Annotated in this window: 61 protein-coding genes and 4 pseudogenes (2 of these 65 cut by a window edge); 15 read left to right on the forward strand and 50 right to left on the reverse strand. The window is 68.8% G+C overall.

Annotated elements, in window-relative coordinates; all coding sequences use genetic code 11:
• From ACZ68L_RS26490 to ACZ68L_RS26525, 8 genes and pseudogenes are all read right to left on the reverse strand, one after another.
• Positions 1-842: the 5' portion of a glycosyltransferase gene (locus ACZ68L_RS26490; RefSeq protein ID WP_469581092.1), read on the reverse strand. The gene continues 214 nt to the left of window position 1, outside the view; the window shows 842 of its 1,056 coding nt (coding positions 1-842); the start codon lies at positions 840-842; the stop codon falls past the left edge of the window.
• Complete coding sequence (locus tag ACZ68L_RS26495; RefSeq protein WP_469581095.1) at positions 839-1,882, reverse strand: glycosyltransferase family 2 protein; 1,044 nt, start codon at positions 1,880-1,882, stop codon at positions 839-841. The genes ACZ68L_RS26490 and ACZ68L_RS26495 overlap by 4 nt, the downstream gene beginning before the upstream one ends.
• Entirely contained in the window at positions 1,879-2,589 is a 711-nt protein-coding gene (locus ACZ68L_RS26500; protein ID WP_469581096.1) for a phytanoyl-CoA dioxygenase family protein, read from the reverse strand. The genes ACZ68L_RS26495 and ACZ68L_RS26500 overlap by 4 nt, the downstream gene beginning before the upstream one ends.
• Entirely contained in the window at positions 2,586-3,584 is a 999-nt protein-coding gene (locus ACZ68L_RS26505; protein WP_469581099.1) for an NAD-dependent epimerase/dehydratase family protein, read from the reverse strand. Before ACZ68L_RS26505 ends, ACZ68L_RS26500 begins: the two co-directional genes overlap by 4 nt.
• 80 nt (positions 3,585-3,664) lie before the next feature.
• On the reverse strand, positions 3,665-3,991 hold the full coding sequence (locus ACZ68L_RS26510) for a hypothetical protein (protein WP_469581102.1): 327 nt from the start codon (positions 3,989-3,991) through the stop codon (positions 3,665-3,667).
• A 534-nt stretch (positions 3,992-4,525) separates the two neighbouring features.
• The gene (locus ACZ68L_RS26515) at positions 4,526-4,810 is read right to left on the reverse strand and encodes a hypothetical protein (RefSeq protein ID WP_469581105.1); all 285 of its coding nucleotides are present in this window, start codon (positions 4,808-4,810) and stop codon (positions 4,526-4,528) included.
• Positions 4,811-5,877: 1,067 nt separating this feature from the next.
• Positions 5,878-7,146, reverse strand: coding sequence for a helix-turn-helix domain-containing protein (locus ACZ68L_RS26520; RefSeq protein ID WP_469581108.1), 1,269 nt, complete (start codon positions 7,144-7,146; stop codon positions 5,878-5,880).
• 362 nt (positions 7,147-7,508) lie between these two features.
• Positions 7,509-7,739, reverse strand: a pseudogene (locus ACZ68L_RS26525) (YdcF family protein); the annotation flags it as partial.
• Between the two features lie 371 nt (positions 7,740-8,110).
• Here ACZ68L_RS26525 and ACZ68L_RS26530 point away from each other — a divergent pair.
• From ACZ68L_RS26530 to ACZ68L_RS26545, 4 genes are read left to right on the forward strand one after another with little or no spacing between them, the layout of a single operon-like run.
• The gene (locus ACZ68L_RS26530) at positions 8,111-8,311 is read left to right on the forward strand and encodes a hypothetical protein (protein WP_469581111.1); all 201 of its coding nucleotides are present in this window, start codon (positions 8,111-8,113) and stop codon (positions 8,309-8,311) included.
• Positions 8,312-8,320: 9 nt separating this feature from the next.
• Entirely contained in the window at positions 8,321-9,511 is a 1,191-nt protein-coding gene (locus ACZ68L_RS26535) for a JmjC domain-containing protein (RefSeq protein ID WP_469581114.1), read from the forward strand.
• Positions 9,445-10,278, forward strand: coding sequence for an aldo/keto reductase (locus ACZ68L_RS26540; RefSeq protein WP_469581118.1), 834 nt, complete (start codon positions 9,445-9,447; stop codon positions 10,276-10,278). Before ACZ68L_RS26535 ends, ACZ68L_RS26540 begins: the two co-directional genes overlap by 67 nt.
• Positions 10,278-11,111, forward strand: coding sequence for a protein kinase family protein (locus ACZ68L_RS26545; protein WP_469581120.1), 834 nt, complete (start codon positions 10,278-10,280; stop codon positions 11,109-11,111). Before ACZ68L_RS26540 ends, ACZ68L_RS26545 begins: the two co-directional genes overlap by 1 nt.
• 578 nt (positions 11,112-11,689) lie before the next feature.
• On the opposite strand, the gene ACZ68L_RS26550 is transcribed toward ACZ68L_RS26545, so the two are convergent.
• The 5 genes from ACZ68L_RS26550 to ACZ68L_RS26570 all read right to left on the reverse strand — a co-directional run bounded on the left by ACZ68L_RS26550 (position 11,690) and on the right by ACZ68L_RS26570 (position 15,936).
• Entirely contained in the window at positions 11,690-12,241 is a 552-nt protein-coding gene (locus ACZ68L_RS26550; RefSeq protein WP_469581123.1) for an ATP-binding protein, read from the reverse strand.
• 717 nt (positions 12,242-12,958) lie between these two features.
• A complete protein-coding gene (locus ACZ68L_RS26555; protein ID WP_469581125.1) occupies positions 12,959-13,558 on the reverse strand; it encodes a hypothetical protein in 600 nt (199 codons plus the stop codon).
• On the reverse strand, positions 13,555-14,742 hold the full coding sequence (locus ACZ68L_RS26560; protein ID WP_469581129.1) for an MAB_1171c family putative transporter: 1,188 nt from the start codon (positions 14,740-14,742) through the stop codon (positions 13,555-13,557). The genes ACZ68L_RS26555 and ACZ68L_RS26560 overlap by 4 nt, the downstream gene beginning before the upstream one ends.
• Before the next feature lie 3 nt (positions 14,743-14,745).
• Positions 14,746-15,150, reverse strand: a complete 405-nt coding sequence (locus ACZ68L_RS26565; RefSeq protein ID WP_469581132.1) for a secondary metabolite protein — start codon at positions 15,148-15,150, stop codon at positions 14,746-14,748.
• Positions 15,151-15,477: 327 nt separating this feature from the next.
• Entirely contained in the window at positions 15,478-15,936 is a 459-nt protein-coding gene (locus ACZ68L_RS26570; RefSeq protein WP_469581135.1) for a helix-turn-helix domain-containing protein, read from the reverse strand.
• Positions 15,937-16,318: 382 nt separating this feature from the next.
• Here ACZ68L_RS26570 and ACZ68L_RS26575 point away from each other — a divergent pair, with 382 nt between their 5' ends.
• From ACZ68L_RS26575 to ACZ68L_RS26615, 9 genes are all read left to right on the forward strand, one after another.
• A complete protein-coding gene (locus ACZ68L_RS26575) occupies positions 16,319-16,645 on the forward strand; it encodes a transcriptional regulator (RefSeq protein ID WP_469581137.1) in 327 nt (108 codons plus the stop codon).
• Position 16,646: 1 nt separating this feature from the next.
• Complete coding sequence (locus ACZ68L_RS26580) at positions 16,647-17,666, forward strand: hypothetical protein (RefSeq protein WP_469581140.1); 1,020 nt, start codon at positions 16,647-16,649, stop codon at positions 17,664-17,666.
• Entirely contained in the window at positions 17,666-18,370 is a 705-nt protein-coding gene (locus ACZ68L_RS26585; RefSeq protein WP_469581143.1) for an ATP-binding protein, read from the forward strand. Before ACZ68L_RS26580 ends, ACZ68L_RS26585 begins: the two co-directional genes overlap by 1 nt.
• Before the next feature lie 117 nt (positions 18,371-18,487).
• A complete protein-coding gene (locus ACZ68L_RS26590; RefSeq protein WP_469581146.1) occupies positions 18,488-19,054 on the forward strand; it encodes a WhiB family transcriptional regulator in 567 nt (188 codons plus the stop codon).
• Positions 19,051-20,115 carry a DUF2637 domain-containing protein gene (locus ACZ68L_RS26595; RefSeq protein ID WP_469581147.1) on the forward strand — a complete coding sequence of 355 codons (1,065 nt, stop codon included), beginning with the start codon at positions 19,051-19,053 and terminating at the stop codon, positions 20,113-20,115. Before ACZ68L_RS26590 ends, ACZ68L_RS26595 begins: the two co-directional genes overlap by 4 nt.
• Positions 20,116-20,215: 100 nt before the next feature.
• Positions 20,216-20,440, forward strand: coding sequence for a hypothetical protein (locus ACZ68L_RS26600; protein ID WP_469581150.1), 225 nt, complete (start codon positions 20,216-20,218; stop codon positions 20,438-20,440).
• Complete coding sequence (locus tag ACZ68L_RS26605) at positions 20,437-21,102, forward strand: plasmid mobilization protein (RefSeq protein WP_469581153.1); 666 nt, start codon at positions 20,437-20,439, stop codon at positions 21,100-21,102. Before ACZ68L_RS26600 ends, ACZ68L_RS26605 begins: the two co-directional genes overlap by 4 nt.
• Positions 21,102-22,871, forward strand: coding sequence for a relaxase/mobilization nuclease domain-containing protein (locus tag ACZ68L_RS26610; protein ID WP_469581156.1), 1,770 nt, complete (start codon positions 21,102-21,104; stop codon positions 22,869-22,871). Before ACZ68L_RS26605 ends, ACZ68L_RS26610 begins: the two co-directional genes overlap by 1 nt.
• Before the next feature lie 107 nt (positions 22,872-22,978).
• A complete protein-coding gene (locus ACZ68L_RS26615; protein WP_124284364.1) occupies positions 22,979-23,383 on the forward strand; it encodes a hypothetical protein in 405 nt (134 codons plus the stop codon).
• A gap of 73 nt (positions 23,384-23,456) precedes the next feature.
• Here the strand turns inward: ACZ68L_RS26615 and ACZ68L_RS26620 are convergent, their stop codons facing one another.
• From ACZ68L_RS26620 to ACZ68L_RS26650, 7 genes are all read right to left on the reverse strand, one after another.
• A complete protein-coding gene (locus ACZ68L_RS26620; protein ID WP_266805269.1) occupies positions 23,457-23,687 on the reverse strand; it encodes a hypothetical protein in 231 nt (76 codons plus the stop codon).
• Between the two features lie 28 nt (positions 23,688-23,715).
• Positions 23,716-24,039 carry a hypothetical protein gene (locus tag ACZ68L_RS26625; RefSeq protein ID WP_266805271.1) on the reverse strand — a complete coding sequence of 108 codons (324 nt, stop codon included), beginning with the start codon at positions 24,037-24,039 and terminating at the stop codon, positions 23,716-23,718.
• Positions 24,036-24,287 carry a MarR family transcriptional regulator gene (locus tag ACZ68L_RS26630; RefSeq protein WP_266805273.1) on the reverse strand — a complete coding sequence of 84 codons (252 nt, stop codon included), beginning with the start codon at positions 24,285-24,287 and terminating at the stop codon, positions 24,036-24,038. The genes ACZ68L_RS26625 and ACZ68L_RS26630 overlap by 4 nt, the downstream gene beginning before the upstream one ends.
• A 104-nt stretch (positions 24,288-24,391) precedes the next feature.
• Positions 24,392-24,721: an esterase gene (locus tag ACZ68L_RS26635; RefSeq protein WP_402191693.1), complete on the reverse strand. Its 330-nt coding sequence runs from the start codon at positions 24,719-24,721 to the stop codon at positions 24,392-24,394.
• 91 nt (positions 24,722-24,812) lie between these two features.
• Positions 24,813-25,025, reverse strand: coding sequence for a hypothetical protein (locus ACZ68L_RS26640; RefSeq protein ID WP_401278513.1), 213 nt, complete (start codon positions 25,023-25,025; stop codon positions 24,813-24,815).
• Between the two features lie 52 nt (positions 25,026-25,077).
• On the reverse strand, positions 25,078-25,338 hold the full coding sequence (locus tag ACZ68L_RS26645; RefSeq protein WP_469581162.1) for a hypothetical protein: 261 nt from the start codon (positions 25,336-25,338) through the stop codon (positions 25,078-25,080).
• A gap of 31 nt (positions 25,339-25,369) precedes the next feature.
• Positions 25,370-25,717: an SPDY domain-containing protein gene (locus ACZ68L_RS26650; RefSeq protein WP_469581165.1), complete on the reverse strand. Its 348-nt coding sequence runs from the start codon at positions 25,715-25,717 to the stop codon at positions 25,370-25,372.
• A gap of 220 nt (positions 25,718-25,937) precedes the next feature.
• Here ACZ68L_RS26650 and ACZ68L_RS26655 point away from each other — a divergent pair, with 220 nt between their 5' ends.
• Complete coding sequence (locus tag ACZ68L_RS26655) at positions 25,938-26,204, forward strand: hypothetical protein (protein WP_469581167.1); 267 nt, start codon at positions 25,938-25,940, stop codon at positions 26,202-26,204.
• A gap of 3 nt (positions 26,205-26,207) precedes the next feature.
• On the opposite strand, the gene ACZ68L_RS26660 is transcribed toward ACZ68L_RS26655, so the two are convergent.
• The 12 genes and pseudogenes from ACZ68L_RS26660 to ACZ68L_RS26715 all read right to left on the reverse strand — a co-directional run.
• Entirely contained in the window at positions 26,208-26,696 is a 489-nt protein-coding gene (locus tag ACZ68L_RS26660) for a hypothetical protein (RefSeq protein WP_469581170.1), read from the reverse strand.
• A 65-nt stretch (positions 26,697-26,761) separates the two neighbouring features.
• Complete coding sequence (locus ACZ68L_RS26665) at positions 26,762-27,706, reverse strand: SPDY domain-containing protein (RefSeq protein WP_469581173.1); 945 nt, start codon at positions 27,704-27,706, stop codon at positions 26,762-26,764.
• A gap of 117 nt (positions 27,707-27,823) precedes the next feature.
• Positions 27,824-28,669 (reverse strand): winged helix-turn-helix transcriptional regulator, encoded by an 846-nt coding sequence (locus tag ACZ68L_RS26670; RefSeq protein WP_469581178.1) that lies wholly within the window; start codon positions 28,667-28,669, stop codon positions 27,824-27,826.
• A gap of 56 nt (positions 28,670-28,725) precedes the next feature.
• Positions 28,726-29,268: a hypothetical protein gene (locus tag ACZ68L_RS26675; protein ID WP_469581181.1), complete on the reverse strand. Its 543-nt coding sequence runs from the start codon at positions 29,266-29,268 to the stop codon at positions 28,726-28,728.
• A 23-nt stretch (positions 29,269-29,291) separates the two neighbouring features.
• A complete protein-coding gene (locus ACZ68L_RS26680; protein WP_469581184.1) occupies positions 29,292-30,116 on the reverse strand; it encodes a large ATP-binding protein in 825 nt (274 codons plus the stop codon).
• Positions 30,113-30,781: a hypothetical protein gene (locus ACZ68L_RS26685; protein ID WP_365202185.1), complete on the reverse strand. Its 669-nt coding sequence runs from the start codon at positions 30,779-30,781 to the stop codon at positions 30,113-30,115. Before ACZ68L_RS26685 ends, ACZ68L_RS26680 begins: the two co-directional genes overlap by 4 nt.
• On the reverse strand, positions 30,778-31,254 hold the full coding sequence (locus ACZ68L_RS26690) for a hypothetical protein (RefSeq protein ID WP_365202187.1): 477 nt from the start codon (positions 31,252-31,254) through the stop codon (positions 30,778-30,780). The genes ACZ68L_RS26685 and ACZ68L_RS26690 overlap by 4 nt, the downstream gene beginning before the upstream one ends.
• Complete coding sequence (locus ACZ68L_RS26695) at positions 31,251-32,018, reverse strand: glycosyl hydrolase (protein ID WP_469581188.1); 768 nt, start codon at positions 32,016-32,018, stop codon at positions 31,251-31,253. The genes ACZ68L_RS26690 and ACZ68L_RS26695 overlap by 4 nt, the downstream gene beginning before the upstream one ends.
• A complete protein-coding gene (locus ACZ68L_RS26700) occupies positions 32,015-32,614 on the reverse strand; it encodes a DUF4913 domain-containing protein (protein WP_266805294.1) in 600 nt (199 codons plus the stop codon). The genes ACZ68L_RS26695 and ACZ68L_RS26700 overlap by 4 nt, the downstream gene beginning before the upstream one ends.
• 93 nt (positions 32,615-32,707) lie before the next feature.
• Positions 32,708-33,052 carry a hypothetical protein gene (locus ACZ68L_RS26705; protein WP_365202193.1) on the reverse strand — a complete coding sequence of 115 codons (345 nt, stop codon included), beginning with the start codon at positions 33,050-33,052 and terminating at the stop codon, positions 32,708-32,710.
• Between the two features lie 291 nt (positions 33,053-33,343).
• Positions 33,344-33,607, reverse strand: a pseudogene (locus tag ACZ68L_RS26710) (DNA cytosine methyltransferase); the annotation flags it as partial.
• Positions 33,608-33,722: 115 nt separating this feature from the next.
• Positions 33,723-34,148 (reverse strand): annotated as a pseudogene (locus ACZ68L_RS26715) (hypothetical protein); the annotation flags it as partial.
• Positions 34,149-34,164: 16 nt separating this feature from the next.
• On the opposite strand from ACZ68L_RS26715, the gene ACZ68L_RS26720 reads away from it, so the two are divergent.
• Positions 34,165-34,440, forward strand: a complete 276-nt coding sequence (locus ACZ68L_RS26720; RefSeq protein WP_469581192.1) for a hypothetical protein — start codon at positions 34,165-34,167, stop codon at positions 34,438-34,440.
• A gap of 93 nt (positions 34,441-34,533) precedes the next feature.
• Here ACZ68L_RS26720 and ACZ68L_RS26725 read toward each other — a convergent pair whose 3' ends face one another.
• The 18 genes and pseudogenes from ACZ68L_RS26725 to ACZ68L_RS26810 all read right to left on the reverse strand — a co-directional run.
• Positions 34,534-35,703 (reverse strand): DnaB-like helicase N-terminal domain-containing protein, encoded by a 1,170-nt coding sequence (locus ACZ68L_RS26725; protein WP_469581195.1) that lies wholly within the window; start codon positions 35,701-35,703, stop codon positions 34,534-34,536.
• Between the two features lie 223 nt (positions 35,704-35,926).
• A pseudogene (locus ACZ68L_RS26730) lies at positions 35,927-37,715 on the reverse strand (type IV secretory system conjugative DNA transfer family protein).
• A 108-nt stretch (positions 37,716-37,823) separates the two neighbouring features.
• On the reverse strand, positions 37,824-38,489 hold the full coding sequence (locus tag ACZ68L_RS26735) for a hypothetical protein (protein WP_469581199.1): 666 nt from the start codon (positions 38,487-38,489) through the stop codon (positions 37,824-37,826).
• A gap of 128 nt (positions 38,490-38,617) precedes the next feature.
• Positions 38,618-39,850, reverse strand: coding sequence for an ATP-grasp domain-containing protein (locus ACZ68L_RS26740; protein WP_277438813.1), 1,233 nt, complete (start codon positions 39,848-39,850; stop codon positions 38,618-38,620).
• A 70-nt stretch (positions 39,851-39,920) separates the two neighbouring features.
• A complete protein-coding gene (locus ACZ68L_RS26745) occupies positions 39,921-41,180 on the reverse strand; it encodes an MFS transporter (protein WP_469581203.1) in 1,260 nt (419 codons plus the stop codon).
• Between the two features lie 5 nt (positions 41,181-41,185).
• Positions 41,186-42,463: a hypothetical protein gene (locus ACZ68L_RS26750; RefSeq protein WP_469581205.1), complete on the reverse strand. Its 1,278-nt coding sequence runs from the start codon at positions 42,461-42,463 to the stop codon at positions 41,186-41,188.
• A gap of 115 nt (positions 42,464-42,578) precedes the next feature.
• Complete coding sequence (locus tag ACZ68L_RS26755) at positions 42,579-43,088, reverse strand: hypothetical protein (RefSeq protein WP_469581210.1); 510 nt, start codon at positions 43,086-43,088, stop codon at positions 42,579-42,581.
• A 59-nt stretch (positions 43,089-43,147) separates the two neighbouring features.
• Positions 43,148-43,639 carry a hypothetical protein gene (locus ACZ68L_RS26760; protein ID WP_266805307.1) on the reverse strand — a complete coding sequence of 164 codons (492 nt, stop codon included), beginning with the start codon at positions 43,637-43,639 and terminating at the stop codon, positions 43,148-43,150.
• Positions 43,640-43,847: 208 nt separating this feature from the next.
• On the reverse strand, positions 43,848-45,647 hold the full coding sequence (locus ACZ68L_RS26765) for a hypothetical protein (protein WP_469581214.1): 1,800 nt from the start codon (positions 45,645-45,647) through the stop codon (positions 43,848-43,850).
• Complete coding sequence (locus tag ACZ68L_RS26770) at positions 45,644-46,786, reverse strand: AAA family ATPase (RefSeq protein WP_469581265.1); 1,143 nt, start codon at positions 46,784-46,786, stop codon at positions 45,644-45,646. The genes ACZ68L_RS26765 and ACZ68L_RS26770 overlap by 4 nt, the downstream gene beginning before the upstream one ends.
• Positions 46,787-46,979: 193 nt before the next feature.
• Positions 46,980-47,201 carry a hypothetical protein gene (locus ACZ68L_RS26775; protein WP_365202268.1) on the reverse strand — a complete coding sequence of 74 codons (222 nt, stop codon included), beginning with the start codon at positions 47,199-47,201 and terminating at the stop codon, positions 46,980-46,982.
• 105 nt (positions 47,202-47,306) lie between these two features.
• Positions 47,307-48,077: a hypothetical protein gene (locus tag ACZ68L_RS26780; protein WP_469581218.1), complete on the reverse strand. Its 771-nt coding sequence runs from the start codon at positions 48,075-48,077 to the stop codon at positions 47,307-47,309.
• An 813-nt stretch (positions 48,078-48,890) separates the two neighbouring features.
• Complete coding sequence (locus ACZ68L_RS26785) at positions 48,891-49,523, reverse strand: hypothetical protein (protein WP_469581268.1); 633 nt, start codon at positions 49,521-49,523, stop codon at positions 48,891-48,893.
• A 91-nt stretch (positions 49,524-49,614) separates the two neighbouring features.
• Positions 49,615-50,085: a hypothetical protein gene (locus ACZ68L_RS26790; protein WP_469581221.1), complete on the reverse strand. Its 471-nt coding sequence runs from the start codon at positions 50,083-50,085 to the stop codon at positions 49,615-49,617.
• Positions 50,086-50,098: 13 nt separating this feature from the next.
• A complete protein-coding gene (locus ACZ68L_RS26795) occupies positions 50,099-51,670 on the reverse strand; it encodes an ATP-binding protein (RefSeq protein WP_469581224.1) in 1,572 nt (523 codons plus the stop codon).
• A gap of 26 nt (positions 51,671-51,696) precedes the next feature.
• On the reverse strand, positions 51,697-52,149 hold the full coding sequence (locus ACZ68L_RS26800; protein ID WP_469581227.1) for a DUF6238 family protein: 453 nt from the start codon (positions 52,147-52,149) through the stop codon (positions 51,697-51,699).
• A 34-nt stretch (positions 52,150-52,183) separates the two neighbouring features.
• The gene (locus tag ACZ68L_RS26805) at positions 52,184-53,656 is read right to left on the reverse strand and encodes an SCO6880 family protein (RefSeq protein ID WP_469581229.1); all 1,473 of its coding nucleotides are present in this window, start codon (positions 53,654-53,656) and stop codon (positions 52,184-52,186) included.
• Between the two features lie 144 nt (positions 53,657-53,800).
• On the reverse strand, positions 53,801-54,893 hold the 3' portion of the coding sequence (locus ACZ68L_RS26810; protein ID WP_469581231.1) for an SCO6881 family protein. It continues 338 nt past the right edge of the window; 1,093 of the gene's 1,431 nt are visible here — the last part of the coding sequence; its start codon lies off the right edge, out of view — the gene reads right to left on this strand; it ends in the stop codon at positions 53,801-53,803.

Genomic DNA, 54,893 nt, shown 5'->3' on the forward strand with positions numbered 1-54,893 from the left:
ATGCTGCCCGAGGCCAGGGTTTCGAACATGCGGGGGGTCAGCAGTTCCATCTGCGCGAGCAGCGGTCGGGCAAGCACCGGCGTGATCGCCGCCTGGGACATGGCGGAGACCACGTGGCCGAACGGAACGGGCGGCGCCACCTCGACTCCGTGCTCCTGCATCCAGCCGGGCTCGTTCGCGGTGGCGGTCACGTGGTCGGGGTGCGGGTCGCCGGTCCACCAGCGTCCGCACACCCGGATACGCCCGATCAGCGGCTGGGCGGCGGCTGCGGCCCGGATGAGGCTGGTCATCTCGTTCCAGCGCCACCAGTTCGCGCCGACGTACTGCAGCTGGTACGGCAGTGCCTGCGGGTGCGGGAGGTCGGTGGCGAGCTGGTGGATGTCCGGCATTCCGAAGTAGCTGAAGAACTCGGCTCCGTCGGGGAGTTGTTCATTCAGGCGCGGCTGCAGGATCAGATCGCTGAGGTCGGCATACAGCTTGTGCCAGGACTCGATGGTGTCCGCACCCGCGTTGTCGTCCACGCCGACGGTGACGTACGGGCCCCAGTGGCCGTCGGGGTCGAGGATGATGCGTCGCCGGCGAGGCACGGCCTCACAGAGTTCACGCTGTTGGCTCGAGAGGAACTGCCTGCTCTCGAATACGAGGACGAGGTGGGTGGCCCAGGTGATGTCGTCTACGAGCGGCAGGTGGACGTTCACCGTGCCGTCCAGGCGCGACAGTTGGCTGGAGACGCCGATCTCGCATTCGGCCGCTGAGGCGCCCCGGGCGTACTCGGCGATCATGTGGCTGGAGCCCGCGTTCCAGTGGAAGACGCCGGCGAACAGAATCCGGGGTCTGGTCATCGCGCGCTCCTTGCCCGCGGTCGGGCGTGACCGCCCGCTTGTGGGCCGAGCCGGCGGTGGGCGCGGCGCCGGGCCCGGATCAGCGGTGCTCGGCGCACAAGCCAGCACACCGCCTCGGCGGTCTCCCAGGTCCCGCGCCACCAGGTGGTCACTCCACCCACGCCACGTCCGCGCAGATCGTCCTTCAACCACCGGGTCGCCAGCCGCAGAATGGGCAGCGGGCGCCAGTCGATGTCGGTGAGGAGGTAGTAGTAGCGGTTGCGTCGCATCTGGATGCGCCGGTAACTGCTGCCTGTGGTTCCTCCGCCGCCGAAGTGCTGTATTCCGACGTCGAGCAGGAGGGCGACGCGCCACCCGGCCCAGCGGGCGCGACGGCAGAGATCGGTCTCCTCGTAGTACGTGTGGAAGACCTCATCGAAGAGTCCGACGGTACGCAGCAGCGCGGCGCGGACGAAGAAGGCCGCCCCCTGGACGTAGGCGTGCTCCAGGGTGTTCGGAGCCCGCCCGAAGGGCGAGCTGGCAGGTGAGGGGTGGCTCGGCCAGTCTCCGGCGAAGGCGTGCTGCTCGCCCCAGCGTAGAGCGGTCTTCGACCAGTCGTTGTACGCGCCCAGAGCAGTACTGCCCGACTCGTCGTACTCGTACTGCATGGGACCGACGACGCCGTAATCGGTCCAGGCCTCCATGAACTCGGCCAACTCGCGTACCAGCGACTTCGGGGTCTGGGTATCCGGGTTGACGAGGAACACGTAGTCAGCGCCGTAGTCGAGCGCCGCACGCATGCCGATGTTGTTGGCGCGGGCGAAGCCCACGTTGCTCTCGTTCTGAATGATCCGCGCCTGCGGGAAGCGGTCCTTCACGAAGGCGGTGCTGCCGTCGTGGGAGTCGTTGTCGACGTACCAGACCGTCAGGTCGATCCCGGGGGTGTCGCTGTCCAGGAGCGTGGCGAGACAGGGCTCCAGCCAGCGGCGCTCATTGGTGCCCACCGTGATGGTTGCCACCCGCACCTTGGTGCTCTGACCAGTGGAGTTGGGTCCGGTCATGGCAGCTCCAGCTCGGCCGGGGCGAACTCGATGACGATGCTGCGCCGGATCCGCGGGGAGGTGTTGCGGCGCGAGGCATGGGCGATGCGCACGTCGTGTACGGCGACGTCGCCGGCCGCGAGCGGGAGAGCGCGGACCGGGCCCTGCGCCTGGAGCGCCTCGGCATCCTCCGCACCGGACGCCAGGTGAGAGCCGGGGACGAATTCGAGGCATCCGTTGCCCTCGTCGGAGGCGTCGAGGAAGAGGCTCAGGTTGCACACGGTGTGCGGCGGAACGTTGGTCCGGTCGCGGTGCCAGGGCACCGGGGCGGCCACATCCGGCAGTTTGACGATCATGGCGCAGGCGGTGGCGCGTACAGGCCCGCCCAGGATGGAAGCGGCCATCGGGTGCAGGGGGCCTTCTTCGGCGTAGAGGCGTGCCACTGCCGGGGAGCCCTGGTTCTCCAGGTTGTGGATGCGGTAGAGAACAGGCGCATCCGTGCTCGCGGGCTTGAAGTGCCAGTAGTCGTCCGAACGGAACCCGTCCTGGGTGAAGCGCCGGATCAGGCCGTCAGCCTCGGCTCGGAGGGCCTCAAGCGCGCCCTCCGCGATCCTCCGGGGTAAGACGGCGTAGCCCTTCGTTCGAAAGCCTTGGAGCCCGTCACCAGGAAGGTTTTTCTGTAACGGCGCCTCGGCGCTCTCTGCCTGTCGCGGTGCGTGTCGCGTCATCGTTCCCTCGCTGCGGCGTCGTTGAGCTGCGTGGCGAACCAGTCGATGGTGGCGCTCAGTCCCTTGCGGGAATCGGTCTCCGGCTTCCAGCCGAACTGCTCCCAGGCGAGCGCTATGTCGGGCATGCGACGCCCCGGGTCATCGACCGGCCGGTCGATGAACTCGATCGGCGCGGTGGACCGACTCAGTTCCCGCACCAGGTGTGCGAGCTCCAGGACCGTGGTCTCGGCGGGATTACCCAGGTTGACGGGGCCGGGGTGGCTGCCTGTAGCGACGGCAAGGATGGCCCGGACGGTGTCGTCGACGTAGCACAGCGACCGCGTCTGCGAGCCGTCACCAGTGACGGTCAGCGGCTCACCAGCCAGCGCCTGGCGGATGAATGTCGGCACCGCCCGTCCGTCCTCCGCGCGCATGCGCGGCCCGAACGTGTTGAAGATCCGCACGATCGCGGTGTCGACATCGTGCTTGGCGCGGTAGGCGGTGGTGACCGCCTCCGCGAACCGCTTCGCCTCGTCGTACACGCTGCGCGGCCCCACCGGATTGACGTTGCCCCAGTACGACTCCCGCTGCGGGTGCTGCAGCGGGTCGCCGTAGACCTCGGAGGTGGAGGCGAGCACGAAGCGGGCCTGCTTCTCCCGAGCCAGTTCCAGCGCGTTGAAGGTTCCGAGGGAACCGGCCCGCAGCGTTTCGACCGGCAGACGCAGGTAGTCCTGCGGGGAGGCCGGCGAGGCAAGGTGGAGTACGAGATCGACCTCCCCGCGTATCGAGATCGGGCCCGTGACGTCGTGGACCAGCAACTCGAACCCGTCGTCCGGCTGACGGTGCACGACGTTGTCCGCCGTGCCTGTGAGGAAGTTGTCCACGCACACCACCTCGACACCGCTGTCGAGCAGCAGATCGCACAGGTGCGAGCCGACGAACCCACAGCCGCCGGTGACGACGGCGCGCCGGAAGGGGGCCGAGTCTGGGCCGCGTCTCGGTAAAGGGATTCCCATAGTGTCTCACTCTTCGTAATTGAGGCGAAAGGTGACATGGCTGTACTACATGGCGACACGTGACGAGAAGTGCGGTGGGCTCAGCAGTGTTCGGCTGGTTGGGGCTCCGCGACGGCGCGGCCGTCAAGGTTCGTACTGCTGAGTGCGCGCACGGCCTTACCGCCCGGGATCTGCGTCCAGCTCCAGTTCCGGGCGAGTTCCGCGACCAATGACAGCTCCCAGTCGGCCTCGGAGGTTTCGACGCCACCCCTCAGTGGGACTTCGCTGCTGGCCCAATGGATCGCTTCCACGACGACACCCTCGTCAGCCTGCCAGTGGCCGTCGCCGCCGCCACGAGTGAGGCGAAGCGCCACGGTGGCGGCGATCGGTTCGACGGCCAGGGCGCACGGCAGTCGAGGCGTGCTCATTGACTGCCCAGTGTTGAGCGTCAAGGTCATCATCTGCTCCTTCGCAAGACGTGGTCCCTTGGTTGAGCACGGCTTCAATCCCGCGGAAGCCGCTGTGAGATGCGGGTCACGTGCGACACGTGACCGATTTCAGGCCCGGCTGCGGCGATGCCGAGTTGTCAAGTTGTTGCTGCCGCCGCGGATGAGGCCACCCATTCGTCCTTCAAATGGCATGCCCATACGGCGCCTTGAGTGCCCCCAGAGTGCTCGCCGAGCTCACCCATCGCACATATCGGGGGTAATATCACCGGAGTGATGCGGACATTTGGGTCAGTCCCGCGACGTGGGGGAAGCCTGCGTCGACCGTCAGCCGACGACTCTGGGATAAGAGGCGGAATCGCGTCCAGCTCAATAAGGATTCGCAGAGGTGCTGGTGGCGATTGGTCACCGCAGTACTTAGGAAGGGCGAGGTCGAACAATCTGCGTTACAACCGCCGCCAGACACTCTTAACAGTGGAGATTTTACGGCGTGTCGTGACGGCCGCGCACGCCATGTCACCGATCGGGCTCGTCCGTCGAATCCGGCATTCGGAGCATGGGACCGGTTAGTTCTGCCGGAGCATCGAGCCCGGCTAAGAGTTCGACGATCTTGTCGATATTGGTCAGCCGTCGAGCCCTCGACTCCAGCATGGATAAGAAGGCCTGACTTAACCCCGTGAGTTCGGCCATGTCGCTCTGTCGCAGACTGCTTGCTACGCGAACCAGGTGGCACAGCATGCCAAAATCGCGGGTGCACAGGGCTTCCTGAACATCAGTACGTGCCCATACTGCGATCGGCACACTCGGTACAGGCTCGGGCCGATTTCGTGCGCCGTGTGAACAACTGCTGCAATATGCACCCTCGTTATATCGACTGAGGACACATTGGCATCTTTGGCAGCGGCGACCGAGTCGCTCTATATCTGTTTCCGCAGTGTGATCAGGTGCGTGGGCGTATTCCCAAGGCCTGGATTCCGTCTTCGCATTGCCTTCGCCCATTGGCTTGCGATTGGCTGGCGTGTCGGCAGCGAGGGCGATCAAGTTGCTCCCCCCAACGTCAGTTGGCATCGCGTTACTGCCCCGAGAATGCGCGTCCAGCTGGACCTGGACCTGGTCGTGAACGTGCCCCGAGCTGGCGATCACGACGCCAGAACCCACCCGAACAGGTCAGACGGCAGGCGGTTTGGCCTGCGGACATGGCCTGCACTCGCGCTCTGCACTCGCACGTTCCACGACAGGTTGATCCCAGTAACGAATGGCATTTACAGCTCCAGCGAGAGGCGAGACGGACTCGGGACGCGGGACATCAAGTGGCGGCTTCCTTCGCAGGTTTCGCCGCTCCCTACGGGCTCTGCTCAGTGCGCGGCGCGAGCGTTCGGGCGAGTCAGCGATCGCGGCCCGCTGGGGAAGATGTGGCAGTGCATTCCTGGGGGCGTCATGCTCTCGGCCGATGGAAGAACGGCGTGGCACGTCTCTCCAAGTGCAACAGTTCCCGACTCCTCCCATCGGGTGGCGGTGCCTACGGGCACCAGGAAGTACAGCCGAGGCTCCGGTCCCTCGTGGACCAGGATCGCGGGGCCGACCGGTTCCTCACGCTCGTTGAGGATCTCGATCGCTCGCCGGCCCACGGCCTCCACGGCTCGCACGGCGTCCCAACACTCGCCCACCATGCTTAGCTCGGGCTCTTCGCCGATGGGCATCCAGCGCGGCGGAAGCGCGCGAGCTGCCGGATTGGCGTCGGACACAGAATCGGACACAGAAAAGGTCTCCTCACCACTGGGTGTGAGGAGACCATTCCACTCGGTGAGTTCTATGCGCGGACAAATTGTCCGTGGGTTTTGTTCGTCAAAGCCCTTGACAGTACTACCTCATGTTGCGCTAAGGCCTGTCCAACTCCCGAACGCGGACAGCTCGTTGGTGGGGTGGGCATCCAGCCTGAGGAGCGCCGCAGTCGTCTCGCGGGCGGAGGGGTGGAACCGCGTGTGGTTCGGAGCGACCTTCCGTGCCCGCTTGAGATCGGCGAATGCTCCAGCCCGGTCACCTGTGGCGAGCTTCGCGGAAGCCACGTCGATGAAGTGGTGACTGGACCGCTCGCCGACAGTCGTAGCCGACGGAGCCCACTCACCACCAGAAGCCGGAGACCACTCAGTGAGGCGAGCGAGAGCCTGCTCGGTGTCACCCATGTCGATCATCACGTGCACTTCGTGAATACGAATGTTCGTGGGGCCGAACGACATCTCGTACGCCAACGAGTCATGGTTACCCGCCATTCCCGCCACATGCTCCGCCTCACGCAGGTACGTATCCACGCGGTCCGGATTGTTCTCGCGGGCCTCGAGCACCGCCAGCTTCAGCAGCAGCGCGCCGTCGACGGCGAGCGCATCGTCGGAGAAGGAGCGTTCCGGCTGGAGTCGCTCCAGCTCGGTCCGCAGCGCGACGAGCTTGCGGCGCCCGGACGAGTAGGCGCCCTGTCGGAGCATCGCGCCCGCGACCAGATAGCCGCCGGTGAACTGCATCAGAGGATCACCAGAGCGGTCGGCCGCCCACCGCACCCGCTCCAGAGCGGTGTTTGACAGATCGTGGTGGCCCATCTTGTGGGCCAGCGAGTTCACGGCGCGGTAGGCGCGAGCCAGGTGCCAGAACGCCTTGCTCTGGTCCCCGTTGCTGCCGTCGAGGGCTACGTGTGTCAACTCGGTGATGATCGGCGGAAGCAGAGGCCCCATCGGGGCGTAGCGGGCGTCACGACGCAGGGCTGCCACTTGGTCGACTTCCGAGGCGAGCACCGGAAGCGCGCGAGGGGCTATGTCCAAGTCGTCGGGGCTGTCGTAGCAAAGCAGGAGGCGACGCAGCTCAGGGATAACAGCGTGCACGCGGTCTTCCGCCTCCGGCTCACCATAGTACGGCTGACCGGTCAGAACCTCGGGGCCGAAGTGCAGTGCCTTGGCGAGCGACAGCACCAGCGACGGTGAAGCCTTCCGCGCACCGGACTCCAGCTTTTGTATGTAGCTCGCGGACACGGCGACCTTTTGCGCCAGTTGAGCGGTCGACAGGTTCCGTGTCCTGCGTGCCACACGGAGACGGTCTCCCAGCGTCAGGTTTTCACTCATCGGTGGATCTGTCCCTTCGCGACGGAGCACTCGAATCAGAGTACGGAAGTTGCCCCTACCCCGCGCCCCTGGTCGCCAGGTGTCAACCGAGCCAGCAGCCATGCGACGGGCGAGTGGATCTTTCTGTGTCACATGCGGGTCGCGCTACACCATTTTCCGGATTGTGTAAATCGCATTAATTAGCCAGAAACTGGGCACGCCCGAAAGGTTTCACAACGCGAGAGTCAAGTGGTTTCGGCGAATAACCTACGGACAAACTGTCCGCGCCTGAGTATCAGTCTGCCTACTGACGGTATCCGGATTCGGCGCCACTCAAGCCGCCAGGTCAGCGGGCGATGTCACCGACGCGGCGCGCTGGGCCTCAGCGCCCGGGGCAGGTTACGGATCGGACCTCAGGCCCGTTCTGCCGCTTCAGGCGCGAGCCGGCTCGTGAAACCGTCGCTACGCAACCGTTCGAAAGCCGCCGCCACGTCGTCGGAAATCTCTTGCTCGATCATGAACCCTTGCCGTGGGTACACCATGAGCCCCTGCTGAGCTCCCACCAACATATCGATGACGAGACGCGCGTCCTGGATCGAATCGACGTACTCGGAGAGCGTCATGAGTGTGGAGGTGCTCACCCACCCCCGAGTGTCACTCGGAGCGCAACCGATGACGGGCACCCCGCGATCACCCTGGTGATATCACCGCCGTTATGTGCGAAGTCCCCTCATCAGAAGCAGGGTTAAGACCATGGACAAGCAGCCCCCAAGTATCGGGTGACGTCCGGAGCGCATCGTTCCCGCAGTGCAGGCGTACCAACGCCGCACAACTGCGACGCATCGCGCCGCCGACAGACCTCGCCTCTGCCCCACCGGAAACACCACGGATGGCGGGGGCGGTTTTTGGCGCCTGTCGCGTCAGATTGCACCACCACTCAGCGGTTGCGTCTCGTGCGACCGCAGGATCCCCAGGCCACTCGCTTGCCGAGAGGTCCCGATGAGAGGAGAGCCGAGTGACCACGACCGCGAAGGGCACGAAGGCCAAGAAGGCCAAGAAGGAGGGCGGCGGGACCAGCGTCGGCCTGCTGGTCGCCGTCGAGCAGCTCGCCGTGGCCCATGACCGCAGCGAGGCGGAGCGGTCCGACGTCACCAGCTCGCAGAACAGCGCGGGCGATGACGGCGACAACCGTGACCTGAACCTTCCCAAGGAGTAGGAGGAATTCATGGAGCACCGGCTCGTCACAGGTATCGAGAAGGCGCTCGGCTGGGGCGGGCCGGGGCCCGTGGGCACTGCGTTCGCTCGCGGGCACCTCGCCGACCTGGACCTCATCACCCGGCTGATGACCCCGAACCGGCTGCTGGAGACCATCAGGCACCGCCACCTCGCCAACCCCCAGCTGCGCTGTTACGCCGCAGGAGACGAGGTACACCCCTCGCTCTTCCTGTCCACCAACGTCAACCGGCGCCGGCAGGCCGTCAGCCAGGCCGACATGGCGGCCGTCGGCCGGATCCTCAACAGCGGCGGAACCGTGGTGTTGGACCATGTCGACTCCTTCGACCTGACGCTGGAAGTCGCCTGCCGCGCTCTGGGCTGGTGGTCCGGCGAGCTCACCTCCGCCAACGTCTACCTGGCCGTCGGCGACACGGACGGCTTCAACCTGCACTGGGACGACCACGACGTGATCGCTGTGCAGCTCTCCGGCGAGAAGTCGTGGGAGGTCCGAGGCCCCTCCCGCCCAGCGCCCATGTACCGCGACGCCGAACGCAACCTCATTCCCTCGGAGGAGGTGTTCTGGAAGGGCACCATGCTGGCCGGCGACGTCATGCACATACCCCGCGGCTTCTGGCACACCGCAACGAGGATCGGCTCTGGCGACGACGGCCACTCCCTCCACGTGACCTTCGGCCTCACCAAGCGCACTGGCGTGACCTGGGCCAACTTCCTGTCCGACGCCGCGCGCGCCGACGAGAACTTCCGTACGGACCTGGAGCGCGGCGACGATACGGTCGCCGGCGACGTGCTCGCCGCGAAGCTGACCGATCTCGCCCGCGAGTACGACCCCAAGCGGTACCTCGCGGAACTGCGCGCGAACACGCCGCCCGCTCGGCACATGCCCCACGTCCCAGTGTTCGGCCCGATCGAATACGCCGCAGCTGTGACCGAGTTCGAGCCGGTCATCACACCCTCTGGTGACACGGTCCAGGTGGTCGGCGGCGGCAAGCGTCTCACCTTCCACGGCCGCGCCGAACCCGCCCTCCGTCGCCTTCTGTCCGGGCACCCGGTGCACCTCACTGACGATGACCAAGACCTCACCACGCTCGCTGAGCACCTGATCCAGGAGGGGCTGTGCGCACCGCTGACCGCCGAATCGCTCTCGGCCTATACCGGACTGGTCACACCCGACAACTACTAGAAGGCGCACTGCAGCACGGGGTCACGGACCTCGACACCGCGTTTAACTACCGCCAGTTCGCCTCCCACCGGACCCTCGCGGCGATTGCCGACGACCTGCTGCCCGCCTTCACCATCTCCACGAAGGTCGGATACTTCCCCGACGGCCACGACCTCGACCCCGCGCGGCTTCGTGTTGCGGTCGAGCAGTCGTCAGAGGAACTCGGCCGCACCCCGGACACAGTGCTCCTGCACAACCCCGAGTCCTCGGTCGACGGCTTCGCCGACGCGTGCTCCGTGCTCCTGGAGATGTGCGAGGCAGGGCTCTGTAAGACCTGGGGACTTTCCACCTGGGACCCTCGATCTCTCCTCAATGCCGACTGGGAGATTCCACGCCCGGACGTGGCGATGGTCCGCGCCGGCCTAACGGTCTCCGCCGGGATCCTCGACGCAGTGGTCGAACTCGTCGACCGAGCAAGGATCACAGAACTGTGGGGAATGGCTCCCTTCGCAGGGAACGCGGACGACTCGATCTGGCAGACCGTGGACACCTCCATGTTTCTCGTCCCGGGCCAGCAGCGCAGCGCGCTTCAGGCGGGCGTCGCCGCAGCGTTCGCGATACCTGAAGTCACCCGTCTCGCGGTCGGCACCTCCAACGTCGAGCACCTCGTTGAAGCGGTCGGTGGCTCGCGACTTGAGGTCAACACCGAAACGGTGACGGTGTACCGGGAGCTGCTGCGAGAGAGGGCTACCGTGAGCGCAGGAGCCCCGTCCAGGAAGGACCACTAGTGCAAGCCACCTTGGATGACCTCTCAACCGTTCCGCTCGGCGATGTCCTCGACGACGTCGAGCGGCGGCTCGGACGTCAGCTCAAGCGCGAGGACAGCCACTTCAGCAAGTACAACGGTACCGCCGGATTCCGAACCGACGAAGCCACATGGGTCCGGCTCGCCTGGCGGCGTACAGAGAAGATCGACACCCAGGCCTGGACCGGCTTCGAGGCTGCGGCCGCGATCAAGGGCGTGCCTCGACCCGAATGGTCGGCCGCGGCCGTCTGGACCGACCAGACACGCGGCGTGGTGTGGCGTGCGGACGAGATGACGCTTGTGGAAGACGGGGCCCTCTCCGCCACCGGCGACATCACCGCGGATCCTGGGCTGCCCGAGCAGTGGTGGATCGACCTGCGGACCGCGCTCATCCACCTCGCGAAGCACTCCACAGACCGCGTGTCCATGGGCCAGGCCCACCTGACCCGCCGAATCCACGAGGTCTACGGGAAGGACATCGACACCACGATCACCGACTGGGCCTGCGCCCACGGCGATCTCGGCTACGCCAACCTTTGCGGCCCCGGCCTGTCGATCATTGACTGGGAGAGCTGGGGCATGGGCCCGGTCGGATGGGATGCGGCCTGTTTGTGGTCCGCCTCCCTGACCGTGTCGGCGCTCGCAGAACGAGTACAGGCTCTGTTCTCCGATGTCCTGGCGACTCGCGGAGGTAAGTTGTCTCGCCTGCTGCTGTGCGCGAACGTCGAGCGAGCTTTCCGACGGACAGGCAGGAAGGCGCCGTTGACCGATACGATGGCCGCCGCCGCAGCCTCGCTGCTTCGCGAGTTGCACTAGATAGCGCGCCACGGAACCCGGTCTCGCCACGGCCGCCCGACTGACGAGCTGCCCTGCCCTTCGGCTCCCCCCGTAGCTGGAGGGCAGGGCTTCGTCACGACATCTGCCGCCCATCCCAACGACTACGAGACGGTAACCCGCGCGCCGCGCCACCGGTGGGGGCTTGCCGAGCGCGTGGGTATCGTCCTGTGTGACGCCCGCCGTTTGCTGGTGTGGACGGAAGCGGGGGATACCTCCGTGCGACACCGAGGGCTATGCCGCATTCCTGGCCGACCTTGTCCGCAACCACCGAGTGCCACGATACGAATCCGAACTGAACTGGTGATCACCGGCCAGGAGGCCAGCACCTCACACAGCGGAAGAGGGCGAAGAAGCCTCAGCCGTACGGCCGGCCGGCGACGCGATGTTGTAGCCCTACGAGTCGGAGTGCTTCCTACGATTCAGGCCACGGCGCTGGAACCAACGCGACCCGCCTGATCGCGACGGCGTTCCATACACCGTCGAGTCAAGCAGGACGAAGATCTCCGGTCGCCTACGCCGGGCTTCGGGGGAATGTTAGCGAACTGGTCGGATGCTGCTCAGGCTGCTTGACGCTCAACTCGTCGATACATACGGGTTATTGGTATAGCTTCCGCGGCAGTCGGGTGGGTGCTGCCTGCATAGGTGACGATCGCCCTCTCAGTAGGCACGTTGCCCTGCGAGGACGTCAAAGTTGCGATCTGCTTCGTATAGGTGGGGATTGCCAGTTCGAACCAAGTGATCTTCCCCGCTGTGCACGGATTCGACCCCCACTCTGTCGCCAATGCGGCGATGAGGAATAGGCCGCGCCCATGCTCATCCGTGGACAGTGGCTGGGACGGAGCCACCGGGGTGGGGTCGGCATCAGTGACTTCCACGCGGAGCCGCTCTCCGGTCCACCGTACGCACACCACGCACGCGTCCTTCGTGTACGTGACAGAGTTCGCGACCAGTTCCCCGGTGAGCAGCTTCAAGTCGTGGGTCAGCTCCTCGCCCAGATGCAGCCCAAGCTGCCGAGCGCGGTCCGCAACGCGGTCCCGTGCTGCCGGCACCTCCTCGACCAGAGGTGGGACGGTGAACGCGTAGGGCGATTCTTCGAGCGGGCGCGACATAGCTGGAACCTCTCGATGGGCAGGAGCTAGGGCGTCAACGCGATCTCCGATAAGTGAACGGATCGCTCGCCGACCTCACCGGGTAGCCCCGCAGGGCAACCGTGAGATCCGGTAAAATCCCGGCAAGTGGCGGATGACCACCATGGGCCACAGGCCGCCCGACTCCCTATCCCTCTGGTGATATCACCGTCGCGATGTCAATGAGACTGCGCCAGCCACTCACCCAGGGCCGCGACGACCGAACTCTTTCCCACCCGGTGAACACACGGTTCTGCTCGTCCTCCGGCAACGCGGCCAGCGTCGTGGCTGCGCCGTTCGGCGCGAAGATCGACCACAGATCGGACCAGGACCGTGGACTGTTTCCACGGACGGGAGCGGCGTGTTCACCCCCTTGCGAAAGATCGAGCACCACCGCAACGAAGATCAAACTGACGCGATCGGCCCCAGACGAAACGCGGAGGTTGGCACGTTCTTACGAATGTCACCAACGGCGGCCACACCACGAACTGCGATGCGGCAGAAGGTCTACCTGAGAATCCCGAAGGTCACCGCTGCGGCCAGTCCGCCAAGCAGAGCGCCGGCAATGGTCTGCGTGACGGTGTGGCCACGAAGTGAACCGTCCCGGGTTTGATCGAGGCTCAGCGGCGGCATTGCTAGCTAGAACCGTCGCCGTGTCCATTCTGGTGATCATTATTCCGCCTGTGCCTGGAAGCTGGTTCAGCGCAGTAGGGCGAAGGTGCCGGCGGCAACCGCTGTACCGAGAATGGTGCCGGCTACCACTTGGCCGAGAGTGTGGTCGCGTAGCTCGACCCGCGACCAGCCAACGATCGCGACAGCGACGTAGCCGAGCAGCAGCCACGGGCTGATCGCTTGTACGAGCATGATGACAGCGCCAGCTGATACGGCTTGGTGAACGCTGATCTTCCAGGCCGTAGTGATCAGCATCAGGATGGCGAGCGTGGCAATCATGCTGGCTACGAGCGCGATCAGCACGGGTGGCGAGCCGAAGGTGACCATGAGCAGGAGTCCGACTGCCACGGACGCCAGGATGACTGCCATGACGACGAGCCGGGCCGTTCGCGCGTCGACGTTGCGGTTGTCCCAGCGCCCCTTGCGTATGCCGTGGTCGATGAACGCCATGGGTATCACTGCGGCAAAGAGGATGCCGACGCAGCTCCAGGCGACACCCACCAAGCCCTCGGCATGCCACCCGGTGGCCAGGCAGACGATGACGATCCATGTCTTCGGGTGGAGCCATTCACTGATCAAGGTCGCACGCCTGTGCTGCGGCCTGCTTTCCATGTCTGTGAGAGTCATGCCGCGGTCATCTCCGCTCTGTCGTTGAGTCGCGCTCTTGTTGCCTCGGCCTGGGCGAATTCCGCCACATGAGGGCAGTGCTGGTAAGCGGCACTGACGTTGCGTAGCCATCGGAGCTCGCTGTCCGGATCCTGGCCGTCCCTCAGTGAGCGAGGGTGGTCTCCCGGGCGCGGCTGCGCGTCTGGAGCAATCAGTGCCGCAGCCTTGAGCCAGGACGCCTCAGCGATCTCGTCACGCAGGTTTGCGAAGTGGGAGCAGGAGTCGGCTGCTGTGAGCGCGCGTTCTTGCACCGAGGCGGGGATGTACTCCCGTAGAGCGAGAGACGCGTCCCCGATTTCTACCAGGCACCGATGGAAGCGGAGATGGACGCGTCGGCGAGGTAGGTCGGTCTGAAGGACGACGTGGGGAGCGGCGGATGTGAGGCCCCACCAAAGAGGCTGCAGTTCTTTGAGCGCTCTCCATTCGCTCACGGTTGAAGCTGCTACGGAGATGGGTGGGAGGCAACTTCCCACCGATATAACGAAGATGGCGGATACCTTGAGAGCAGTCGACAGCTGTTCCTGATGAGTTGTCATATCTACTGACGGGGTGCTGGATGCGCAGAGAACGAGATAGCCCGCACGCTCAGTCGCGTAGAGGATGCCGATGCCGCATCCGATTCCCAGTAGTGCTAGTCCTGCACGAACCCACCCGTCCTTGGAGTGGCGGGCGGCGTAGAAGAAGAGTGAGGACGCCACCGTCATTGAAAGGCCGATGTATGTCGTGAAAACGGCAACATGCAGTAGTGCCCACGGGGAGCTGCTGTTGGCTTCCAGGTAGTCCTCGCCCTGACTGCTGGTTGGTCCAATGGCAAAGAAGAAGACCATCAGTACCCAGGCGGCTGTGCGTGCTGCCCAACGCGTGCGGGTCAGATATCCATGGGGGCGAACTACGGCTATTACGAAGTCCACGACCGCCGTTGCAGAGAGTGTGCCGGTCAAGTGCTTCATCAAGTAAGACAAGTTGTCGATGCCAGCCGCACGGTCGAAGCTGGAGGAAACGGCAGGGATCTCCAATGTCATGGCTACTGCGAGGGCGGCAAAGGCGGTACTCAATGCCCGCTGCTTGCGTGAGTGACGCAGGGAGGGGAGCCTCCACAACGTCACTGCCCACAACAGACCTGCGACGACTATCTGATGGTTCATCGGCTAGCGGTTCTTTCTGGGGTGCACCAGCGCGCCATCGACGCGGGCAAGAAGGCCGGTGCGAGTGTCCATGTCCGCGTCGGCGGCTATCTCTTCGCAGATGTCGCGCAGGATGGAGGCTGCGAACTCGGCGTCCTGTTCGTCCTGCGTGGCGTAGCTGGTCCGCGCGAATGCGCCTTGGAGGGCTGTGGGTTCGATTTCTGACGGCAGCGAGTCCGCCAGCGCGGCAGCGTGGCTGCTGCCGCTATGGCCCAGGAAGTAATGGGCCAGTTCATGGAGGATCACATGCTCGCGATGCTTTTCGCTGGTTCCGCCGGCGTGATAGATGTAGTCGCTTTTGGCGTAGGCCAGCCACAGCCCGCACGGCGCGTCGGGTCCGCCGGTGTCCGGCATGACATTGAGGACCATCTTCCGCCCCCTGGAAGCAGCCAACTCTGCGCAGAACGCCTCTATGTTGAACGGCCTGGGTATGCGGATGCCGCGGAGGTGAGTTTCACATGCAGCTCGGATTCGCTTTTCCCGCTCTCGCGCATCGAGCGGGTCTCGCTGCCTCCTGATGGCCCAGTGGAGCATATGACGGGTCTTTCTTGCAGGCGAAAGGGGGAGTTGGTCATTTTCTACGCTGCACCGTAATACATGCCCGTCACACGCATCGACGCGCATCCAGTAATTGGTGGCTGGCGGTAGAAGTTGTGGGGCAATAGGGACAAGTCCACTTGCCTGAAGGTTTCGAAATCAACTATCACCCTCGTCCAGGCCCTCCAGCTTTCGGGTCTGCTCGATCACTGTGCGGATCATTTGAAGGGACTGGCGGCTCAGTCCGTTGGCTCTTGTCGCCAGGGTCTCGACGCCCGCGTCCCGCATGGTCGCGAGGAGGGCCAATCCCTCTTCGACAAGATCTTTATCGTCTGTCGAGAGATCCTTCGTGAAGTAGTCCGGTCGAACGTGGAAGAAATGGGCCAGGGCGCTGAGCGTATTGATCGTCGGGTTTCGCTGCTCTCCGCTCCTCAGTTGGCTGATGGTGCTTGGGGATACCGACGGGCCCCCGGCCTTCGCGATGGTGCGCGACACATCGCTGTGCCGGTAGGGCTTGCCTGTCGAGGGGTCCGGTACTGACGCGAACAGGCCGTTGAGGCGCTCGGCGATCGTTCCAGCCTCGGGGTCTGAGCTGTCTTCGATGGTGGGTTTTGGCATGGTGCTTCCGATCTCTCGCTGACCGCCTCAGCGTACTTCACTGGCGATTCTGGCAGATTCGGGGAAGCTGAGGTCACTTTAATGTTGACAGCTGCCCTGTTGATCAGCGTATGTTCATGGTCCAACCCATACGCAGCGTGACGAACGGAGGGCAACACAGTGCCACGAACACGCGGTCCGGCCACGTCCTCGGCGGGCACTTCCGCACCTGCCGAGGCTCGGGCAAGTCCGCCGTAACCGTCTTAAATGCCAACGGCGTCCAGGAGCTACCAACTCCGGGACGCCGGGCCGGCACCCCGAGGGGGCCGAATCACATCTCGCGGGCGGCGTGCCTTTTGCACGAGAACGCCACACCGCGCTCCTACGAACAACGGAGTATCGCATGCTCGCCATGCCGAGCGGAACCCCGGCCTGCCCGGACACCGATCGCCAGCACCGCCTCGCCGCCCAGCTCGCCGACATGATTCCGGGCGCGGCGACCATCCGGGTCAGCCTCAACGACCCGAAGCAGGCGTGGCCCCACCCGCACGCCATCGTCAAGGACGAGGCCGGGGAGACCATGGAGCTGGGCCGGACGACCGCCAGGGTCGCAGCCCGCTGGATCCTGCGGGTCTGGCCGGAGGCGGACTGGACACGGCCGCACACCTTCGACCTCGCCGACGCGACCCTCACCCGCAGCGACCTGATCGCCGCCGGTCGGGGCCGCTGACATGGCGCGGATACGAACCATCAAGCCGGAGGCATTTGTCTCCGAGTCGCTCGCCGAAGTGAGCGTCGAGGCAGAGCGGACCTTCTTCGGACTGCTCACCCAGGCCGACGACCACGGTCGCCACCGCGACAATGCCGCGATCATCGCCGGGCTGCTCTGGCCCCTACGCGCCGAGCACACCTCGGTCCACGTCGAGGACGACCTCCACCAGCTCGCGAACGCTGGCCTGATCTGCCGATACACCGGCTGCGACGGCCGCCGCTACCTCCACATCGTGACCTGGTCCGAGCACCAGAAGATCGACAAGCCGAGCCAGTCCCGCCTGCCCTCCTGCTCGCAGCACCACGGTGCCGACCGGTGCGGCCCCTGCAAGGGGACCTGCACCAAGCGGGCCAAGGAGTCGCCCACCCCTCCCCGAGGCCTCGCCGAAGCTTCGCCGAACGCTCCCCGAGCCCTCGATCTGCCCGCGCAGCCCGCCGCGACGCCTCGCGGCCACGCAGACCAGGCTCCCGCCGCCCAGCAGGACGCCTTCGACGGCATGGCCGGCATCCCTAGCCGCGCGGGCACGAAAAATGCAGGTCAGGACGCATTCGCCGAGGGCTCCCCGAACCTTCCCCGAAGCCTCGGAGAGGGCTCGGCGCCTGGATCTAGGATCTTGGATCCTGGATCTTCTATCCCTACGGGGCGCACAGCGCCCGCAGCCCCCGTATCAGCCAACCATCTCGTCAGCGAGTACGTCGCTGCCTGCGACGAACGCCCGCCCAGCGACGTGATCGGGCACCTCGGGCGGATCACCAAGAAGCTCCTGGGCGAGGGCATCGCCCCGGAGCACATCCGGGCCGGACTGCAGAACTTCGCAGCCAACCCCAAGCACCCGAGCGTGCTGACCAGCATGGTCAACGAGGCCATGAACGCACGCTCCGGTGGTTTGGCGCGGCCGGGAATCCGCCCTAACGTGCCCGCTCACCAGGCGTGGACCAACCCGGCCAACGCTGCTGCCGCCTACGCCGAGGAGCTGTGATGCGCACCCGTAACCGCGAACCGCAGACCCTCGGCGAGGGCACCCTGGACCGGATGGCCCGGATCCTGGCCGCTCGCAACATCGCCCCGGCCGCCGTCGCTGCACTGGTCGACGAGCCCGAGCCGTTCTCCCCGCTGGACGCCCTGTCGGCGGGGATGCCCCCGCGCTACCAGGCCGCCGTCGCCGACCACCCCCAGGTCCTGGCCTGGGCCCGGGACGTTGCCGAGGCGGCCGTCGCCCCCAGCCTGGGAGCCCGACGGCAGGTCACCACCGGACCCAGCCTGCTGATGGCCGGGGTCGTCGGCGCGGGCAAGACGCACCAGGCGTACGGTGCGGTCCGGCGGCTGGTGCAGAGCGGAGTCGGCGTGCGCTGGCGCGCGACCACCGCCGCCGACCTGTACGCAGACCTGCGCCCCCGGCCCGGGGTCGATAGCGAGCGGGAGCTGGCGGCCGTCAGCCGCTGCCCGCTGCTGATCATCGATGACCTCGGCGCGGCCAAGGCGTCCGAGTGGGTCGAGGAAGTGACGTATCGGCTGATCAACCGCCGGTACAACCACATGCTCCCGACCTTGATCACCACCAATCTGGCGATTAAGGACCTCCGGGCCTACCTCGGCGACCGCGTCACCTCCCGGCTCGCGCAGATGACCACCCGGGTCGAGTTCGAGCCGGTCGACCGCAGACGCCACCGCGCCGCAGCCTGACCCGCCGCAGGCCGCCACGCCGGGCCGCGCCCTCAGCGCGCCGCCCCATGCACCTCCCGACCCAGCGCACCCCTCCGCCGACGCCCCTGCACGCGGAGAGCGATCGGAGCAACCCGCATGACCACCACGACGATCAGCAGTGCCCGCCATCGGTCGCTCGGCGACCACACCTGGCGGGACCAGGCCGTCTGCCAGAGCACCGAGTACAACCCGGTGGACCCCGAAATCTTCTTCCCGGAGCCAGACGAGACCGACAAGATCACCGCCGCGAAGTCGCTGTGCGGCCAGTGCCTCGTCCGCCGCACCTGCCTGGACGCCGCCCTGGAAAGCGGCGACACCGACGGCATCCGGGGCGGACTGACCGAGGAGGAGCGCGGGCCGCTGCACGAGAAGCTCGCCAACCGTCTCGACTACAGCCGCGTCAACGCCACCATCGCCGGGCGCGACGTCCACCTCACCAAGGCCGAGCGCCGCGCGGTCGTCCACGCCGCCTACCGCCACGGGGTGACCGAGCAGCGCCTGTCCTGGCTCCTGAAGATCACCGAGGAGCACGCCCAGAAGCTGTACCGCGAGACCCGCCGCGCCCTGCGCAACCGAGACTTGGAGCAGACCACGAAGACCACCTTGCCTCCCGAGGCCGACGGCGAGCGCCTGGGCCGCGACGACTTCGGGACGGCGGCGTGAGCATCGCGAGCGCGCCCAAGGCGGCGCACATCACCGGATGGGACCGCGCGGTCGTCATCGCCCTGGGCGGCGCGGGATGCGCGTTGTCGTACGACGCCCTCCAGCAGATGGCCGTCGCCATCCACGTCCGCGGTTTCCTGACCTACCTCTTCCCGCTGGTGATCGACGGGTTCATCGCCTACGGCATACGGGCGCTCCTGGTCCTCCGCGACGCACCCCTGCGCGCCCGGCTCTACGTCTGGACGCTCTTCGGTACGGCCACGGCCGCCAGCATCTGGGCCAACGCGCTTCACGCGGTGCGACTCAACGAGGAAGCGGTTGCGGTCACCGGGCTCCGGCTCGGGGACACAGTGGTCGCGGTGCTGTCCACCATCGCCCCGCTCGCGCTGGCCGGAGCGGTCCACCTCTACATCCTCATTGCCCGGGGCCCGGTCAAGGGTAGTGACCGCGAGGACCTCGGTCAGGCCGGTCACCTCGGTCAGGCTGACCGACCCGAGGGCATCGCGGTCACCCGGACTGACCGGGTCGGTCAGCAGCCGCAAGCCGGTCAGGTCAGCGCCGGGCAACCGGTCACTGCCCTGACCGACCGGCCGCGACTGTCCCTGGACAAGCAGACCCCGAGCCCTCGGTCACTGACCGGGGACAGTGCCCCGGCGGACAGCAGCAACCCGGTCACCGGTCACCACGGTCAGCCGCACGAGGCCGCTGACCTGCCCGGACAGTCGGACACCGCGCCGCCGGTCACTGACCGTCCGGCCGGCACCGAGCCGGTCACCGGCCGCCAGGACAGCCTCGCGCCGCTCCCCGACCGGCCGGTCACTCCGCAGCCGGTCACTGACCGGGACACCCGCACAACCAGTGACCGGCGGCCTGACCCGGACACCGAGGAGCTGCTGAAGATCGCCCGGTCAGCGGTCAGGGCCGAGGACAAGCTGACCCGCAAGGTGGTCGCCCAGGCGATCCGAGGTCAGCAGATCCCGCTGTCCAGCGACACCCTGACCGTCCTGATGGCCCAGCTCCGCAAGCAGCACGGACAGCCGGTCACCTCCGCCCGGAACTGACCGGACAGCACGCAGAGGGTGACCGAGCCGGACACCCCGGCCGGTCACCCGCTCCCGGACACGCCCCCACATCCTTCCGAAGCGAACCGGAGAGCACCTCATGCGCACCCACCCGGCCACACCTGCCGAGGTCGATTCCTGGCTGACCGTCCTGCACTGGCGCGGTCACCTTCACCGCGCCCAATCCGGACCCGGCAACACCTGGACAGTGCAACGAACCCCACATTCTCGCCCCTGGACCCTGCACCATCCGGTCCTGGCCATGGACTGGATCGAGGAACTCGTCCGCGAAATCCGGCAACAGAACCCGGAGGAGAGCCGGTGACCGCCAACGACCCGACGGTCACCACGCCCGGACTGGAGCGTGACCCCGCGACGGCTCCTGGCGGAGCAAGTTGTCGCGTACGACGGTCCTACGGCCCGTCGTACGCACTTGCCCCCGCCCAGGAGGGCGCGGGAAGTCCGGCTGGTCCCCGAGCGAGGGCGCACGGGGACCAGCCGGACTCCCAGCACCAGGGGGCGCCGGTCGCAGGGGGAGAAGCAGACCGCCACGACCACCGAGAGCAGCCGAGCCCGAGCACGCCCGCCTTCCCCGACCGCAAACCGCGCCGCCGCAGCCGCAACCCGAGCGAGCGCACCCGCAAGACGACCACCCGCCTCTCCGACACAGAGAAAGCCGAGATCGTCGCCGCCGCCGCGCAGCGCGGCGTCACCGTCGCCCGATTCCTCGCCGCCGCCGGCCTCGCCGCCGCCCGCGGTTCCACCGCCTTGCACACCAACGAACAACTCGACACCGCCATCGACGAGCTGGCCGCCCTGCGCACCGCCCTCTCCAGGGTTGGCAACAACATCAACCAGATCGCCTACATCTACAACGCCGGAGGGCAGCCCCGCCCCGGCGAGCTCGACCACGCCCTCACGGCCCTGACCCGACTCCTGGCCCGCATCGACGACACGGCCGACGCCCTGGTGAAGAAGCGACTCTGATGGTCCCCAAGATCCGACGCGGCTCACGAACCCACGGCCTACTCGTCTACCTGTACGGCCCCGGCAAACGCGACGAACACATCGATGCCCACCTTGTTGGGAGTTGGGACGGCTTCGCCCCCGACCCCGGACGGGACACCAGCCCCGACCCCGACCCCAAGGTCACCCTCGCCCGCCTGTCCGCAGCGCTGGACCTGCGGGTCAAGCAGGCCGGCACCACGGCACCGGCCCAGCACGTCTGGCACTGCTCGGTCCGCACCGACCCCGGCGACCGACATCTGACCGACGCCGAATGGAACATCGTCGCCCGCCGCCTGGTCCACGCCGTCAACCTCGCCCCAGAAGGCGATCCCGACGGCTGCCGCTGGGTCGCCGTACGGCACGCCGACGACCACATCCACATCGTGGCCACCATGGTCCGAGGCGACCTGCGCCGTCCGAGGATGAACTACGACTTCAAGAAGGCCCAGGCCGAATGCCGCCGCATCGAGAAGGAGATGGGGTTCCGCCAGCTCAGGCCCGGCGACGGCACCGGAGCGAAGTCCCCCACCAGCGCGGAGCGTTTCAAGGCCGAGCGCACCGGTCGGTCCGAGGCCCCTCGCGAGACTCTCCGCGAAGCCGTGCGCCAAGCCCTCGCCGGGGCGGCCACCGAAGAGGAGTTCTTCACCAGGCTCCGGGAGGCGGGCCTCCGCGTGAAGGTCCGAAACGCCCCGTCTGGCGACGCCATCGGCTACAACGTCGCGCTTCCCGGTGACCGTAACCGCGACGGCGCACCGATCTGGTACCCCGGCTCCAAGCTGGCCCCCGACCTCTCACTCCCCAAGATCCGCCGCCGACTGGCCGACGGCACCGCTGACCAGACGACGCACCCGGCGGCGACCAGCGGCCGAACGGACTGGTCCCCGCCCGCCCGGGAACGACGCAACGCCACCGGTATCGCCGAGCGCGCCGCCGTCCTGCTCGACAGCGACGACGACGAAGCCGCAGGTCAACTGGTGGGGATCGGCGAACTCCTGGATGCGGTGACACAGACCTCCCCGGCCGCTACCCGCGCCGAGCTGGGCGCCGCCGCCCGATCCTTCGAGCGTGCCACCCGCAGCCACGTCCGAGCGGAGCATGCCGACACGCGGGCGATCCGCTCGGCGGCCCGGGGCATCATCCAGGCCGGCAGCGCCCTCGGACGTGGCGAGGACGGTGGCACCACCGCCATGCTCCTCTCCACCCTGGTCCTGGTCACGATCGCCGCCGCCCGCTGGCACTCCGCCCGGGGACACGCCCAGCAGGCTCACGCTTCCCGACAGACCGCCGAGCATCTGCGAGCCGCCTACCGACAGGCCGCTGCCACTCCCATGCAGGCCCTACACGACCAAGGTCGCGCTCTACCGGAAGCCGAACGCCGCGCCCACCAAGCCACCATCCGCGCAGCACTACCCGACGGGGTGATGCGAGCAGACAGCTCGTCCACGGCCGATGCCCTGACCGCCACACTTGCCCAGGCCGAGCACGCAGGCCACGACCCCAAGGCCCTCCTCCAGCAGGCCATCGAGATGCGCGAACTCGACACGGCTGACGACGTGAACGACGTGCTTGTCTGGCGACTGCGCCGCCTTGCCCAGCTTCCCGCTCACCCGGGTGAAGCGACGCGCCGCCCGCAGGCCGGCACCAGCCAGACAAGGGCCCCGACCAGTCGCACCAACAACCGGACGGCACCCACGGCAGCAGCTCGCCCCACCACCTCCGACCCACGCAACCGCCCACCGCGCCGCTGACGAGGGTCCGGCGGGCCGGGTGACCGGCCCGCCGGCCTTCGAGAAACCCCTGGACAAGCAGCTCCACCGGCTGTTACGGATGGAAACAGAAGTACCTCGACCGGGAGATGACGCTCGTGCTCAGAACCACCGACCGCCCCGCAGAGCCGACACCCGTGCTGCCCGTCCTCCCCGCCGGCACCGATCCCCTGCTGCAACTCGAGTACGAGACGCAGCCGCCCAGCGGCCCCGGCGCGACGCGCTGCCTCAGCCACCCGAGTGCCCTGGCCCTTCGTGGCATCCCGGTGATGTGCACGGCCTGCCGCGCTCGCCGCGACTGGCTACTCATCAACCACGGACGGAACGTCTGGGTTTGCTGCCGCTGCAGCAACCAGTGGCTCGAACCGGAGATCAGCCGAGCCGACTTCGACGCACTGATCGCCATCCCGGACGGAACGACTTACTCCAGCGTCGAGCAGGGCCTGGCCGCGCTCGGCTTCGACGGGGCCTTCGCCGGCACCTACCTGGACTAGTCGAGCGGCGGCGTGCCGAACGCCGAGGAGCGCCACCGATACGTCGGTGGCGCTCCTCGGCGTTGCGCGATGGTCAGCCGCGGTTCCCGTTCTTCGGCAGTCCTCCTCGGAAGTCGCAGCCGGGGCACTCGTCCTCGCCCTGGATGTGACCCTCATACCAGCCGTGGACGGCGGCGTGGAGGATCGCGTCCTCCACGGAGGCTTCGCCGTTGCGGACTGATGCGAGAGCGTTGCCGACGACCACCCGGAGCGCAGCATTGTCAGGCGAAGGGAACGGTGGGGCGGGCATAGGTGAGTCGGTCATGCCTTGAGACTAGGGGCGAACCTATCCGTCATTCAGCGGAATCGGCGGGCGGGGGCAGCTCGCCGGAACGGGCCAGACGGTGAATGCTGAGCTGGACTGCGGCGCGGTTAAGCCCAAGTTCGTTCGCCAGGGCGTCGACGGTGAGCTGGGGCCGAACTCGTAGCCGGTGGAGGACGGTGCGGTCGTTCGCGGCATCCTGAGACCGGCGGAGCAGGTAGACGCCGGAGGCACCGGCCGCCACGGCGAACAAGGCGATGCTGCAGACGCCGTAGTTGTGCTGAACAGCGGCGGCGATTGCGGCGACCGCTCCAGCGGAAGCGACCAAGGCGGACGCGACAACGAGTCTGTTCACGATGCTCCTCCGGCGGACGCCGGAGGAGCATCAGAGGCCGAATCGCCATGGAGATCGCTGCGAAACCCCCGGCCGACCGGCGTCCAGCTCTGCAACGTGGCGGGCCGCCAGCGGGGCCGGTCCGGCACGGTGGTGTCGTCGGGAGCGGGCAGGCTTCCTCGGCTCTTGCGATTACGGGTAGCCCCGACGCTGATGCCCAGGTGAGCGGCGACCTCGGGGTACCCCCAGAGTTCCTGGTCGTCGGCCATCGTGTCCTCCTCGTTCGTCGGTGATGAGCGTACGCAACACGCGGCTGGGCGTACGGCAAGGCCGCCCCTGCCTGATTGGCACGGGGCGGCCTTCTGCGGTTCGGTCAGACCTGGGCGAGGCGGTTCGAGAGGTCGAGGGCGGCGGTCGCGACCGCGAGGGCGGCGCAGAGGCCAAGCACCTCGTGCAGGGTCGGGCGGACCAGGCGCGGCCAGTCGTCCGGGGCAGCGGGCCACGAGGCGAGATGCACCTCGGTGGTGGCCAGGCCCAGGTGGGCGGTGACGTCCCAGCCTGCGAGGGGGGCGGGCTCCCAGTGAAGGCGGATGCGGCCAAGCGGGAGTCTCGGGGCTTCGAGGTCGAGCCAGGTGACGTCGAGCGGCCCGTCGGGCAGTGCGGAGACGCGCTGGACCAGCGCGCCGCGCGTGGTGCTCGGCATCGGACGTATGGCGAGGCCATGTAGAGGAAGGACGTGCGAAGGGCGGGATTGCGACGAGATCGGAGCCTCCAGGTCTTCTCGGTGGAACAGGTCAGGCCCAGGCAAGGGCGTCGCTGACCGCCGTCGGGAGGTAGTCCTCCTGGCCGTCGTCGGCGATGAACGCCCTGCCGTCCCGAACGATGACCTCTGCCCCGAGATAGTGGGTGAAGGGGAAGTCCGGGTTGATGGCAAGACGAATCGGCAGGCTGGGATCAAGGTCCTGGAGCTGGCGGAGCAGGTGGCCGACGGTCAGGTAATGGGGCACGGGATCCTCCGAGAGCGGTGCGGACTGGTAGTGCGGGGTTGGTGCGTGAAGGTCAGGGCACGTCGAGACGCAGCAGGTCGCGAAGGACCTTCGGCCCCTGGGAGTGGCTGGCGAGGTGCCGCTTCCGGCTCTCGTTGACGTAGCCCTTGCCGGACTGCTTCATGTCCCAGCCGCCGCAGGAGCAGATGGCTTGCGTGTACGCGCGGCCAGGACAGTCGGGGTGGAGCGGCTTGCCGGAGCTGGTGTGCTTGTGGTCTGCCGGGCAGAGAGTGCCGTCGGCGTGGTGGTTGGTGAGCGGGGCGCGGTGTGCCACGGGGCTTCTCCGAGTCGGGGGTCGGTAGCGGTCAGCGGGTGGGGCTGGCGATGAGCGCGGCGAGGAATCCGGCAACGGCCTCGGAGGGGGTGTAGAGGCCGAACTCCTGCATCCACGGGCGGCCTTCGGTGGGCTCCACTCGGACCTGCCAGACGATGTCGCGCTGCCAGGCGGCGGGGTCCTCGGGGAGCCAGCCGACGTAGACCCGACCGTCCGGGCTCGTCGCGTGGACGTTGGCTTCTGGGGTGTCCACGATCGCCCAGCCGAGGGCGTCGAGGAGGTCGAGCACCGGGCCTGCGCAGTGGTCGGAGGAGAGCCACGGACGGTCTTCCACGGCCGGGCGGACGACGGCGGGAAGGAGAGCGGGGGAGGTGTTCATGGTTGGACGATCCCTTCGTTGACCTGCGGTTTTTCCCAACACCCGTACGTTGACATGCAGTGTCCCGAAGTGCGTAGTTCTTTCCCGGAGAGCGGCGTCTGCCGTGGGCGAACTGGCGGCCGTGGGCCGGGCGACGCTGGCGCCGGGAATGGATCGGTGAACGCGGTTGTCGTAACTGGGTTGCGGCTTCGGGTCGCACAGGATCGAAGGGGGAGCAGGGATGGCGGAGTCGAGCAGACACTGGGACGGGGCCGGGCTGGAACGCAAGATCCGCGCTGCCGGGCGGCCGTGGACGGTGGGCGACATCGCGATGGTCGCTGACGGCCAGTGGGCTGTCGGTGTCCAGCCCGACGGACGGCGAGACGAGGACGCCACGGCGGAGGGTCGGATCGCGGATGGACGCCGCGTCGCGTTGACGTTGGACGAACTGGCCCGCGCGGTGGGCTCCCGAATCTGGGAAGCCCACCGCGACGAGGACCACAGCTGACGATCAGCGGTGCGGCCCCAGCGCGGCCACCGACGGGCCGGAAGCAGCCGAAGGGGCTGGCTGATCGGGTGACTGGGCCAGGGCGCGTGGAGCGTGCCCCGAGCGGGCGACAGCGGCCTGGGCCAGCCGAACTGCCGGGGCCCGGCCCGCGGTCGCGGCGGATTCACGCGCTTCGATCACGTGGCTGATGGCCTGAAGGGAAGTCCGGCTCTCGGCTTGAGCGACGCGAAGGTCCGCTGCTGAGCCGGTAATCCGTTCCAGGTCGTAGAAGGCCGGCACACGGCCGGGCCGAGAAAGGGCGTGCAGACGGTCCTGGTGCACAGCCACGGCGTTGTCGGTGACGACCAAGGACGAGCGGATGTGCATGACCGAGCGCAAGAGGGGGTCTTCGCTGGGGCTGCGGACCGCGAGGGATTCCAGAGCCTCGATTGGGCGGCCCCAGGTTTTCTCGATCATGGCTGTGGCCTGATCGAGCGCGGTTGCGTCAGGCATGGTGAACTCCCGGCATTCGAAATGGCGCTTCGGGTGGAGGGGTTGTCGCAGAGGGACCGAGACCGTCAGCGGCTATGGCGTGAGGGCGTCGGGGTGGCCGGCGACTTGAACCCCACAGCAGGCGCAGGGTTGCTCGACCGGTTCTGTGCCGAGGCCCCCGTTCGACTGCGCGCGGCCATGACCCGCAGGTCTGCGGCGGTCCGAGGAAAACGTGCGGCGCGCTGGACGGCCTGAGTGACCGCGGTACGGCGTACGTCAAGAGGGGTGGGAGCCCGAGGAACCTGGGGGACGGGCGGGCTGACGGGGGTGAGCGAGACCAAGTGCTCAACCTCGCGATGGATCATGTGCCGCTCACGTACCGCCGGGGCTGGATCGGCCATGGCCGCTGCCGTTGCGGCGATCAGGTGGGAGGGAGTGCGGGCCGAGAAGATCGTCTCCGCGCGAGTGCCCCACCCTGGTGGACCCGCCCAGAGCGTTACGGCTTCGTCGTCCGGACGGGAGCGGCGGTTGTCGAGGAGGACGCCTGCCTGTCCGTCCGGCGCGATGATCTCGACGGTGCCCAGCTCGGCGCCGCCGTCACGAGTCCAGCCAGCGTCGGTCAGCGGCCGAACAGCGTCGGCCCAGCGATACGAAGGGCTGGCCAGGAAGCGCCCGTTGCCCTCGTAGGCATCCGCTTCGGCGTAGTCGTGGGCGAGAGCGGTGGTGAGGCCAGCGACGATCTCGGCCGGGGTGACATGGTTGAAGGTTGCGGACCATCGGGGGGCGGACATGGCTTCCTCGGCGGCGGTGACCTTCCACAGCTCGAAGTCGTCGCCGAACCAGCCGATACGGATCCTCTGATCGGGAGAGGTGACAAGGAGTTGGCAGGGGCCCTCGTCGAGGTAGTGGTGAGGCCAGTGAGCGACGGGGGCGAAGCCAGCCTCTCCGGTCCCGTTGGAACCGGCGAGGTACATGGGGCTGACGAGTACCTCTTGGTAGCGGTACTGGTCAAAAGGCTGGTGGGTGTTCATGGCCGAGGCTCCGGGGCTAAGGGGAACGCGCCCGCGTGCGCAGCGGAAAGTGCTGCTTGACTGCACGCGGGCGCCGTGGCGATGCGGAGACGTAACCGGCTCTCAGCGCCACCCGGATCACCGGCCCCGAGAGGGCGTCGACTGGGCGGTGACGACTGCGGGCACCCGCGGCTGCGGCTGCGGCGCGTGGCTGAACAGGGCGCTCGGCGCGGCGGCGCTCCGGCGCAGTGCCGCCGCAGTGCGGATGTTGTCCGACGCCAGCGGCACGCCGGTGTGGGTGCGGGTGGCCGCCGCAACAGGGGGCGGCGGTGCTGAGCGATGCCGCGTGGCGACGGGGTCACTCCAGTGCTCGACGGCTGCGTATACGGGGCCGAGCGCCCGCCCGGCGTCGGTCAGGACGTACGGGTCGCCGTGGCGGGGCCCGGTACGGGCGACCAAGCCGTCTACCTGAAGCCGGTTGAGTCGCTGCCGGGTCCAGCCGTTGTCCAGGCCGGCCTCCTCGGCGATGTGGACGAACCGCATGGGGCCGCCCGTGTCGAGGGCCTGGATCACGGCGGTCGAATCCCGCAGGTGCAGACGCCGCACGGCGTCCTCGATGCGTTCGGCACCGGCTACCCGGCCGCCTAGCGAGAGGTTGGCCTGGGACCAGTCGGCGAGCGTGTCGTGCACCCGAGACAGGGATTCGCCGAAGGCGCTGAGCTGATACGGAGCCCCGTGGCGGTCGCCGACTCGGGTGACCAGTCCATCAGCGTGCATCTGGGCCAGCCGCTTGCCGACGAGCTGCTCGCTGACGAAGGGAAGCCTGGCGGCGACATCACGCACACGCATGGGGCTGCTCTGCTGCGCCAGGGTCTGCGCCGACCAGGTGGTCCACTTCGGTGCTATCAGGGAAAACGCGTCCTCGACACGCCGTGCATCGACCGAGCCGATCGACGTAGCGGAGGACGGAGAGGTGGCGGGCATGGGACGAACTCCATTGCAAAAAAGTGGGGTTGAGGATTCTCGACGCGACCGAGCGCTCAGCGGGAGGTGCTCTCGGTTCGGAGCCTCTGGAGCACAACGCCGAGGCGGCGGTTGCTGACGGGAACGCCGCGCTCACGCAGGCCCCGCCGCAGTGCCTCGCGGTTGAGGCGGTGCAGGCCAGCAGCGACCTCGCGGGCGATGTCCAGCAGATCCTGATCGTCCGGAGCAGGGGCGACTCGATGAGCTGACGGCCGCCGAGCGGAAGCGCGGTCCAGGAGGAGGCGAACATCCAGCAGATCCCAGACCGCTTCCGCCTCGCTCTGTTCCTGGCGTTCGAGGTCGACGACTTCGGTCGCGTACAGCAGCACCAGATCGTCGCGGTCGGGTCCACCGGTGCGGTGCCCCCTCCAGGCTGCTTCGAGGTGACGGCGAGCTGACTGGGCAGCGGCGCCGGTCTGAGTGAGTCCGTCGAGCCGTCGCAGCAGAATGGGCAGGACGGGGTCGTCGGAACGGGCGGAGGCGTTGCCGCGCTGCAGCTTCTCCAGCGGGCGGCCGTACCGGTGCTCGACCAGGCGGCGGGTGTAGATCGCGGCGGACATGAGGGGAGTCCTTTCAATGGGTATCAGCGGGAACGGAGCGGCTTGGCGGTCGGGCTTGTCGCAGGTGCGGGCGACGGGCCGACGGAGCCGGAGATCGCTGCAGCGTCGCTGCGGCTGAGAGCGGCGGACACGCGTGGCGCGGCCGTACGGGGGTCGCGAAGCGCCGTCTCGCCCTGTGGTGTCAGTGAGAGGAGCTGTCCAGGCCGGTACAGCCCCTCGCTGGTGTCCTGGGCCAGTAGCCCGTCGGCGACCAGCCGCTGGACGGTTTCGGGCCAGACCTCCGGGTTGGGGCGCTGGCCCGTTCCGTCAGAGAGGTAGGTGTAGCCGTAGATCGCGCTCTGGCGGACTCGCAGTTCGACGGCGTCGACGGCTTCGAGGGCCCGGAGGCGGAGGTCGCCCGAGACGGTCCAGTCATCGTCCCGGCCGGCACCGTGATCGTTGTCCAGCTCATGGGTCTTGACCTGTGTGACCCGGGAACTCTTCGACTCGGACAGAAGTTGGCGGTACGCGAAGATGGACTCGTTGAGCTGCTCGTGAGCCTCGTTCTGCCGCGAGACGAGCTGTCCGATCTGCTGGACCGCAGACCGCAGTGGTACGTACGAGCGCGCCGAACCGTTGAACTCGCCCCGGCTGACGGGTCCGAGAACCTCAACGGCAGCCTGAGCCACACGGGCAACTCGACCGTGCAGTGCGTTGAGTTCGTGTGCAGCCCCGATGACGCGAGTCGCGGCACCGTACAGCGGCTCTCCTGGTCGATACGCGATGTTCAGCATCCAGAAGTCCTCGACGCCGAGCAGCTCGGCAACGAGGTCTGCGCCGGGCCGCGCAGTGGCGTTCTGCGCGTTCACTCCGTCGCCTCCATCCGGGCGAGCAGGGAGCGGACCAGAGTGGGCAGGCTCTCGGGACCGTCGCCGATCCAGACGTGGTCGGTCGCCTCGCCGAGGACATACGCGGCGTCTTCGAGAAGGCCGCTGGAGATCTCCATGCAAGCGTCGGTGATCCGGGAAGCTGCGAGCAGGGACTCGGAGAGCACCTCGACGTAGTCGACCGGCGCGAGGCCGGCGGCCTCGGCCGCAGTACGGATCGCGGCCAACTCCAGTGCGCTGAAAGCGAAGTCGAACTCGCTGTTCTGCTCCACGCTGGCCGCTGCGGCGAAGGCCGGGTCCGGTGGCTCCGTGGGGATGCCGACGCGCGTGCAGATGCGGTCGACCGAGGAGGTCAGCTCGGCGAGTGACTCGGTGAGCCATCCCAGCGCCGAGGCGTAGGAGGCCAGGGTGAACAGACCTGCTGGCGTGGTGGGGAGCGGATCGTCGGCCACGAAGCCTTCGAGCCGGTCGCTCAGCTCGCAGACGACTTGGGGCCCGGCGGACAGTGCACCGAGCACGGGGTGCAGGTAGGAGCGGCTAGCGGCCGTCGGGTACTCAGCGGTGAGGATGCCGGAGACGCTGTGCGCAACCTCGGTGAGTAGGCCAGCCAGCTCGGTACGGGCCAGGGGGGTGCGGTCGGCGGTCATCGCTGGGGAACCTTTCGAGAAGCGGCAGCAGCGGGTTGTACTGCTGCGGGAGGAGTTGCCGGGACCGCGGTCGGCTGGTCGACCGCGTGGGGAGAGCGAGAGCGAGCTGCCTGCACACGCGCCTCGGAGGCAGAGGCTGTCTCGGTGTCCTGGTGGGGGCCGGTGCGCAGGTGCGCAGCGCGGTAGACCGCGTAGTCCTTCCTGCTCCCGGCGGCGACGAGATAGATCTCGCGCTTGTGGTGTGAGGTCGGAGGGGCCGGGCGGAACTGGATGACCATCCGGTAGGAGACGGACGGGTCGACGTAGACCTTGTGGAAGCCCGCGAGGCGACCTTTCAGCGGTAGGCAGTCGTCGCTGCCGTGGACCAGGTTCTGCAGTTCCAGCAGAGCCAAGTCGCGCATTTCGTCGGGAAGTTCCCGGAGGTCTGCGATGGCGTCGGGGTGCGCGGCGAAGGCGAAGCGGGCGCGGCTCACATCGACCGCCCGGGGCTCGGTCGCTGTGCCGTTGCTACCGACGGCGCACTCTGGGCATCGGGGCCGGCCTTCGGTAGCGCGGAGGCACCGGCCGACCGGGTGAGGGCAGCACGGGTCCGGAGGGCGGCGGCGTCGCTGCGGTATTCCGCTGGCTGCGGCAGTGGGCTGTCGCGGGTTTCCAGCCAGTGTTGGGCGGCTTCCTCGTCGGCGAAGGCGCCTTCGCGCACCGTGTAGGTGCCTGCTTCGAGGTCCGCCTCTTCCAGGAAGACCCGGATCGGGGCCTGGGTTGCGGCAGAGTCCTGGACCATCGTCCAGTTCTCGGCCGGGCCGTAGTCAGTGGTGTCGCTCTCCAACACCTCGTACCGGCTTCCCGAGGAGCGGATCTGCTGCTCGATACGGGTCGACAGGTCATCGGCTGGTTGTGTGAAGCCGTCGCTGATCTGGGAGATCTGCTCGGGCGGGCAGCCTTGCCCGATCAGCCAGTTCTGAGCGAAGGACACCGAGGAGTGATACGTCGACTCGAAGGTGAAGGTGTTCAGGCTGAGATCCCGTGCGACCTTGATGGCAGCGATCTGGGGTTCCCCCGGTACACCCCAGGTGACCGAGCTGTCGTGGGCGACGACAAAACTGTGGGAGCCGTTGGGCGTGGTGTGATGCTCGGCTATGACGCTGAAGTCGCTGCCCCAGAACCGATGCTCCGCGTACTCCGAATCCGCGTCAGCGGGCTCGAAGTCCTCCAGGCGGAAGTCGAGTTCGTTGCTCATGCTGCCAGCCCCAACTGCGGTGCGGGGGTGGCCAGCACGCGATGGTTGGGCCGGGTCGCGCTCGTCGTGCACGCGGCGAAGGGGCCATCGGGAGCGCGCAGATGGGCCAGCGTCTGGTCCAGGTGGTCGCGGTGCCACGTCGAAGGACCGGACAGGCCGGCCTCGGCATCGGTGAGCTGCTGCCACGCGAGCCAGAGGGCGTGGAGACGGGCGACGGCCTCGGGGTGTTCGTGCCACTGCTCGCACCACGGGCGGCTGGTGCTGATCTCCCGGCCGTACACCGGGAGGAATAGGTAGTTCACCCAGTCGCTGAGCGCGGCGATCTCGATCGCGTACGCCTCACCGCCCAGGGCGAGGATGAACACCGAAGTGGGGCCATCCACCTGCGTGGAGGCGGCCAGGGCGGCCGGAACGCCGTCAGGCGGCGGAAGCTCGGCGGAAGCGGGAGCAGGCTCGGAGCCCAGGCGGTCGAGGATGACGCCGTGCTGCCTGACCTCGGCCATCGTCTTGGCGAGGGTGCTGGCGAGGTCGTCGAGGTCCCCGTCGGGGACGCGGAACGGCTCCGGGTCGGGGGCGGTCGTGCTGGTGTCGGACATGGGGGCGTGCTCCATCTGTGAGACGGCGACATGAGGAAGAGGATCCGGAGGAACCGCGATTTGGTCCGGCCGGGAAAACCCGGTAGTGGGGTGTTACGCCGTCGCGCAGCGAGGGCAGCGCGGGAAGGGCGGGGCCAGCAACTGCACTGCTCGGGTGGCCTGTTGAGGCACGACGCCGTTGCCGAGTGCGGTGAGTTGAGCCGGTCGTCCGAGCCCCGGGGTGGCGGTGACCCAGCCGGGCTCCAGGCCTTGCATCCACTCCACGAAGTCGGCACGAAGACGTCCGGCCGCATCGGTGGGCGGTGGCGCGGGGCGGGTGAGCATCTCCCATCGGGCGATGGCGGCTGCGTACGCCCCCCATCGCTGGTCGGCCCCGCGGTGTCCGGAGCCGATTCCGTCCAGAGCGGCAGAACCACTGCTGACAGGGGAGGACGCCATCCCTTGCCCGGTCGGCGTCCCGGCGTGCCCGTGTCGCTGGCCCGCGGTGTGGGCAGCAGGGACGCCGCCGCGCTCGGCAGGGTCATGTCCCCGTTGCCGTGGCGCTGGTTGGGCGAGCCCTTGATTCCGTCCGACGCCTTCGGAGTAGGCAGGAGCCACTCCACCTCGTCGGCCAGGTTCGGGCCGTGTCCGCCGCTCTTCCTCTTGGAAGGGTGTTGCGAGCCGCCGTTCTTCGCGATGTTGCTGGTCGGCGTCTTGAACAGGGTGTTCGGCGGGCCAGGCGACGAGGAACGTGCGCTCGCGACGGTGCGGGGCTCCGATGTCGGAGGCGCGAAGCACGAGCCACTTCGCGTCGTACCGGAGGTCGGCCAGGGATCCGAGTACGGCACCGAGTGCCCGCAGAGGAGGCTGACCTGGGGTGTCTCCCAGACACCACGGGCAGAATTCCACGTCGCCAGGGGAACCGGCGGGTGAGGTGAGGAGGCCGCGCACATTCTCGATCACAACCAGGCAAGGTCGGAGGGCTTCGACCGCACGGGCGACGTGCAGCCACAGCCCGGAGCGGGTCTGGGCGTTGAGTCCGGCCCGACGGCCGGCGACCGAGACGTCTTTGACAGGGGAAGCCCGCCGTCAGGACGCACACCCGGGGCACGGCGGACCAGCCGACGGTCGTGATATCGCCCAGGTTCGGGACACCGGGCCAGTGGCGGGCCAGGATGCGCGAGGCGTTCGGATCGACCTCCGCGTGCCAGGCCAGCGTGCCGCCGAGCGCGGACTGGACACCGAGGTCCAGCCCGCCGTACCCCGAGCAGAGCGAGCCGATCAGCGGAGGGAGCGCGATAGCGGTCTGCATGTCACCGGCCCCGAGTGATCTGGTCCGCAGGAGCTGGTGCTCCCGGGCCGGCAGGCGAAGGCGAAGCGGATGCGAGTCCCGCGGTCGCGGACCGGCTACGGGCTGCCTGCAGCCGAACCAACGGGGGCGAGACCGTCGCCGACGCGGCGTGAAGGGAATCGGCTGCTTCGCGTAGGGCTGTGTCCGCCACACCGAGCGCGTCCTCCGTAACCCGCACCGCAGCCTCCCGCGCGTCCCGGGCATCGGGCTGGTCGCGAAGGTGCTCGGTCTGGTTCAGGAACGCAAGCTGATGGGCTACTGCCCCGAGCGCGGATGCCGCTTCGCCAGCGGGGCCAACGGCGGCGGCGAAGCCGGTGATGACCCGCGCACTGCGGGACTCTTGGTCTTGGTCGACGGCGCGGAAGAGGACCTCGTCGCCCAAACCGTTGATCAACGCGCCGAGTTCGGAGATCTGCCGGGCGACGGCGACGCTGTTCGGCGAGCGGTGAGGGTCTCCGGGGACCGGGAGCTTGCCGCGCTGGGCATCGAATGCTGACGCCGTGGCGCGCAGGGCCAGGGCGTCGGAGACCGGGGTGTTCTTCATGGTGAATTCCAAAGGGAGGGACAAGCGACGTAAGGGGAGGGAGGGTCAGCCGTGCCCGCGAGATGGCGGTCGCAGGGCGGCCAGGCTGGGGGCAGACCCCGGCCGTGCCGAGGATGGCGAGGCTGGGCGCGGTGCGCTGCGGGCGAGTGCCGCGTGCACCTGTGCAGGGGGCGGCCCGGTCGCCGAGCGAGTCGGGGCCGTCGGCGTCGGTGCGGGGCGGCCGTTCACCGCCTGCCAGCGGGAGCGCACTTCATCGAGGGGACCGAGCGCGTGCAACGCGTGATTGATGAGCCGCCCGGGGGTCAGAGCCTCGTTCTCCGCCAAGGCCCGGATGGTCCGCGCAGAGGTCGCCGCCGTGCGGGTGACCGACGAGCGCATCACCAACTCGCCGAGCCATTCGGCGCTGCCTGGACCCACGCCATCGCAGATGGCGGCGAGTTGATCGCCGGACAGCGTCCCGTCGGCCAGAAGCCCACGCCGCTGGGCCTCCCAGAGCAAGGTGACCCGATCGATGGGCTCACCCCGGTGGTGCAGCGCGCCCAGGCAGCGGTAAAGCTGCCCGTGGGCGGGGTCGGCGAAGTCGCCGGGCCGCAGCCAGCCGACTACCTCGTCCATGGCCTTCGGTCGCTCGGCGAGGACGGCCAGAAGGAACCGCTCGTCCTCGGCGACCTGCTCGGCCCGAACCGGAGGTGGCGTGACCGGGACGGTGGCCGGTGGAGTAGCAGGCGCGACCGGGCGCGGTTCGGTACCCCACCGCTGTGCGAGATCGCTGAGCACGCCGGTCAGGACGTCCGCGTAATGCAGGGCTCCCTCGACTTCGCCTTGTAGGGCGTCGGCACGGGCCGCCTGGTGCAGACGGATCGCGTGTTCCGTGATGCTGCGATGGATCGCGCCCTCCAGCACCATGCGGCCGTACACCGGAGCGTGCGCGGGACGCGGGCAGGCCGAGATTAGGGTGTGGGCGTACACCGCGGTCAGCCCCCGTACGTGGGTGCTGGCCTCGGCGACCGCATCGGTCACCCATGACAGCGGTACGGACTCTTCGGCCAACGCGGGGTGACCGTCGTCCCGGAGCTTGCGCAAGGCGGCGAACAGCGCCTGGTGGACCGGCCGGTAGAAGTGATCCGGCGCGAGCCAGTCAAGGTGCGAGAGCTGGCCCGGGTCGAGGAGCACGGAACCGAGCACCGCCTGCTCCGCGCCCAGCAGCGGGTTCATCGCTGGCCCCCTGCGTCAGAAGCAGGAGGCTCGCCCTCCCGGGCACGGAGATCGGCGACCGCTTGGTCCGCAGCGGCCATCGCCTGCGCGAGGCAGTCCAGAGTGCGGGTGAACGTGGGATCGGAGGCGAGTATCGAACCGGCGCCGCTGACCAACCACCACTGCCCGTCGCGCAGAACGACCGGCGAACGTACGAGCCGCCCCGGACGCGGCGTGGGCGCGGTCATGCCGACAACCCGAAGTCGTCACGGGCGTTGGGCTTCGCGAGGGCCCGTTCGGTGATCGCCTTCGTCGCACGGGCCGAAGCAGGGCCGACCACCTTGGCGGACGGCTCCTTGTACCAGGGTCGGAGGTCAAGCATGGCAACCCGGATACCTGTGGCCAGGAGCAGAGCCTTGCCCTTGGGCAGGGCGCGGATCGCGTCGGGCGGCAGGATCCGCTCGGTGCGCATGCTGACCGAGGTGGATTTGCCGCCGTCGCTGGTCGACACCGAGGTGGTCTGGACGTCGTGGTCGCCGACCTGCCTGCTGAGCCGGTCGGCGAAGTCCGCGTCGTCGATGCCACTTCCGATGATCTTGACGGTGGCCGCAGACCAGAGCGCGTCCATGCCGGCCTCGCCCCAGCACCGCTGACCCTGCCGGTAGGACTGCAAGATCGTCATCGGGATGACACCCCGGCTGCCCAAGTGGCTGTACAAGTCCGGGAGATCCGAGATCTTGCACACGTTCGCGGCCTCGTCGAGGACGCACAGCGCGGGCGGGTCCAGCCGTCCGCCTGAGCGCTCGGCGACGACCACGGCCGCGCGCATCACGGCGTCAGCCGCTGCGGCGATGATCGCGCTCGCGCTGCCGCCGCCGTCCTTGCTCAACAGGTACAAGGTGTCGCGGGACGTGGCGAACGCGAAGGGCTTGAACTCAGGGAGACCCTTGGCGGGGGTTACCCACGCTGCGACGTCCGGGTCGAGCAGGCAGCTCGCGTACTGCCGCGCCGTCTCGAAGATTCCGTCGCGCGTTTCCGTCGCACCGGAGACGGTCCCCTGGAGCTGGGCCGCGACCGCGTCGTGGCCGGCATCGGTGAGCAGGTCGACCGGGGTCCGGTCGGCGGGGGAGGCGAGCCAGGCAAGGACGTCGGTGATCGGGCGGCGGTGGCTGGCGGCAGCGAGGAACAGCGCGCCGAGCGTGTTGCTCGCGGCGGTGGACCAGAAGTCGGAGCCGTTCGAATCGTCCACGCTGGCGGCGACGAAGTGCCCGGCCAAACGCTTCGCCCCGGCCAGGTCGCGAGCGTCAGCCAGGATGTCCCACCACATCTCGCGCGGGTGGTGGGCGATCTGCTGCGGGTCGAGCGTCCAGATCACACCGACCTCGGCCCGAGCGTCCACCGTCGCGGTGAAGGCGTCGTTCGCGGCTTTGTTACTGGTGAGCAGGACCGGGCCGGGTGCCGCGAGAATCGCGGGGATCGCGAGCCCGGATGTCTTTCCAGAGCGCGGAGCCATGATCGCGACGATCACGTCCTCCCAGGACGCGCGGACAGGGGCCCGCCCCGGGGAAAGGGTGCCGAGAAGGATGCCGCGGTCAGCAGGGCCGACCTCTTTTACACTCCCGGCCGCTCAAGGACGGCCGCAGGCTCCTGGCCTTGGCGGTGATCTCCTTGTCCAGCAGCGGGGCGAGGTCGGCCTTCCGGGCAAGGCCGTTCTTCGTGCCACCACGCAGGCGCATCCACAGCACCAGGCCGAGGACGGTGAGGCAGACCGACAGCAGGCCGGGGATGATCCGCGCGCCGACCAGCAGGGCGGTGGGGCTCAGGTGCGGCCACAGCACCTCGGGATGAAGCAGTGCGTCAGTGGCCCTGAACGGAGGCCAAGTCCCTGCTCCCAAGAAGGAGTTGGTGAGAGAACCGCTCAGCCAGGCCAGCGAACCGAAGGCTAGCGCGATGCCGAGTATGCCGAAGAGGAGGTAGAGGAGCGCGTCCGACCCGGTGGTGGTCGAGGGCGCGCTGGTACGCGGTGCGGGCATGGTGAGTCCTGGAAGTGAGCGCAGGCGACTGATGAGGGCGGGGCACGCGGCGCTCTTCTGCTGATCATCGAGGAGGCTCCTGTTCAGGAAGGGAGTCGACGGCCGGGGCTATCGAGTGCGAGGGGCTCGGGGCGGCGGAGTGCTCGGCGCAGCGACTGCGGAGCCGACCGGTGACGTCGTGCGCTGGGTGACAGCCTTCGGTGAGGAGGTACGGGCAGCGCGCTGCCGATTCGTTTCCGCAGTGCCATCGGCGGTCGGCGGGACCGGACCAGCACCGAGGACATCGCTGAGCAGCTCCCTGGTTCGCAGGACATTGACCATCTCGTGGTGCCTGGGGTCGGTGCGTTCGGCAGGGCACGCGGCGATCCCGTCCTCGGCGACCTCCAATTGCTCTTGGACGTCCAGGAGCATGCCGTGGGCGGCGGCCAGCCGCGTCCAGGTCTCGAAGGCGGGGTTGTGGTTCGGGTCGTCGAACGTCAGGCGGACGCGGGTCCAGTCGGCGGCGGCGGCGACGAGTTCGGTCAGCTGCGGGAGAGCGCCGACCAGCGCACCGTTGATCTCCTCGACGATTCCGGCGACCTCGTTGGGCTCTGCGGTCTCGGTGAGCCGGGCGATCATCCCGGGAACGGAGTACGGGTCGGAGGAAGGATGGGGCAGGTGGCGGACCTGCAGCGGCTTGTTGGAGCCCGACGTCTCGCTGCCATGGGCGAGCCGGATGTTGTGCTCCATCGCGGCACCGATGGCCTCGCCGATGCTCGGGTAGAACTCGGGCACGGTTGCTCCTCGATCATGTACTGGACTTCCGGGCTGGGTGGGGGCACGAGACCGACGTGCTCCCCACCCGGATGGACGGTCACAGGTCTGCGTTTCGGATCTGTGGCGTCCGAGGGCAGTGGGAAGGTTCACGGGGCCACCGACAGAGTCAGGGCGTCGGCGAGAGACGAGAGAGAGCCCTGGGCCGCTTCGGCGCTGTCTGCGGTGACGATGAGGAAGCCGACCCGGCTGGTGTCGAGGTTGCCCGCCGGCGGCAGTACGACCCGCTCTCCGACGTCGCGGAGCCACGTCACCTGGTGCAGCCACGGGGACTCCGGACCAGGGTGGATCGCCAGGTCGCGGGCGGAGAGGGTGCCGGTAGCCGGGGGATAGACGATCTTTATCGCAGCAGTGCTGTGCGCCGTGGGCGTCAGGTCGGGAATCCGTCCGCAGGCGACATCGGCCGCGATCCGGGGCAGTGCGAGGCCGGTGGCGAGGCGGACGAGCTGCCCGATCAGGTCGCCGCCGATACGGGAGTTGACCTCGATGATGCGTGGACCGGACGCGGTGAGGCGCATCTCAACGTGTTGGACGCCAGTCGTCACGCCCAGCGCCCGCACTGCCTGAACAGCGACGGGGGCGACCTCGGGCAGGAGCGGGTCGCCGGCACTCACGGTGTGGCCGACTTCCTCGAAGTACGGAGGGAAGGCGACCTCCTTGCGGGTCACGGCCAGGGCGGTGGTGATGCCGTGCTGAGTGACGCACTCCACCGATATCTCCGGGCCGGACAGGTACTCCTCGACCAGCACACCGCTGCCTTCCGGGCCTTGCTCACCGGCCCCGGCGGCAGCGAACTCCCAGGCGGAGGGCAGTTCCTCGGGCGTATCGACGCGGACCACGCCGATGCTGGCGGCATGGGAGGAAGGCTTGAGGACGACCGGGAAACCGGTGCGGAGCGCGGCTGTTTCCGCCGCGGTCAGGTTGTCGACGCGGGTGGACGTGGCCGAAGGCACGTTGTGCTCGTCGAACAGGCGGCGGCTGGTCGCCTTGTCCCGGCAGGCAGTCATCGCCGCAGCGCTGTTCCCGGGCACGTTGAGACGGGCGGCGAGTTCAGCGGTGGGCACGAGCGTGTACTCGTCCCAGGTGACGACTCCGGCGATGGAGTGACGAGCTGCCAGGGCCAGGCCGGCAGCGACCACGGCCTCCGGGTCGTGGGTGTCGGCGACCTCGTGGTCGACCACCAGGTGCTGCTGCCAGGAAGGCGGCTTGGTGTCGATCAGCGCGATCGGGTATGCGGCGGCGACCTGCTCGACGCAGTAGCCGCGATAGACGGGATCCGTGCCGCCGACGACGATCAGCAGCGGGCGAGTGGTTCGGGACATGGAGAGCCTCCGTGAGGTGGTGGTGGGAAGAGGAGGAAGGACAAGGTGCACTGGGGCGCTCAGCGACCGTTCACACGGCATCCGGCGCTGGGGCGGGCTCCTTGTGGAGTGCAGGAACCTGCGGCTCGGAGAGGTCGCAGGCGGCGCGGTGCCGTCGCAGACCGGCGAAGCACGCGGTCAGCGCCAGGCCCTGGAGAGCGGCGCACGCCAGGAGCAGGTGCGGAATGTCAGCAGGGGGCACGAGCGCGATCAGGACTCCGGCCAGCGGAAGCGGAAGCAGCACCAGGATGATCGTCACCGCCAGGGTGGAGCCGAACGCCTGCGCCGGGATGAGGCGGGACCGCAGGGTTCGCAGGACGACGGTCATCGCGCCTTCGCCAGCCATGACCGCCGCCACCGCCACGGTGTACGTGGCGAAGCTCGGCGCGAGGGCGGTCGCCAGACACGCCGCCGTCGAAACGGCAGCCGTCACCGCGCCGACCGGCCAGATACCGAAGCGATCGATCGCACGGCGACTGGTCCACACGGCAATCAACGAGGCGACTGCTGCCGCGCTCCAGACCGAGCCGACGGCGACGGTGGAGTAGTGGAAGTGGTGGATGACGGTGATCGGGGCGGCGGCCTGCAGTACGCCCGTGGCCAAGTTGGAGGCGGCCAGGCCGCCGACCAACCACGCGAGGGCTGGGGTGCGGCGCAGGGTTGCCCACCCGGTCAAGAGACTGCTGGGCGCTGAGCTGTGCCCCGGGACGCCTCCAGCGCTGGATGCAGTCGCGGCAGCGGTCAGAGCCAACAGGGCGACCGCGGTCAGGAGCAACGTCGGGCCGGCGAGAAGCAGTAGGCCGCCCAAGAGCGGACCGACGAGCATCGCGCACTGGTCGATCCCGGTCTGCGCGGCCTGTACCCGGTGGGCCTCGTTGCCCAACCGGCGGCTGGCTTCAGCACCGAGCGTCTCCATCGCGACGAAGGAGACCTCCGCGAGCAGCCCGGAGACAGCACCGAAAGTCAGGACAACACTCGTTGTCATCGTCCCGGTGCCGGGCAGGACAAACAGCACGGCACCGGCCAGGGCGACCACGGCAGTGCGCACCAGGTTGGACATCCGGAAGACACGGCCGGCACCCCACCGGTCGACCATCGATCCGGCGAAGGAGAAGGCCGCCAGCCGAGGTGCCCATTCGAGGAGGAACGCAAGGCCGGTCAAGGCGGTGGAGCCGGTGGTGACCAGGACCAAGAGCGGGACGGCGTAGGTGGCCGTTGCGCTGGCCAGAGCGTCGGTGGCCCGCATGAGATAGGTGCGTGGCAGCCCGGCGACGGGAGCGGTTGAGATCATCTGGGTCACCGCGCCCGAGGGCCGGGGGCCTGTGAGGGGCGCACAGCCGCGCTGGTATCTGATGCCCCACCACCGAAGGCCGAGGAGACCTTGGCCTTAGCCGCTGCGGGCGAAGTGGCGAGAGCGGCGGCTCGGGGGTCGGGGAGCCTCGGAAACTGCTTCCGTGCCTCGGCCTGCGGCTCCTGTGTACGGCCGACGCCGAGCAACTCGACCTCCGAGTCGTGGAGTTCCGACTGCGCCGAGCTGACGAACTCAGCAGCGAACCCAAACCGGTCGGCGAGTTGATATGCCTCGTCGTCGAGGTCCGTGATCTGCTCGCTTGCCGCCTCCAGCGCCTCCCGCACACGCTCCAGCGCGCCGTGTTCGGGGTGGAGGAGGTGGTCGACTGCCCGTCGAAGGTCGTCACCGTTCTCGGCAGACCTGATCTGGTCGGTGAGCCGGAGGAGTTCTGCTCCGGCGATGTAGGGCCCGAACGGGTTTGCCGGGGTGGCCGTGCGGCCGGAGTCGAGGGAGGGGTCGAGGTCGACTCCGTAGCGGGCGGCGCGAAGCATCTCGGCCGCGTGGGTGGCGATGGCCGCGCGGTCGACGGCCGGGGTCGTGGTGGGCAGGCGATGGCGTCGGCCGTACCAGTCCTCGATCTGCTGGAAGCCGGCGTGCTTGAGGAGCGTGGCGGAAAGGTCGTCGCTGGCGCCCTTCGCCGAGACGCTCCCGCTGGGCTCGGCGGTGATGGTGATGGAGGGGGCGGGCACGTTGGTCTCCGGGGCTCGGGATATCGGTTCTGGCGTGGTGGGCAGGTGACCCAGCTCGGCGGCGATTCGGCGGCACTCCGTTTGGAGGCGGAAGGCATCTCGGTAGCCGTTGTGGAGGCTGCCGTCCTCACGAGCGAGGGTGGCCACGACGTGCACCTGCCGAGGCTGGTTGCGCATAGCGATCCACCGGCAGGCATCTGGATCGCCTTCTGGAGCGACACCGGTAACGGCCACGAGGCGGCGGGCGACCGTGGCCCATTGGGAGTCGGTGAGGTCCGGTCGGCCAGGGTCGGAGCGGACCGAGCAGATCCATACCGGCTGTTCGGGAGCGCGGACCCCGAGACGTTCCACGGGAGCGTCGAGGGCGCTGGCCAAGTAGGGCGGCGAGCCGGTTTCGGCGAGCAGGTCGATCGGGGCTCCGTGGCCGTCGCCCGCGATCAGCCGGGGACTGGTGTGACTACCGCGCTCGCCCGGCCCGTAAAGGTACGAGAGCAGGCCAGCGGTGTTGCTGGCGCGCTGCAGGTGGGCGATCACGGCGGTTACCTCGAAGGGGAGTGGCGAACAGGAGCCCGGTCTCCGGGCTGTCAGGGAGAGGATCCGCAGGATTCGCGATTTGGCGCGGCCGGAGATTGCCGGTAGAAGCCACCGCTCATCCCGGGGTGTCGAGGCCGTGGTCGTAGGTGAAATTCGCGCAGGCGGCGCGGGCGAAGTAGGCGTCGTTGTGCAACCGGGCCCAGCGGCCGTCCTGGCGGATGACGGTCGCGACGATGTCGAGCCCGCTGGCCTGGTTACGCACGGCCACCCACCGGCAGGCCGCCGGATCGGCGTCCGGCTCTATGCCGGTGGCGTCGAGAACCTCGCGCGTCAGCTCGAACCAGTCGCCGTCGTCGAGTTCCACGTCGGTGGTGTTGCGAATGGCGCAGTGCCAGGTGAGTCGCTGGGACGCGGTGTGCCCGGTCCGCGGTTTCCGCAGCGCGACGGGTTCGTCGAGCAGCAGAGCCAGGTGCGGGAGGACGACGGTCTCCTGGGCGGTCAGTTCCGAAGACCAGGCGGTGAGGAGGTAGGGGGCAAAACCGGGCTCGCTGCGGTGGAGTTGGCCGAGGAGGTCCGTGGTGCTCTCGGTGCGCCGGACATCGCAGCGCAGGGGGTACTCGGGCATGGGGTATCAAGGTCCTTGAAAGAGGAGCCGGTGCCCCGCCGAGGCGGGGCACCGGGCGGTCAGAAGTGGGGGTTCTCGGTCGGCCGGTCGGCTTCGGTGGCTGCCTGGAGCAGTTCCGTGAGGTCGTCGGGCTCGGAGGAGCGCTGGTCGATCCACCACCCGGCACGGGTGATGGCGCGAGCGGCTGCCTCGATCTCCTCCCACTCCGTCTCGCTGGTCTCGCCTTCGAGGACCAAGGCGGTGTAGGCAGCCGCCAGGACCTGGTGGCGACAGCGCACACCCCAGGCGACCGCTCGCTCGGTCCCCTCCAGAGGAGGCATCCGGTACTGCTGAGACCAGGCTTCGGATTCGGCCTGCTCTTCGGCCCGCTTGGCCTCCAGCCAGGCGGCCTTGTCCTGCTCGTCGCCCTCCTTGGCGGCCCGCCAGCAGTCGGTGCACTCCTGCTTGGCGAGCCACTCGGCGAAGCCCGCGCGACGGTCGGCTGCGCGGTCGGACAGGTCGCGCTCGGCCGAGTGGCCGCAGGAGTGGGTGATCTGCCAGATGGTCGCCACCCCCGGGGAATTCCGTTTGATGGGCGTTACGTTCGAGGTCGGGCTGCTGGTCTGGGGCTTCATATCGAGTGCCTCTCGTTGGCGGTTGGGGTGGTGGCCTGCGTCGCTGCGGAGGGTCGTGCATCAGATGCACGATTCATGCGGCGGACGGAGGTGGTCTGGACTGCTTGGCGGTGGTCTCGGGGACGCTTCCGCCTTCTGCGTCGTCTCAGCGTGTCCTGCGAATGGCGTTTGTGGCCGCCGTGGCGATGGCGGCGGGAGCGCTGGAGGGCTGGGTCAGGTGCAGCAAGGTGGTCCCCGGCAAGTGGCGGGACTCCGCGGTGACGGTGAGCTGGAGTACGGCGCAGCCGGCGGTCGTGAGCTGCTTGACGCGGGTGACGGCCGCAGCGGTTTCGTCGCTGCCGTAATGGGCGTCGGTGACGATCACGAGGAGGCGGCCGGTGCCGGGGCGGCTGAGTTCGAGGCCGTGGTCGAGTGCGTCGATGGCGTCGCCGAGGTTGTGGTGGCCGCCATTGGCATCGAACGTCGTCACGCGCTCTGGTGCTCGGTGGGTGGGTCGGGTCAACGCGGTCAGGTGCTGGTCGTAGGCGATGGTGGCGGTGAGGGAGTCGGGGTCGGTCAGGGCTGCTGCGCGTGCCACGATCCAGGCAGCGGACGCGACCGGTGCGCAGGCGGCGCGCATGGAGCCGGAGACATCGACGGCGATACCCACACGCAGCGGCGGGGTGGGGGAGTTCCGGCGGCGGGTGTGGGTGAACGGTTCCGCTGTGGGGACCGACCCGGCCGCGCGCTGGGCGTCGCGGGCGAGGGCCGCGCGCATGTTGAGGCGGCCGGGCGGGGTGGGGCTGGTGGTCCGCTCCTCGGTCCGCTCGCGGTAGGCGGCGGCACGCAGAGCGCGGCTCAGGCGCGCGGCGGCACTCTGCTCGGCGGCGGTGGGCCTGCGGGTGCCGGTGACCGGGTTGCCGTAGGGCGCCGGTTTGCCATCGGGGGTGACGGTGGTGCCACGGGTGTTGAAGACCGACTTGGCGGTGGCGGCGGCTTGACGTCGCTGGCCGGCCCGCTGGGCGCGGTCCTGAGCCTGCGCCTTGGACTGCGCGGCCACGGCGTTGGTCGCTGCGGCCTGTGCCGCGAGGTCGGCGGCGTCAGTGGCGGCCGTGCTGTCCATGACGACCCCCACGGCGCCGGACAGCAGATCGGTGAGGTTCTCCGGCACGGGCAGGGCGGGGGCAGCGGCGTCCAGAGCGTCGCACCATTCTTGACCGTGCGCGAGCATGGTCGTGGCGTCGTGGTCGGGGCACTGGTGGGCTGCGGTCCAGATGCGGGTGAGGTTGTCCAGCAGGTCTGCGCCCAGCACCTTTTCGCACAGGTCGGCGACGGCCCGGGTCTCGCCGGCGTCCAGGATGCCGACGTCACGGCGGCCGAGGATCAGGGCCGCCACGCCGGCGGCGTGCTCGATGCCCTGAAGGGTGGGATGGGCGATGTCGGGCATGACCAGGGTTCGGGCACTGGTACGCAGGTACGTGCGGTCCGTGGGCCGCGTGATCAGGTGTGCGCCTTCGACACGGCTCTCCTCCAGCAGGAGCGCGGCCTCGACGACACGGGGGTTCGCTCCGGCAGGCTGTGTCCACACGGAGTGGGCCGCGTGCGCGGCCTCGTGGACGAACACGCCCCAGGCGGCGGGATACCGCTCCTCGTCGCCCACGATCCGCGGATGGATCTCGTGGGCCTTCAGCGGGGAGAACAGGGCGGCGTCGAACTCGACCTCGCCCAAAGTGGGGAAGAACGCTGCCGGTGCGCCGCTGCGCGTGCCGGGACGGCAGGTGACGAGGAGATCCTGACGGCCGGAGAGGGCGACGAGCCGGTCGCCGAGTTCGGCACCCACGCGCAGCCACGCGTCCGGGGAGGAACGGGGCTGCGCGGGCGGGGCGCCGTCGTCGTCCCATCGCGCGAGGTCGGCGTCGACGTCCGGCGTGACGGCGGGGGACTGGACGTGGTGGTGGGCGCTCATCGCGAGCGGCCCTGCTGTGCGGAGCCGGTGCTGCCCGGGGGCTGCCGGACGGCCGAGGCGGGGAGCTGCTTGCCGAGGGTGAGGGGCGCGATCTTCTTGACGCCGACAGTCTTGATGACGGCGTCGGCGACGGCGTCGCGATCCTCCACAGGAGCGATGCCGACCAGGTTCGCGAGCGCGGCATTGGTGCCGAGGACGGCCTCGGTCTTCTGGTAGCTGAGCAGCTCCCGCAGTTGGGGGGCCCAGCCCAGCTCGCCGAGTTCGACCTGGCGGGCGAGGTGTCGGGCGACCCGGACGACGCGGGCATCGATCCTCAAGGCCAGGGCGAGGTCATAGTCCGTGCCGATCTGGATCTGCACGCTGAACCGGGACGACAGCGCCTCCGTCAACACCGCACCGTGGACGCCGGGATTATGGCCCGCCACCACGTAGAAGCCCGGCTCGGCCTTGATGGTCTCGCCCTTGTGGGCCTTGACCTGGATCTGCCGGCGCCCGTCCATCGCGGGATACAGCGCCGCCAACACCTTCGGCGAGATCAAGGTGGCATCGTCGATCAGCAGGGCACGGCCCTCGGTCATCGCGGTGACCAGAGGCCCGTACTGGAAGACGTAACCCCCGCTGTCGGCCTGTGTGTACTCGCCGATCAGGTCGCCGACCGTGGTGTCGCCGTCCCCGGCGACGGTGAGCAGGTCCGGGAACGCCGCCTCCACCAGCGACGTCTTGCCGGTGCCCGGAGGGCCGTAGAGCAGCACCGGCACGTCGGCGTCGCGCAGACGGTTCAACGCCTCGACGTCGGGCAGATCGGCCAGCTCCCGGGGGTGGTAGAGCTGGCCCCCCGCGCGGCGGATCGGGCCGCTCTGCTTCGGCGTGGCCGCTGCGGTAATGGTCGTGCGGGCCATGGCCGCCTGAGCGCGGGGAGCGTGGGTGCCCGGTGGGCTGATCACAGCGGTCTGCGCGGCTGCGGCGGTTTTCGCGTTCGCGCGGAACTCCGGTTGTCCGCTTCCGCCTTGGTCGGCCTCGCCGCGCCGCACCAGGGTCAGGGCCGCGTTGCGGACGGCGCCGTGGGAGTGGCCCAGATGCCTGGCCATGCCCCCGATGGTGAGCGCATCTGCCGGCCGGTCGGCCAGCAGGCGGGCCACCTTGGCCCGTAGTTCCCCGCCCTTGGTGCGCGCTGGACTGGTAGGCGGTCCGGGTGTGGTCACAACGAGGCTCCTTCAACAGGTAGGACGGCGGGCGGGGTTGGCGTGGGCTGGAGGGGCTGGTCGGTCTCGGAGCGGATCACGGACTGTGCCGACATCGGCGACCGGGCCAACCGAGGCGTACCGTCGGCGCTCACCGGCCGACCGAGGGCGCGGTCCAGCGGCAGGGGATGGCCGGCGACGAGCAACTCGTCGGCTGGCGAGCAGGCCCGTGCGTCCGCTCCGTACCGGGTTCCGTCGCTCGGCAGGCGCAGCCGGGCGTCTCTTCGAAGCCGTCCTGGAGCAGGATTCGCCGGGCGGCGGCGTTGTAGCCGGTGGTGGTGATCTCCCCGGTGACGGTGTGCCGGATCGGCATGAACGGCTCTGCTGGTGCGTCGGGCACGGCGGAACTCCTATCGGTGTTGGCGGGAAAGCGGTGGGGTGTTGGGCGAAGGCGAGGAGGGCCCGGAGCTTTTAGGGGTCAGCGATTGCGGGAGAAGGCGATGCGCGGGTCTACCGGCCGGGCCGCCGGAGCGGACGCGGCGGGAGCGGGAACCGGCGCCTTGCCCGGGAGGCCGGCGCGGGCTGGGCTGGCGGCGAGCGCGGCAGCGCTGATGGGGAACTTGTGGGTGGCCAAGCCCTGGCTGCGCTCGTGGCGTGCGGGTGGCGCGGGTGCAGGAGGGCGGCGGGCTGTTACGTCCTGGGCGAGACGTGGCTGCACCGCGACCTGGAGGTCGGATCGGTGCATCGACATCGTGGCGCTGGCGACCTTTTCCAGGGCTTCGCTGCGGTCGGAGGTGATCGGCAGCGTGTAGATGTCCAGGTCCGGGTTCAGCCGCCAGCCGTGTTCCTCCAGGATGAGTCGGCCGCCGAGCGCAGAGGAGTGGTCGTTGGTGGCCGCGACGATGCCTAGACGCGGATGCTCGGCGAAGGCGACGTCGGGATCTATGCGTAGAGGGCGCTCACGGGCCGGAGCCGCACCGGAGGCCAGCGAGGGGTCGAACGCGGCGTCCACGTCAACTTGGTAGCCGGACTTACGTAGCAGTGCGACGGCCCGGGTGGCGCGACCCTGTCCGTCACGCTGCTGGTCGGCCAGTGCGTACAGCGTCGGCTGGTCCGGGACGGGGTGAAAGTCGAAGCCCTTCAACATCCATGTGCTTGCGGCGAGTTGATTCGGGTTCGCGGCGACGATGCCGTAGTCGGGGTGGCGGCCGACTGCGATGTCGGGGAGCGAGTCGTAGTGGGTGGGCATAGCAGATCCATCCGGTGGAAGCTCGGGGGCCGGCGCGGTCGAGGGTCGGGATGGTTCTGGTGGGGTGGGCCATGGCGGACTCCGAGGCGGGAAGCGGTCAGCGACCGGGTACAGACGAGGAGCGACGAACGGGTGGCAGCGCCGGGCGTATGGCCGACGCGGCTGGCTGTGGTGTCGGCTTCGTGCGCTGGGCTGTTGGCGAGAGTGCGCGAGCGGCACTCGCTCGTGGTGAGGCAGCGCCCGCCCGCGGAGTCACGCCGAGCTGATCAAGGCGCGAGTCGATCGCGGCGAGCAGACTTGGAACGTTGCCGCCGTGTCGCGCGTGGGGGCCGTCCGGCTCCGAGTCGTAGATCACTTCGTGGATTGCGGAGTCGTCAGGATGCCCACGGGTCACCAACCAGCTCTCCGGATGCCCGGGTGGATGCTCGGTGGACGGCTCCTGGGGTGGCGAGATGATCAGCGAACTACCGTCAGGCAGCCCGACGTGGACGATGTAGTCGCTGAGGCCGTACTCGACGGTGCACTCCAGGCCGCGCTGCCGAAGGGGAACGGTGACGTGCCCGTACCCGTGCTCCCGTTCCACGGATGCCGCTGTGAAACGCAGAGGAGGATCGCTGGCGCGCGCGGTGATGCGAGTGCTCTCGCTTTCGAGGGAGACCAAAGGCTGGTCGGATTGCATGGACCTCTCCTTGGCCCGGCGCCCCAGCAGCCGACGGCGCGAGCCGCAGACCGTGGGACGGCAGAAGTATTGGTGTTCCACGAGGATCCGGAGATTGGCCGGTTTGGCGTCGCCGGAACTCTGTGTTAGCGGCGTCAGCGAGAACGATGCGCGGGAGGCGGATTCGGAGCGGGCGGTGCAGGAGGCGAAGCAGCAGGAGTGCTGCGGTTGCCCGGTGAGGACCGCGCGAGGGCTACCTGAGTGCGTTCGGTCTGCGGAGACTGGTCGGTGTCCGCCCGCCGGACCAAGTAGTCGCCAGCCCGCGCGAGCGCCGGACCTTGGTAAGACAATTCGTCCGCGTAGTGCCAGCCGTCGGCGTTGCGGATCTCCTCCGCACGGCTCACGTACAGCTCTCGCGAACCGGGTTGCGAGGCGTCCATGAGCGCCAACACGTCATCCCACTCGTGCCGGATCTGGCCTGCTCGTTCCAGGTTGGTGTCGATGCCGCGCAGCCGCCGGAGGTCCTCGCTGATCGGCCCCTCGACGTAGTCGGCACCGACGGCGGCGGCCCGCACACCAGCCAGTACCTCGGGGCCGTGAGCGAGGAAGACCTCGACGTGTTTCCACGCTTCGGCGTCACGTTTCACCTTGCCGTCGTCGTAGCCGTCATCGATGGGCCAGCCGTCGCGGTCGCAGAAGGAATCCGAGACCGCATCCCAGTCGTCGGACGCCCGGCGGATGCCGGCGGCGGCAGCAGCCAGGGCCGGGATGTGCTGGCGCCACGCCAGGTGATCGGAGGTCGAGGATGGCTGGTCTTCATGGGGTGCGGATATTTCGGGCACGATAGATCCTTCTTGCTTCGTGTGCTTGTGCCTTTGCTCATCGCGAGCGCGGCAGTGCGCGGACGGCGGAGGGCGGGATGGGGGCAGGGGACGGGATTTGCCGATCGCCGGGAAGCCCGCTGAGTGCCACGGCCGGGGAGACGCGAGCCGCCGCTGCCGGGCGTCGGGAGCGGGAGTGGATCTCGTCGTCCAGGCCCTCCCCCACGAGGTGCAGCTCCTCGCCAAGATCGGTCAGGCGTTCCGCCAGGGCGTCCAACTCGGAGGCGCTGTCGCGGGCTTCGTGTGTGCGGCACCACTCCGAAGCGGTTTCGAGGAGCTGGTGCAGCCGGGCCACCGCGCCAAGATCGTCCGTGAGTGCCTCGTGGAACAGCCCGGCGAACTCCTCGGGATGGGCGGCGGCAAGGCGGTCGATCCAGTTGCTGGCCGATGCCGCGGTGCGCGGGCTCAGGCCCGAGGCGGCGCCTCCCCCGTAGCCTCGGAGGTCTGGTCGCGGTACGGTTGACGACATTGCTCAACTCCCTTTATCGATAGGCCAGTTGAGCTATGTCTGTAGGCCGCTGTGTTCGTTCAGGGCCAATCTGACGGGAGTGGGCCGACATTCGGGCGTCGGTGTCGAACAGCTCTCGCTCGGCGGGGTGCAGGATGTGCTGGGTGATGAAGCTCCGGCCCGCGACCTTCCACAGGCCCCGGCCCTTGGTCAGGGCGGACACCGCTTGGGTCTCGACGCCGGTCAGGCCGAGCAGCGAAGCGGCAGCAGCGAGTTGGTCGGGCTCCTGGCGGTAGATGATGCGGGTGGAGCAGTCGGCCAGGAGGCCCTCGGCCAGCACCCGGCCTCGCGAGCCGGCATCGCCTGCGCTGAGCAGGTCGCTGAGGCGGTGGATGACCATGAGGTTGGCGATGCCGAGCCCGCGGGAGAGCTTCCACTGGGACTGCATGCGTTCGAGCAGGCCGACGTGCCTCATCACGCGCCACGCCTCGTCGTAGATCACCCAGCGTCGGCCGCCGTCCGGGTCGGCGAGCGCGCTCTCCATCCACGCCGAAGCGCAGGTCATGGCCAGGACCAAGGCGGTGTCGTCGCCGGAGCCGCCGAGGCGGGAGAGGTCGATGGACAGCATCGGGGTGGTCGGGTCGAAGGCCACCGTCGAGGGGGCGTCGAACATGCCGCTCAGGTCGCCGTGTACCAATCGGCGAAGGGCGTGCGCGAGGTCCTGTGCGGCGGGCCCCATGTGTCCGGCCTGGTCGCCGAGGGCTCGGTCGAGGCGCTCGGGCGAACCGAGGGCGTGCGCGATCTCGCCGAGCAGCGGCACCGTGCCGCTGGCGTCGGCCTCCGCGACGACCAGGTCGAGGGCAAGGTCCAGAGCTGTGTGCTCCATCGGCAGGAGATCGCGCTTCAGCACGGTGCGAGCCAGGCCCGCCAGGAGCAGGAGGCGGCGCTTTCGGACCTCGGTCGACCAGTCGCCCTCGCTCACCGAGGCGGGCCGAGCCGGAGCATCCAGCGGGTTCAGCCTGCCCGGGAGCCCCGGCCCCAGCGCGATGCTGTAGCCGCCGAGGGCCTGTGCGACGGCCGTCCACTCGCCCTTGGGATCGCAGGGAACGTAGACCCGGTAGCCGTGGGCAATCGCTCGGGTGGCTATCGACTTGGCCAGCGCGGACTTGCCCATGCCGATGATCCCGGCCAAGACGGCGTTCGGATTCGTGAAGCCTTCGATCCGCCCGCTGCTGTACAGCGAGAACGGGTCGTAGCAGAACGCCGCCTCCGCGTGCACGTCCCTTCCGATGAAGATCCCTTCGGCGCCCAGGCCGCCCTCCGCGAGAAACGGATAGGCACCGCTGACGGTGGCTGTGGTCATGCGGTGGGCGGGCAGGCTGAGCTTGCCGCCCCGGGCCGAGGAGGAGCCGGGACGTCCGGACGGCGGGTAGGCCGGCCGCAGTTCCGGGTCGAGGTTCTCCTCGGCGCGGTGCTTCGGCGGTGCTCCGGCGAGGCGGGCTTGGCGGCGGGCCTCGGCGAAACCGGCACGGGCGGCTCGCTGCTCGGCGCGTGATGCCTTGCGGGGGACGAACAGGTGGGAGGCGCTGGCGCGAGTACGGGGCATGAACGTTTCTCCAGACGGAAGGCGGGTCAGCGGCGGACGAGGCCGGTGAACGGCGCGTGCAGGTCGGCCGGGGTGGTGCGGCGGCGCACCAGGTGCGCGGTGCGCTGGTGGCGCTGGCAGATGGTCAGCTCTGGCGCCCCTTCGGGCAGGCCCGCCTGGCACTCCTCGCGTTCGGGCACCTCGCCGGAGTCCGGCCGGGGTGCCGCGTGGTACGCGGCGTGGAAGTGGTCGGCGGCCTGCCAGATTCGTGTGCGGGCGGCGCGAAGCTGGTCGCCTTCGGCCGGCACGAGCTGACCGGTGCGGGCGGCGTGGGCGTCGAGGAGACCGTGCAGCGAGACGAGGTGGGCGTGCAGGGCGTCCAGCTCGGCGCGGGCGGTGACGAGCGGACCGCCCGGAATGTTGAGCGCGCTGTGGAAGTCGAGCGCGGCGGTGGCGAAGGGCACGAAGTCCTGCGCAGTTGGGCTGGCGGTGCGGGACATGGGGGTGCTCTTTCGGAGGAAAGGAAGGCCGATATCAGGCGGCGAGGGCGAGCGGCATGGCGGCGACGGTGAACGCTTCGGCCTGCTGCCAGGTGAGCGGCCGGAGGTCGAGCTGGGCGCCGACGGCCGCGGTCTCCACGACCGCGCAGGCGGAACGGAGTTCCTCCTCGGAGTCGGCCGAAACGGTCAGCAGACCGGTCAGGGCGACATCCGCGTGGCCCGCGATGAGCTGGCGCTCACGGGACTTTATGTCCTGGTACTCGATCGAGTCCGCCTCGGAATCAACCTGGCCCCGTCGGGCTCGCTCGGCGGCGTCGGCTATCACGCTGGACTTCTTGCGCTGGACATCGCGCAGGGCGGCATCCAGTCCCTTCGGCTCGTACGACAGCGACAGCGTGCGCCGGACCCCGGCGGTGAACAGGAGCTGGTGCAGAAAGCCCGCCGACGTCTCGGTCCTCGGCCAGTTCTCCACCCAGTACGTGGAGTGGACGGCCGAGTCGGTCGCGATGTGGTCCGACTTCTCGACGACCACGACCGGGCCGGCAGCGGCGGGCTCAGCCTCGGGACGTCCGGCGGTGGACCAACGGTCCAGCGTAGCGAGAGCCTTGGGGTCGTACGCCGTTCGCACGACGGCCGCGATCTCGCGGGCGGTGAGCCAGCCGGTGGGATTGAGCCCGGCGGTACGCGCGGCCTGATCGAAGGTCGAGGCCAGTTGCGCCAGGACGCTGAAGGAGCCGGTGAGGCCGCCTCCGGCCTGGTTGATCAGCCGTCGTGCGGCCTTGGCATCGAGCGATACCGCGACGTAAGCCTCGTGCGGGGCCGCCGCCGGGCCGGCACTCTGGATCAGCTCGCTGTAGATCGCGCCGGCCACGGGGGCATTGGGCTGGCCGTGCTCCTCCCAGTACCGGCGCAGCGCGTCGCCGGAGTCTGGGACGGTGCGCTCGATCACCTGGATCCGGGCGACCTGGCCGGTCCGGGCGAGCGCGGCCAGAGCGCGTCCCCAGCCGTTGACGTTGGCGTTCTGGGTGCCCGGGTCGAGCAGTGCGTAGGCGCGGGAGGAGACCTTGACGACGGCGGTGAGCGTGCCGGTGTGGGGGTTGTGGACCGCGCCGTATCGGCGGTCGGGGGCGGTGACCACGCGCAGGCTCGCCGCTGTGCCGGGCAGGTGGAGCAGCCCTTCGCGGATCGGGCGGCGGGAGGGCCGGGTGAGCCAGATCAACTGGCCCCGCATCCGGCGCAGGACGTACCGGGTGACGATCGGAGCCCAGTCAGCCAGGGCGCGGCCTCGGTAGCGGACGAAGACGAGGAGGGCGATGGCGGACCAGAGGGGGATGAGTTCGAGAGCGCCGACCACGTCGCGGGTGAGGATCACGGCGAGCAGGAGGAGGCCGGTGAGGCTGACGACGATCAGTTGCGGGGCGGTCAGGCCGAGCAGGATGCCGCGCCTGCTGCGGTGGGGAAACTTCACGGTGGCCGTGGTGGCTTCGGCCTGGGGCTTGTTGGACATGGTGGTTCCAGACGGTGGGAGCGGGCGGTGGGCGAGGCGCGCGGCGTTCTTCTGGAGGTCATGGCAGGGCTCCGTTTCTGGTGATCGGCGGCGCGGGGTACGGGGGCGGGCTGCGGGATGCAGTCCGCCCCCGGCTGTGGTTGGTCAGGATCCCGAAGGCGGCTGGTTGGGGTACACCCAGCTTGTCGGCGTCGGGGAACCGGTTGCCGACGGACCGGTGGAAGGCGGCGGCGGTGCGGCAGGGCTGCTTGTGCCCCCGGGTGCAGGGCCGGCAGGCGGCGCGGCACCGGCGCGGGTCATGCTGCCGCCCGCAGCCGACGCGCCAGCGAGCTGACCAGAGCCGCTGGCGGCACCCGGGGCGCCCCCTTCGGAACCTCCCGTTTCGCCCCCGCTGGGTCGGGTGATGAGCGGCGGGACGCCGGGTCGCTGGATCAGGGCGCGGCCCTTGTCGCCGGAGGCGTTCGGGGATTCGCCGTACCGGAAGCTGGTCCGCGGCTTGGGCGGTCCGGCGTCGATGCCCTCCTTGCTGAGGTTGCCGCCGGAGGGGTTGATGCCGGAGGCGACACCATCGGCGCCCGTGCCGGGGACCTGGCTCGGACCCTGCGGAGCGGGGGTTCCGGTGCTGGCCCGCATCGCCAGGCTGCCTGCGGTCTTCGCCGCCCCTGCGGCGACCGCCATGCCGGCAACGCTGGTGCGATGCAGGTCGTCGTGGCCGCCGCCGTCGCTGGCCCAGTGGACGAACTTATAGGTGGCGTACGGGCACAACAGGACCAGCACCATCACGACGATGCCTGCCATCGCATCGGACAGCGCGGCCATGCCGTCGTGGGCATCCGACTTGCCCATCGCCGAGATGCCGATGAGGAAGACCACGGTCATCAGGAGTTTCGAGACGACCAGCGTGGCGGTGGCCTCGATCCAGCCACGCCGCCATCGCTTGGCCACTTCCCAGCCTCCGCCGGCTCCGGCGAAGACAGCGAGGGCGACCAGGATCAGGACGCCGACCTTACGAGCGACCATCACCCCCCAGTACATGAACGCGCCGATCGCGCATCCTAGGGCGACCAGGGCTGGGACTCCCCAGCCGAGGCCGTACATCGCCCCCAGTTGGTTGACCTTCACCACACGGCGGATCGCGTCGTCGACTGAGCTGTTGGCTGCTTGAAACAGGCCGTCGGACAAGGCGTCGACCACGGTGATGGCCACAGAGGTGAAGGCGATGGCGCAGAAGCTGAAG

The organism is Streptomyces sp. NPDC104309, assembly GCF_055584025.1.

Coding starts and splice junctions, on each gene's coding strand:
- ACZ68L_RS26495 (WP_469581095.1), bottom strand. CDS start 1,882: ATGACCGGACCCAACTCCACTGGTCAGAGCACCAAGGTGCGGGTGGCA.
- ACZ68L_RS26500 (WP_469581096.1), bottom strand. CDS start 2,589: ATGACGCGACACGCACCGCGACAGGCAGAGAGCGCCGAGGCGCCGTTA.
- ACZ68L_RS26505 (WP_469581099.1), bottom strand. CDS start 3,584: ATGGGAATCCCTTTACCGAGACGCGGCCCAGACTCGGCCCCCTTCCGG.
- ACZ68L_RS26510 (WP_469581102.1), bottom strand. CDS start 3,991: ATGAGCACGCCTCGACTGCCGTGCGCCCTGGCCGTCGAACCGATCGCC.
- ACZ68L_RS26535 (WP_469581114.1), top strand. CDS start 8,321: ATGGAGCACCGGCTCGTCACAGGTATCGAGAAGGCGCTCGGCTGGGGC.
- ACZ68L_RS26550 (WP_469581123.1), bottom strand. CDS start 12,241: ATGTCGCGCCCGCTCGAAGAATCGCCCTACGCGTTCACCGTCCCACCT.
- ACZ68L_RS26555 (WP_469581125.1), bottom strand. CDS start 13,558: ATGACTCTCACAGACATGGAAAGCAGGCCGCAGCACAGGCGTGCGACC.
- ACZ68L_RS26560 (WP_469581129.1), bottom strand. CDS start 14,742: ATGAACCATCAGATAGTCGTCGCAGGTCTGTTGTGGGCAGTGACGTTG.
- ACZ68L_RS26565 (WP_469581132.1), bottom strand. CDS start 15,150: ATGGTCCTCAATGTCATGCCGGACACCGGCGGACCCGACGCGCCGTGC.
- ACZ68L_RS26570 (WP_469581135.1), bottom strand. CDS start 15,936: ATGCCAAAACCCACCATCGAAGACAGCTCAGACCCCGAGGCTGGAACG.
- ACZ68L_RS26575 (WP_469581137.1), top strand. CDS start 16,319: ATGCTCGCCATGCCGAGCGGAACCCCGGCCTGCCCGGACACCGATCGC.
- ACZ68L_RS26580 (WP_469581140.1), top strand. CDS start 16,647: ATGGCGCGGATACGAACCATCAAGCCGGAGGCATTTGTCTCCGAGTCG.
- ACZ68L_RS26585 (WP_469581143.1), top strand. CDS start 17,666: ATGCGCACCCGTAACCGCGAACCGCAGACCCTCGGCGAGGGCACCCTG.
- ACZ68L_RS26590 (WP_469581146.1), top strand. CDS start 18,488: ATGACCACCACGACGATCAGCAGTGCCCGCCATCGGTCGCTCGGCGAC.
- ACZ68L_RS26600 (WP_469581150.1), top strand. CDS start 20,216: ATGCGCACCCACCCGGCCACACCTGCCGAGGTCGATTCCTGGCTGACC.
- ACZ68L_RS26610 (WP_469581156.1), top strand. CDS start 21,102: ATGGTCCCCAAGATCCGACGCGGCTCACGAACCCACGGCCTACTCGTC.
- ACZ68L_RS26615 (WP_124284364.1), top strand. CDS start 22,979: ATGACGCTCGTGCTCAGAACCACCGACCGCCCCGCAGAGCCGACACCC.
- ACZ68L_RS26620 (WP_266805269.1), bottom strand. CDS start 23,687: ATGACCGACTCACCTATGCCCGCCCCACCGTTCCCTTCGCCTGACAAT.
- ACZ68L_RS26630 (WP_266805273.1), bottom strand. CDS start 24,287: ATGGCCGACGACCAGGAACTCTGGGGGTACCCCGAGGTCGCCGCTCAC.
- ACZ68L_RS26635 (WP_402191693.1), bottom strand. CDS start 24,721: ATGCCGAGCACCACGCGCGGCGCGCTGGTCCAGCGCGTCTCCGCACTG.
- ACZ68L_RS26650 (WP_469581165.1), bottom strand. CDS start 25,717: ATGAACACCTCCCCCGCTCTCCTTCCCGCCGTCGTCCGCCCGGCCGTG.
- ACZ68L_RS26655 (WP_469581167.1), top strand. CDS start 25,938: ATGGCGGAGTCGAGCAGACACTGGGACGGGGCCGGGCTGGAACGCAAG.
- ACZ68L_RS26660 (WP_469581170.1), bottom strand. CDS start 26,696: ATGCCTGACGCAACCGCGCTCGATCAGGCCACAGCCATGATCGAGAAA.
- ACZ68L_RS26665 (WP_469581173.1), bottom strand. CDS start 27,706: ATGAACACCCACCAGCCTTTTGACCAGTACCGCTACCAAGAGGTACTC.
- ACZ68L_RS26670 (WP_469581178.1), bottom strand. CDS start 28,669: ATGCCCGCCACCTCTCCGTCCTCCGCTACGTCGATCGGCTCGGTCGAT.
- ACZ68L_RS26675 (WP_469581181.1), bottom strand. CDS start 29,268: ATGTCCGCCGCGATCTACACCCGCCGCCTGGTCGAGCACCGGTACGGC.
- ACZ68L_RS26685 (WP_365202185.1), bottom strand. CDS start 30,781: ATGACCGCCGACCGCACCCCCCTGGCCCGTACCGAGCTGGCTGGCCTA.
- ACZ68L_RS26695 (WP_469581188.1), bottom strand. CDS start 32,018: ATGAGCAACGAACTCGACTTCCGCCTGGAGGACTTCGAGCCCGCTGAC.
- ACZ68L_RS26700 (WP_266805294.1), bottom strand. CDS start 32,614: ATGTCCGACACCAGCACGACCGCCCCCGACCCGGAGCCGTTCCGCGTC.
- ACZ68L_RS26705 (WP_365202193.1), bottom strand. CDS start 33,052: ATGGCGTCCTCCCCTGTCAGCAGTGGTTCTGCCGCTCTGGACGGAATC.
- ACZ68L_RS26725 (WP_469581195.1), bottom strand. CDS start 35,703: ATGAACCCGCTGCTGGGCGCGGAGCAGGCGGTGCTCGGTTCCGTGCTC.
- ACZ68L_RS26740 (WP_277438813.1), bottom strand. CDS start 39,850: ATGTCCCGAACCACTCGCCCGCTGCTGATCGTCGTCGGCGGCACGGAT.
- ACZ68L_RS26745 (WP_469581203.1), bottom strand. CDS start 41,180: ATGATCTCAACCGCTCCCGTCGCCGGGCTGCCACGCACCTATCTCATG.
- ACZ68L_RS26755 (WP_469581210.1), bottom strand. CDS start 43,088: ATGCCCGAGTACCCCCTGCGCTGCGATGTCCGGCGCACCGAGAGCACC.
- ACZ68L_RS26765 (WP_469581214.1), bottom strand. CDS start 45,647: ATGAGCGCCCACCACCACGTCCAGTCCCCCGCCGTCACGCCGGACGTC.
- ACZ68L_RS26775 (WP_365202268.1), bottom strand. CDS start 47,201: ATGCCGATCCGGCACACCGTCACCGGGGAGATCACCACCACCGGCTAC.
- ACZ68L_RS26780 (WP_469581218.1), bottom strand. CDS start 48,077: ATGCCCACCCACTACGACTCGCTCCCCGACATCGCAGTCGGCCGCCAC.
- ACZ68L_RS26790 (WP_469581221.1), bottom strand. CDS start 50,085: ATGTCGTCAACCGTACCGCGACCAGACCTCCGAGGCTACGGGGGAGGC.
- ACZ68L_RS26795 (WP_469581224.1), bottom strand. CDS start 51,670: ATGCCCCGTACTCGCGCCAGCGCCTCCCACCTGTTCGTCCCCCGCAAG.
- ACZ68L_RS26800 (WP_469581227.1), bottom strand. CDS start 52,149: ATGTCCCGCACCGCCAGCCCAACTGCGCAGGACTTCGTGCCCTTCGCC.
- ACZ68L_RS26805 (WP_469581229.1), bottom strand. CDS start 53,656: ATGTCCAACAAGCCCCAGGCCGAAGCCACCACGGCCACCGTGAAGTTT.